Annotated in this window: 55 protein-coding genes and 1 riboswitch (1 of these 56 cut by a window edge); of the genes, 41 read left to right on the top strand and 14 right to left on the bottom strand. The window is 60.8% G+C overall.

Translation table 11 applies throughout. From position 1 onward, the window contains the following. Positions 1-25: the start of an ABC transporter substrate-binding protein gene (locus PH256_RS11865; RefSeq protein ID WP_270914347.1), read on the bottom strand. The gene continues 971 nt to the left of window position 1, outside the view; the window shows 25 of its 996 coding nt (coding positions 1-25); its start codon is at positions 23-25; its stop codon lies off the left edge, out of view. A 227-nt stretch (positions 26-252) separates the two neighbouring features. After that, a riboswitch (cobalamin riboswitch) is annotated at positions 253-446 on the bottom strand. Positions 447-524: 78 nt separating this feature from the next. Further along, on the bottom strand, positions 525-1,472 hold the full coding sequence (locus PH256_RS11860; protein ID WP_087185218.1) for a glycosyltransferase family 2 protein: 948 nt from the start codon (positions 1,470-1,472) through the stop codon (positions 525-527). Positions 1,473-1,740: 268 nt separating this feature from the next. On the opposite strand from PH256_RS11860, the gene PH256_RS11855 reads away from it, so the two are divergent. From PH256_RS11855 to PH256_RS11720, 28 genes are all read left to right on the top strand, one after another. Next, positions 1,741-2,055 carry an AtpZ/AtpI family protein gene (locus PH256_RS11855; RefSeq protein ID WP_270914346.1) on the top strand — a complete coding sequence of 105 codons (315 nt, stop codon included), beginning with the start codon at positions 1,741-1,743 and terminating at the stop codon, positions 2,053-2,055. Positions 2,056-2,075: 20 nt separating this feature from the next. After that, positions 2,076-2,510, top strand: coding sequence for an ATP synthase subunit I (locus PH256_RS11850; protein ID WP_087185216.1), 435 nt, complete (start codon positions 2,076-2,078; stop codon positions 2,508-2,510). After that, positions 2,507-3,271, top strand: coding sequence for a F0F1 ATP synthase subunit A (locus PH256_RS11845; protein ID WP_087185215.1), 765 nt, complete (start codon positions 2,507-2,509; stop codon positions 3,269-3,271). The genes PH256_RS11850 and PH256_RS11845 overlap by 4 nt, the downstream gene beginning before the upstream one ends. Positions 3,272-3,392: 121 nt before the next feature. After that, on the top strand, positions 3,393-3,659 hold the full coding sequence (gene atpE / locus PH256_RS11840) for an ATP synthase F0 subunit C (protein ID WP_058963458.1): 267 nt from the start codon (positions 3,393-3,395) through the stop codon (positions 3,657-3,659). A 79-nt stretch (positions 3,660-3,738) separates the two neighbouring features. Then, positions 3,739-4,203, top strand: coding sequence for a F0F1 ATP synthase subunit B (gene atpF, locus PH256_RS11835; protein WP_087181944.1), 465 nt, complete (start codon positions 3,739-3,741; stop codon positions 4,201-4,203). Beyond that, a complete protein-coding gene (gene atpH, locus PH256_RS11830) occupies positions 4,200-4,736 on the top strand; it encodes an ATP synthase F1 subunit delta (protein WP_087181861.1) in 537 nt (178 codons plus the stop codon). The genes atpF and atpH overlap by 4 nt, the downstream gene beginning before the upstream one ends. Before the next feature lie 16 nt (positions 4,737-4,752). Next, the gene (gene atpA, locus PH256_RS11825) at positions 4,753-6,267 is read left to right on the top strand and encodes a F0F1 ATP synthase subunit alpha (protein WP_087185214.1); all 1,515 of its coding nucleotides are present in this window, start codon (positions 4,753-4,755) and stop codon (positions 6,265-6,267) included. A gap of 13 nt (positions 6,268-6,280) precedes the next feature. Further along, positions 6,281-7,132: an ATP synthase F1 subunit gamma gene (gene atpG, locus PH256_RS11820; protein WP_087185213.1), complete on the top strand. Its 852-nt coding sequence runs from the start codon at positions 6,281-6,283 to the stop codon at positions 7,130-7,132. Positions 7,133-7,164: 32 nt separating this feature from the next. After that, on the top strand, positions 7,165-8,562 hold the full coding sequence (gene atpD / locus PH256_RS11815) for a F0F1 ATP synthase subunit beta (protein WP_087185212.1): 1,398 nt from the start codon (positions 7,165-7,167) through the stop codon (positions 8,560-8,562). Positions 8,563-8,564: 2 nt separating this feature from the next. Further along, positions 8,565-8,972, top strand: coding sequence for an ATP synthase F1 subunit epsilon (gene atpC / locus PH256_RS11810; protein ID WP_270914351.1), 408 nt, complete (start codon positions 8,565-8,567; stop codon positions 8,970-8,972). Positions 8,973-9,063: 91 nt separating this feature from the next. Next, positions 9,064-10,317, top strand: coding sequence for a metallophosphoesterase (locus PH256_RS11805; RefSeq protein WP_270914345.1), 1,254 nt, complete (start codon positions 9,064-9,066; stop codon positions 10,315-10,317). A 137-nt stretch (positions 10,318-10,454) separates the two neighbouring features. After that, positions 10,455-11,489: an ROK family transcriptional regulator gene (locus PH256_RS11800; protein ID WP_270914344.1), complete on the top strand. Its 1,035-nt coding sequence runs from the start codon at positions 10,455-10,457 to the stop codon at positions 11,487-11,489. Beyond that, positions 11,476-12,660, top strand: coding sequence for an MFS transporter (locus PH256_RS11795; RefSeq protein WP_270914343.1), 1,185 nt, complete (start codon positions 11,476-11,478; stop codon positions 12,658-12,660). The genes PH256_RS11800 and PH256_RS11795 overlap by 14 nt, the downstream gene beginning before the upstream one ends. 143 nt (positions 12,661-12,803) lie before the next feature. Beyond that, complete coding sequence (locus tag PH256_RS11790; protein ID WP_270914342.1) at positions 12,804-13,247, top strand: MarR family winged helix-turn-helix transcriptional regulator; 444 nt, start codon at positions 12,804-12,806, stop codon at positions 13,245-13,247. After that, complete coding sequence (locus tag PH256_RS11785) at positions 13,244-14,626, top strand: MATE family efflux transporter (RefSeq protein ID WP_087185206.1); 1,383 nt, start codon at positions 13,244-13,246, stop codon at positions 14,624-14,626. The genes PH256_RS11790 and PH256_RS11785 overlap by 4 nt, the downstream gene beginning before the upstream one ends. A gap of 275 nt (positions 14,627-14,901) precedes the next feature. Further along, entirely contained in the window at positions 14,902-16,074 is a 1,173-nt protein-coding gene (locus PH256_RS11780) for a dihydroorotase (protein ID WP_087185205.1), read from the top strand. 121 nt (positions 16,075-16,195) lie between these two features. Further along, the gene (pyrF, locus tag PH256_RS11775; RefSeq protein ID WP_087181872.1) at positions 16,196-17,062 is read left to right on the top strand and encodes an orotidine-5'-phosphate decarboxylase; all 867 of its coding nucleotides are present in this window, start codon (positions 16,196-16,198) and stop codon (positions 17,060-17,062) included. Then, positions 17,043-17,810, top strand: coding sequence for a dihydroorotate dehydrogenase electron transfer subunit (locus tag PH256_RS11770; protein WP_087185204.1), 768 nt, complete (start codon positions 17,043-17,045; stop codon positions 17,808-17,810). The genes pyrF and PH256_RS11770 overlap by 20 nt, the downstream gene beginning before the upstream one ends. Next, a complete protein-coding gene (locus PH256_RS11765; protein WP_087185203.1) occupies positions 17,807-18,718 on the top strand; it encodes a dihydroorotate dehydrogenase in 912 nt (303 codons plus the stop codon). Before PH256_RS11770 ends, PH256_RS11765 begins: the two co-directional genes overlap by 4 nt. A 153-nt stretch (positions 18,719-18,871) precedes the next feature. Beyond that, positions 18,872-19,465, top strand: coding sequence for an orotate phosphoribosyltransferase (gene pyrE, locus PH256_RS11760; protein WP_087185202.1), 594 nt, complete (start codon positions 18,872-18,874; stop codon positions 19,463-19,465). 105 nt (positions 19,466-19,570) lie between these two features. After that, the gene (locus PH256_RS11755) at positions 19,571-20,662 is read left to right on the top strand and encodes a carbamoyl phosphate synthase small subunit (protein WP_270914340.1); all 1,092 of its coding nucleotides are present in this window, start codon (positions 19,571-19,573) and stop codon (positions 20,660-20,662) included. Between the two features lie 3 nt (positions 20,663-20,665). Continuing rightward, positions 20,666-23,872 carry a carbamoyl-phosphate synthase large subunit gene (carB, locus tag PH256_RS11750; protein WP_087185200.1) on the top strand — a complete coding sequence of 1,069 codons (3,207 nt, stop codon included), beginning with the start codon at positions 20,666-20,668 and terminating at the stop codon, positions 23,870-23,872. A gap of 157 nt (positions 23,873-24,029) precedes the next feature. Continuing rightward, positions 24,030-24,728, top strand: a complete 699-nt coding sequence (locus PH256_RS11745; RefSeq protein WP_270914339.1) for a hypothetical protein — start codon at positions 24,030-24,032, stop codon at positions 24,726-24,728. Continuing rightward, on the top strand, positions 24,721-25,206 hold the full coding sequence (locus PH256_RS11740) for a hypothetical protein (protein ID WP_270914338.1): 486 nt from the start codon (positions 24,721-24,723) through the stop codon (positions 25,204-25,206). The genes PH256_RS11745 and PH256_RS11740 overlap by 8 nt, the downstream gene beginning before the upstream one ends. Before the next feature lie 105 nt (positions 25,207-25,311). Further along, positions 25,312-27,204, top strand: coding sequence for an ATP-dependent zinc metalloprotease FtsH (gene ftsH, locus PH256_RS11735; protein WP_270914337.1), 1,893 nt, complete (start codon positions 25,312-25,314; stop codon positions 27,202-27,204). Between the two features lie 142 nt (positions 27,205-27,346). After that, a complete protein-coding gene (locus PH256_RS11730; RefSeq protein ID WP_270914336.1) occupies positions 27,347-27,793 on the top strand; it encodes a MarR family winged helix-turn-helix transcriptional regulator in 447 nt (148 codons plus the stop codon). A gap of 74 nt (positions 27,794-27,867) precedes the next feature. After that, complete coding sequence (locus PH256_RS11725; protein WP_270914335.1) at positions 27,868-29,223, top strand: MATE family efflux transporter; 1,356 nt, start codon at positions 27,868-27,870, stop codon at positions 29,221-29,223. 131 nt (positions 29,224-29,354) lie between these two features. Beyond that, a complete protein-coding gene (locus tag PH256_RS11720) occupies positions 29,355-30,533 on the top strand; it encodes a DEAD/DEAH box helicase (RefSeq protein WP_270914334.1) in 1,179 nt (392 codons plus the stop codon). Between the two features lie 100 nt (positions 30,534-30,633). On the opposite strand, the gene PH256_RS11715 is transcribed toward PH256_RS11720, so the two are convergent. The 6 genes from PH256_RS11715 to PH256_RS11690 all read right to left on the bottom strand — a co-directional run bounded on the left by PH256_RS11715 (position 30,634) and on the right by PH256_RS11690 (position 36,532). After that, positions 30,634-31,587 (bottom strand): L-lactate dehydrogenase, encoded by a 954-nt coding sequence (locus PH256_RS11715; RefSeq protein WP_087185536.1) that lies wholly within the window; start codon positions 31,585-31,587, stop codon positions 30,634-30,636. A 193-nt stretch (positions 31,588-31,780) separates the two neighbouring features. Continuing rightward, the gene (locus PH256_RS11710) at positions 31,781-32,188 is read right to left on the bottom strand and encodes a putative signal transducing protein (protein WP_270914333.1); all 408 of its coding nucleotides are present in this window, start codon (positions 32,186-32,188) and stop codon (positions 31,781-31,783) included. A gap of 135 nt (positions 32,189-32,323) precedes the next feature. Next, the gene (gene argS, locus PH256_RS11705; RefSeq protein WP_242956199.1) at positions 32,324-34,114 is read right to left on the bottom strand and encodes an arginine--tRNA ligase; all 1,791 of its coding nucleotides are present in this window, start codon (positions 34,112-34,114) and stop codon (positions 32,324-32,326) included. A gap of 60 nt (positions 34,115-34,174) precedes the next feature. Then, complete coding sequence (locus PH256_RS11700) at positions 34,175-34,618, bottom strand: DUF1934 domain-containing protein (protein WP_087185291.1); 444 nt, start codon at positions 34,616-34,618, stop codon at positions 34,175-34,177. A gap of 26 nt (positions 34,619-34,644) precedes the next feature. Then, positions 34,645-35,460: a glutamate racemase gene (gene murI, locus PH256_RS11695; protein ID WP_270914332.1), complete on the bottom strand. Its 816-nt coding sequence runs from the start codon at positions 35,458-35,460 to the stop codon at positions 34,645-34,647. Then, positions 35,453-36,532, bottom strand: a complete 1,080-nt coding sequence (locus tag PH256_RS11690; protein WP_270914331.1) for a D-alanine--D-alanine ligase family protein — start codon at positions 36,530-36,532, stop codon at positions 35,453-35,455. Before PH256_RS11690 ends, murI begins: the two co-directional genes overlap by 8 nt. Positions 36,533-36,854: 322 nt before the next feature. On the opposite strand from PH256_RS11690, the gene rpmG reads away from it, so the two are divergent. From rpmG to PH256_RS11645, 9 genes are all read left to right on the top strand, one after another. Next, positions 36,855-37,004, top strand: a complete 150-nt coding sequence (gene rpmG, locus PH256_RS11685; protein WP_058963484.1) for a 50S ribosomal protein L33 — start codon at positions 36,855-36,857, stop codon at positions 37,002-37,004. A gap of 17 nt (positions 37,005-37,021) precedes the next feature. Continuing rightward, complete coding sequence (gene secE, locus PH256_RS11680; protein WP_087181887.1) at positions 37,022-37,273, top strand: preprotein translocase subunit SecE; 252 nt, start codon at positions 37,022-37,024, stop codon at positions 37,271-37,273. A gap of 36 nt (positions 37,274-37,309) precedes the next feature. Further along, a complete protein-coding gene (nusG, locus tag PH256_RS11675; protein WP_058963486.1) occupies positions 37,310-37,831 on the top strand; it encodes a transcription termination/antitermination protein NusG in 522 nt (173 codons plus the stop codon). Between the two features lie 130 nt (positions 37,832-37,961). After that, a complete protein-coding gene (rplK, locus tag PH256_RS11670) occupies positions 37,962-38,387 on the top strand; it encodes a 50S ribosomal protein L11 (RefSeq protein WP_058963487.1) in 426 nt (141 codons plus the stop codon). A gap of 61 nt (positions 38,388-38,448) precedes the next feature. After that, a complete protein-coding gene (gene rplA, locus PH256_RS11665) occupies positions 38,449-39,144 on the top strand; it encodes a 50S ribosomal protein L1 (protein ID WP_087181889.1) in 696 nt (231 codons plus the stop codon). A gap of 304 nt (positions 39,145-39,448) precedes the next feature. Beyond that, complete coding sequence (gene rplJ / locus PH256_RS11660) at positions 39,449-39,961, top strand: 50S ribosomal protein L10 (protein ID WP_087181890.1); 513 nt, start codon at positions 39,449-39,451, stop codon at positions 39,959-39,961. A gap of 90 nt (positions 39,962-40,051) precedes the next feature. Further along, positions 40,052-40,426, top strand: a complete 375-nt coding sequence (rplL, locus tag PH256_RS11655) for a 50S ribosomal protein L7/L12 (protein WP_058963490.1) — start codon at positions 40,052-40,054, stop codon at positions 40,424-40,426. Positions 40,427-40,667: 241 nt separating this feature from the next. Continuing rightward, complete coding sequence (gene glmS / locus PH256_RS11650; protein ID WP_270914330.1) at positions 40,668-42,488, top strand: glutamine--fructose-6-phosphate transaminase (isomerizing); 1,821 nt, start codon at positions 40,668-40,670, stop codon at positions 42,486-42,488. Between the two features lie 105 nt (positions 42,489-42,593). Continuing rightward, entirely contained in the window at positions 42,594-44,285 is a 1,692-nt protein-coding gene (locus PH256_RS11645; protein WP_270914329.1) for an alpha-glucosidase, read from the top strand. A gap of 82 nt (positions 44,286-44,367) precedes the next feature. On the opposite strand, the gene PH256_RS11640 is transcribed toward PH256_RS11645, so the two are convergent. From PH256_RS11640 to PH256_RS11630, 3 genes are all read right to left on the bottom strand, one after another. Beyond that, positions 44,368-44,760, bottom strand: coding sequence for a putative ABC transporter permease (locus PH256_RS11640; protein WP_087185297.1), 393 nt, complete (start codon positions 44,758-44,760; stop codon positions 44,368-44,370). 61 nt (positions 44,761-44,821) lie between these two features. Next, positions 44,822-46,288, bottom strand: a complete 1,467-nt coding sequence (locus PH256_RS11635) for a nicotinate phosphoribosyltransferase (RefSeq protein WP_270914327.1) — start codon at positions 46,286-46,288, stop codon at positions 44,822-44,824. A 100-nt stretch (positions 46,289-46,388) separates the two neighbouring features. Further along, the gene (locus tag PH256_RS11630; protein ID WP_087185298.1) at positions 46,389-47,744 is read right to left on the bottom strand and encodes a D-alanyl-D-alanine carboxypeptidase family protein; all 1,356 of its coding nucleotides are present in this window, start codon (positions 47,742-47,744) and stop codon (positions 46,389-46,391) included. Positions 47,745-47,955: 211 nt separating this feature from the next. Between PH256_RS11630 and PH256_RS11625 the strand changes: the two genes are divergently transcribed. After that, entirely contained in the window at positions 47,956-48,615 is a 660-nt protein-coding gene (locus tag PH256_RS11625; RefSeq protein ID WP_242956201.1) for a metallophosphoesterase, read from the top strand. A 128-nt stretch (positions 48,616-48,743) separates the two neighbouring features. On the opposite strand, the gene PH256_RS11620 is transcribed toward PH256_RS11625, so the two are convergent. Next, positions 48,744-50,600, bottom strand: coding sequence for a right-handed parallel beta-helix repeat-containing protein (locus tag PH256_RS11620; RefSeq protein ID WP_270914326.1), 1,857 nt, complete (start codon positions 50,598-50,600; stop codon positions 48,744-48,746). Positions 50,601-50,783: 183 nt separating this feature from the next. Between PH256_RS11620 and PH256_RS11615 the strand changes: the two genes are divergently transcribed. Continuing rightward, entirely contained in the window at positions 50,784-51,671 is an 888-nt protein-coding gene (locus PH256_RS11615; RefSeq protein WP_270914325.1) for a helix-turn-helix domain-containing protein, read from the top strand. Positions 51,672-51,731: 60 nt separating this feature from the next. Beyond that, positions 51,732-52,814, top strand: coding sequence for a GGDEF domain-containing protein (locus PH256_RS11610; RefSeq protein ID WP_270914324.1), 1,083 nt, complete (start codon positions 51,732-51,734; stop codon positions 52,812-52,814). Between the two features lie 64 nt (positions 52,815-52,878). Here the strand turns inward: PH256_RS11610 and PH256_RS11605 are convergent, their stop codons facing one another. Further along, positions 52,879-53,790: a serine O-acetyltransferase gene (locus tag PH256_RS11605; RefSeq protein ID WP_270914323.1), complete on the bottom strand. Its 912-nt coding sequence runs from the start codon at positions 53,788-53,790 to the stop codon at positions 52,879-52,881. A 213-nt stretch (positions 53,791-54,003) separates the two neighbouring features. Beyond that, complete coding sequence (locus tag PH256_RS11600) at positions 54,004-55,338, bottom strand: S1C family serine protease (protein WP_270914322.1); 1,335 nt, start codon at positions 55,336-55,338, stop codon at positions 54,004-54,006. A 238-nt stretch (positions 55,339-55,576) separates the two neighbouring features. On the opposite strand from PH256_RS11600, the gene PH256_RS11595 reads away from it, so the two are divergent. Beyond that, entirely contained in the window at positions 55,577-56,440 is an 864-nt protein-coding gene (locus PH256_RS11595; RefSeq protein WP_333766400.1) for a GNAT family N-acetyltransferase, read from the top strand. Positions 56,441-56,581: the final 141 nt, after the last annotated feature.

Here is a 56,581-nt window from a genome sequence, read left to right as displayed (position 1 = left end):
CAAATGCGGAAAGAATGCGTTTCATAAATGTTCCTCCTGAAATATTTGGAATGAGGGGGTTATTTCCATGCGGCCGGATTGCCGCAAAGAACAAAAATACGCCGCCCCGGCAAAGCGGAGCGGCGCAGCAGCGAACAGGTGCGACAGAAAAGACCCCGTGAGGCGTAATGCCCCCAGGCTGTACTGCCGCCCTGCCGCGTGTTTGGTCCGTCCACGAAGCGGGGTCCCGCACCGGAAAAGATGGCTTCCCGGTATGGATGCGAACGGCAGGCAGGTCTTCCGGCTCGTGAGCGTTAAAGCGCGCGCCCGGCCGGCCTTCCCATTCCTTTCGGAACAGTGGCAGATGGCCGGGGCGCTGGCCCACACGGCGGCGGTCCCGCACGGGATTGATTACCCGTTTCCCTTTTCATTCAGACAGGCTGAACACCTGCCGTTCGATTTTTATAAAGTATGATCGGATGCGTGGGTGCATCCAAGAAGAAAAGCAAAACAATCAGGCCCGGCGGCTGCGGTGAATCAGGTGGTCAGCCGTCCAGATCCTCTTCGGTCTCCCGGGTGATGTAGACCGGGCGGTGCTTGGTTTCCAGATAGGTTTTGGCCAGATACTGACCAAGAACACCCATGCAGAACAACTGCACACCGCTGCACAAAAAGATGATGCACACCATGCTGGGCCACCCGCTGGTGGGATCGCCGAACAAAAGGGTGCGGACAATGATCACGATAATCATCACGAAAGCCAGCAGGCAGAAGAACATGCCCATCAGGCTGGCAATGGCCAGCGGGGCGGTGGAAAAGCCGATGATTCCCTCCAGCGAATAGAGGAACAGCTTCCAGAAATTCCACTTGGTCTCGCCGGCCACCCGCTCCACATTTACGTATTCCAGCCACTTGGTCTTGAAGCCGACCCAGCCAAAGATTCCCTTGGAAAACCGGTTGTATTCCGGCATAGACAGAATGGCATCCACCATTCTCCGGCGCATCAGTCGGTAATCACGCGCGCCATCCACGATGTCCGCATCGCTCATCTTATTGATGAGCTTGTAGAACATCCGGGCGAAAAAGCTGCGGATGGGCGGCTCACCCTGGCGGGTGGTGCGGCGGGTAGCGGCGCAGTCGTAATCTTCGTGCAGAAGTGCATCCAGCATCTGGGGCAGAAGAGCCGGCGGGTCCTGAAGGTCAGCATCCATCATAGCCACGTAATCGCCCTTGGCGGCCTGCAGGCCGGCCAGAATGCCTGCCTCCTTGCCAAAATTGCGGGAGAAGCTGATGTAGCGTACCCGTTTGTCCTGCCGGTGCAGCTCACGGGCGATGGCAAGGGTGCTGTCCTTGGAGCCGTCGTCCACAAAAATGAACTCGAACTCGGCACCATGGCTTTGTTTCATCTCTGAGGCGACTCGGGTGATCTCCTTATAAAACAGGGGAAGAGATTCCTGCTCATTGTAGCAGGGAACAATGATGGAAAGAAGCATGAGAATACCGCCTTTCTCAGATAAAACCCGGCTGCACAGCATGGGTATTATCTATTATATCACAGAGACATCAAAAGAACAAACCCCGCAAAAGTTGCGTGAAAATATGTAAAAGGAGGCAAGAGTTTTAGATTTCTTGCGTTTTTGACACGAAGCACAGTTTGACGGATTGCTCTGGAGAAAGAGTGTGGTATACTTCGTAATATGGAAGTAAATTTATCAAAATAAAGCAAAAAAGATTGTTCTTGTGCAAGCTTTTTGGTATACTATGTTATACGATTGTGTGCCAGATTTGCAATATAAGACTGGCGAAAGGAGCGGCTCGGTGAAAAGTTGGATGAAAGTCATGCAGGATATTGCCTGGCTGACTCAATTGGGAATCTCGGTCACTGCGCCGCCGCTTTTATGCGCCGGTGCCGCCTGGTGGCTTTCGGCCCGAGCAGGGCTGCCCATGTGGGTAATGCTGCCTGCGCTGGTGCTGGGCTTCGGCGGCTCGGGTGCCAGCGTGTGGGGGTTTTACCGCTATATGCAGCGCAAGGCTTCCCGCAAAAAGGCTCCGCCATCCTTTAACCGGCATTTATAACAAAAGAGAGAGGACGTTCTATGAAGATAGCACCTGCTGTAAAAAAAGAGACCGGGCATATCGCGCTGGGCACTGCCGTGGGCGTGGCCGTTATGCTGGTGGTGTTCGCTGTTCTGGGGTATTTCAGCGCCGGAGTGGCGGTGAGCGGTATTCTGGGCGGCGCGATTGCGGTGGGAAACTTCTTTCTGCTGGGACTGACGGTGCAGAAGGTGGCCGATGGCCAGCCGGAGGACCGGGCCCGCAAGTGGATGCAGTTTTCCTACAACATGCGTATGCTGCTGATGGTGGTGTGGCTGATTGTGGCGCTGGCCGTTCCGTTTTTCAACTGGGTGGCGGCGCTTGTGCCCCTGCTGATGCCCCGGCTTACCATCGGGGTTATGCAGGCCACCGGAATGTATCACAAGGAAAAGGGCGATACGCTGCCCTTGAATGAAGGGGGGAACGCAAAGGAATGAACGTTTCGATCAACGGCCCGCAGATCTACTGGGAATCCAGCTGGTCGGTGCCGCTTTTGGGTAAGCTGCAGATCACAGCAAGCCTGGTGGATGCCTGGATTATCCTGGCGCTGATCGGCATCCTGTGCTGGTGGCTGGGCCGTGGGCTCACGGTGGAGAACATCAGCAAAAAGCAGGCAGTGGCTGAGCTGCTGGTGACCACCTGCCAGAATTTCGTGAATGGCAACATGGGCGAAAAATACGCTTACTTTGCTCCGTTTATCGGTGCGCTGTTCAGTTATTCCGCGCTGTGCAGTCTGTCCAGTCTGGTGGGGCTTTATCCCGCCACCAGCGATCTGTCCACCGAGCTGTCCTGGGCGCTGCTGGTGTTTGTGATGATCACCTACACCAAGATCCGAACCAACGGTGTGGGCGGCTATCTGAAGGGCTTTACCACACCCATCCCGGTGTTTACCCCCTTCAACATTATCAGTGAGCTGGCCACTCCCATCTCGATGGCGTTCCGTCATTTCGGCAACATCATGTCCGGCGGCGTGATCAGTACGCTGGTCTATGCGGCGCTGGCGGTATTGAGTCAGGCGGTGTTCGGGCTGCTGCCCGGCGCACTGGGTGAGATTCTCAGCCTGATCCCGCTGTTCCAGCTGGGCATTCCGGCGATTCTGTCGGTGTATTTCGATCTGTTCAGCAGCCTGATGCAGGCATTCATCTTCTGTATGCTGACCATGCTGTACATTGCAAATGCAGCCCAGACCGACGAGTAAGTTTTTTGAATTCCATTGCGGCTGACCGCCGTGATCGAAGTGCCCCGCGGCCCGCAGGCAGAGGCCGAGGCAGATAACCCCAAAGCGATTCCATTTGAACATTTTTTAGGAGGACATTATTATGTTGGACAAAGCTATTGTATTGGCCGGCTGCGCCATCGGTGCAGGTCTTGCCCTGATCGCAGGTATCGGCCCTGGTATCGGTGAAGGTTACGCGGTAGGCCAGGCCTGCTCCGCGATTGGCCGTCAGCCCGAGTGCAAGGGCGACGTGACCAGCACCATGCTGCTGGGCTGTGCCATCGCCGAGACCACTGGTATTTACGGCTTCGTGACCGGCCTGCTGCTGATCTTCGTGGCCCCCGGCATGTTCACTGGCATGCTGGGCTGATTTTGGCCCGTAAGCCAGCCAGAAAGGGGAATGACCATTGCAACAGTTTAAAGATTTGGTGACGCTGACACCCTGGCATATGATCTTCATGCTGGGCAACCTGCTGATCCTCACCCTGCTGGTCAAGCATTTCCTGTTCAAGCCCGTGCAGAAGATTTTGAACGAGCGCCAGCGCAGGGCGGACGCCATGCTTGCCGACGCGAAACAGGCCAAGGAACAGGCCGAGGCGATGCAGGCGGAATATGAGAAGAGCCTGGCAGGCGCCAAGGAGGAGGCAGCCCGGTTGCTGAATCAGGCCAGCCAGACCGCCGCCCGCAACAGCGAGGAGACACTGAACGCCGCCCGTGCCCAGGCCGCTGAGCTCAAGCGCAAGGCGGGCGAGGAGATCGAGCAGCAGCGCAAGAAGGCGCTGAACGAGGTGAAGGACGAGATCGGCGGCATGGCTATGGCCATCGCCAGCAAGGTGGTGGAACGGGAGATCCAGGAGAAGGATCACCAGCAGCTGATCGATGAATTCATCGAGAAGGTAGGAGACGCCTCATGACCAAGATCGGCACCATATACGGCGGCGCGCTGTATGAGCTGGCCGTCGAGGAAGGGCTGGAGGCCGAAATGCTGGACGAGCTGGAGCAGGTGGAGCAGTTGCTTGCCGCCTGGCCGGACTACGAAAAGCTGCTGGCGCTGCCCAGCGTGCCCAAAGCCCAGCGCTGTCAGGCACTGGACGAGGCGCTGCGCGGGCGCATCCAGCCGTACCTGTTGAATTTTCTGAAGATTTTGACCGAGCGGGGCCAGATCCGAGCCCTGCGTGACTGCCGCAAGGAATACCGGGCCCGCTACAACGAAGCCCACGGCATTCTGGAGGCGACGGCGGTGGCGGCGGTGCCGCTGAGCGAGGCCCAGAAGACGGCTCTGACCGAAAAACTGAACAAGCTCACCGGCAAAACGGTGCAGCTTGCGGTGAAGGTGGACCCGGCCTGCCTGGGCGGCGTGCGCCTGGAGATGGGCGGCGCCGAGTTCGACGGCACGGTGCAGGCCCGTCTGGACGCACTGCGCCGCAGCCTGGCCGCCACGGTATAAGTGAGAAGGTGAAACGATGCAATTGAAACCGGAAGAAATTTCCAAGATCATAAAGGCCCAGATCAAGCACTATGAAAACTCCATTCAGCAAAGCGAGACCGGCACCGTGATCCTGGTGGGCGACGGCATCGCCCGGGCCACCGGCCTGGAGGAGTGCATGAGCGGCGAGCTGGTGCAGTTCTCCAACGGCGAATACGGCATGGCCCAGAACCTGGAGGAAAACTCGGTGTCCATCGTTATGCTGGGCAGCGATGTGGGCATCAAGGAGGGCAGCCTGGTCAAGCGCACCGGCAAGGTGGTAAGCGTGCCGGTGGGCGAAGCCATGATCGGCCGCGTGGTGAACGCGCTGGGCCATCCCATCGACGGCAAGGGCCCCATCGATGCCAAGGAGTACCGGCCCATCGAGTCTCCCGCACCGGGCATCATCCAGCGCAAGAGCGTTTCGGTACCCCTGCAGACCGGCATTAAGGCCATCGACTCCATGATTCCCATCGGCCGCGGCCAGCGCGAGCTGATTATCGGCGACCGGCAGACCGGTAAAACGGTCATCGCCACCGATACCATCATCAACCAGAAGGGCAAGGACGTGATCTGCATCTATGTGGCCATCGGCCAGAAGCAGAGCACCGTGGCCCAGCTGGTGAATACCCTCACCGAGAACGGCGCCATGGACTACACCATCGTGGTGTCCGCCACGGCCAGCGAGCTGTCGCCGCTGCAGTACATCGCGCCCTATTCCGGATGCGCCATGGGCGAATACTTCATGGCCCAGGGCAAGGACGTGCTGGTGATTTACGACGACCTGTCCAAGCATGCGGTGGCTTACCGTGCGCTGAGCCTGCTGATTCGCCGCCCGCCCGGACGTGAGGCCTACCCCGGCGACGTGTTCTATCTGCACAGCCGCCTGTTGGAGCGCGCGGCCCGTCTCGCCCCGGAATACGGCGGCGGCAGCCTGACCGCGCTGCCCATCATCGAGACCCAGGCGGGCGACGTTTCCGCCTACATCCCCACCAACGTGATCTCCATCACCGACGGCCAGATCTTCCTGGAGACCGAGCTGTTCCACTCCGGTGTTATGCCGGCAGTGAACCCGGGCATCTCGGTGAGCCGCGTGGGCGGCAACGCCCAGACTAAGGCCATGAAGAAGGTGGCCGGCTCCCTGAAGCTGCTCTACAGCCAGTACCGTGAGCTGCAGAGCTTCGCCCAGTTCGGCAGCGACCTGGATGCGGACACCAAGGCCCGCCTGGCCCAGGGCGAGCGCATCGTGGAGGTGCTCAAGCAGGACCGCAACAGCCCCATTTCCATGGAGCATCAGGTGTGCATCCTGTACGCTGTCACCCACGACCTGCTCAAGGACGTGGCCGTGGAGGATGTGAAGGAATACGAGCACGGCCTCTATGCCTATATGGACGGCCATGCCCCCGACGTGCTGGAGACCATCCGCACCAGCGGCAAGCTGGAAAAGGAGACCGAGACCGCGCTGGCGGCCGCTCTGGCAGAGTACACCACGGAGTTTTTGAAGACCAAGTAAGGAGGAGATCCCAATGGCAGGTGCGTCCATGAAGGACATCAAGCTGCGCATCAAGAGCGTGGAAAGCACCATGCAGATCACCAAGGCCATGGAGCTGGTGGCCTCCTCCAAGCTGCGGCGCGCCAAGGAGCGGGTGGAAAAAAGCCGCCCCTATTTTGAGGTGCTCCACGCGGCCCTTTCCGACATCGCGGCCTCCAATACCGAGCTTTCCTCGCCCTACATCGCCAAGCGGCCGGTGAAAAAGACCTGCTACGTGGTGATCGCGGGCGACCGCGGCCTTGCGGGCGGCTACAACGCCAACATTCTGAAAGCGGTGGCGGCCGAGGCCGAGGGCAAGGAAATCTGCGTGCTGCCGGTGGGCAAAAAGGCGCTGGAGCATTACCAGCGCCGGGGTGTCCAGCGGGTGACCGAGGAATACGCGGTGGCGGCGGATGTGACGGTGAGCGACTGCTTTTCCATGGCACGTCTGCTGGCCAAGGGCTTTCTGGCCGGTGAGTATGACGAGATCCGCCTGGCCTACACCAATTTCGTGTCCATGCTGAGCCAGCAGCCGGCCACCCTGTGCCTGCTGCCGCTGAGCGTCTCCCGCCCCGAGCCGGGCGCGGGTCCCCGGGGGCTGACCATCTACGAGCCCTCCAGCGAGGAAGTGTACGACGCCATCGTGCCGGAATACCTGGCGGGACTGATCTACGGAGCGCTGTGCGAATCCGTGGCCAGCGAGCTGGGCGCCCGGCGCAGCGCCATGGACGCGGCCACCAAGAACGCGGGTGAGATGATCGACTCGCTGAGCCTGCATTACAACCGGGCCCGGCAGGCGGCCATTACCCAGGAAATCACAGAGATCGTGGCGGGCGCCGAGGCCTGACGGCCTTTCCCGCCAGTAAAGGAGATAGATCCATGCCGAATAACCACGAAGGCATCGTGGCCCAGGTCATCGGCCCGGTGCTGGATATCAAATTTGCAGACGGCGAGCTGCCGGACCTGCTCAACGCGATCGAGGTGGGCGAAGGCGAGCACAAGCTGGTGGCCGAGGTGGCCCAGCTGATCGGCGACAACGTGGCCCGCTGCATCGCCATGAGCAGCACCGACGGTCTGGTGCGCGGCACCAAGGCCGTGGACACCGGCGGCCCCATCACCGTGCCCGTGGGCGAGGAATGCCTGGGCCGTATTTTCAACCTGCTGGGCGAGCCGGTGGACGATCAGCCCGCGCCTCCGGCCAAGGAGCGCTGGCCCATCCACCGCGATCCCCCCAGCTATGAGGAGCAGCAGAACACCACCGAGATTCTGGAGACCGGCATCAAGGTGGTTGACCTGATCTGTCCCTACGCCAAGGGCGGTAAGATCGGCCTGTTCGGCGGCGCCGGCGTGGGCAAGACCGTGCTCATCATGGAGCTGATCAACAACGTTGCCAAGCAGCACGGCGGCTTGTCGGTATTCACCGGTGTAGGCGAGCGTACCCGTGAGGGCAACGATCTGTACAACGAGATGAAGGAGAGCGGCGTTATCAACAAAACCGCCCTCGTCTATGGCCAGATGAACGAGCCCCCGGGAGCCCGTATGCGCGTGGGCCTGAGCGGTCTGACCATGGCCGAGTACTTCCGTGACCGGGAGCACCAGGACGTGCTGCTCTTCATCGACAACATCTTCCGCTTTACCCAGGCGGGCAGTGAGGTGTCGGCTCTGCTGGGCCGTATGCCCAGCGCCGTGGGCTACCAGCCCACCCTGGCCACCGAGATGGGCGCTCTGCAGGAGCGCATCACCTCCACCAAGAACGGGTCCATCACCTCGGTGCAGGCCGTTTACGTGCCCGCCGATGACCTGACCGACCCGGCCCCTGCCACCACCTTCGCCCATCTGGATGCCACCACCGTTCTGAGCCGTGCCATCTCCTCGCTGGGCATCTACCCGGCGGTGGACCCGCTGGATTCCACCAGCCGCATCCTTTCGCCGGACGTGGTGGGCCAGGAGCACTATGAGGTGGCCCGCGGCGTGCAGCAGGTGCTGCAGCGCTACAAGGAATTGCAGGACATCATCGCCATCATGGGTATGGACGAGCTGAGCGAGGAGGATAAGGTGACCGTAAACCGGGCCCGTAAGATCCAGCGCTTCCTCAGCCAGCCCTTCACCGTTGCCGAGCAGTTCACCGGCATGGAGGGCAAGTATGTCCCGCTGAAGGAGACCATCCGGGGCTTCAAGGAGATCCTGGAAGGCAAACACGACGACCTGCCCGAGTCCGCCTTTTTGTTTGCGGGCACCATCGACGAGGTGGTCGCCAAAGCAAAGCAGGGTGAATGAGTATGAACACCTTCCATCTGCAGATCGTTACACCGGACGGCCAGCTCTATGACGGGCCCGCCGCCCGGGTGCTCTGCCGCACCATCGCCGGGGATGTTTGCATCCTGCCCCGTCACTGTGATTACATTACAGCGCTGGGCATGGGCGAAGCCCGGGTGACGCTGGAGGACGGCACGGTGCGCCGGGCTGCCTGCATCGGCGGTATGCTCACGGTGCGCTCCGGTCAGGTACGGCTGGTGGCAACCACCTTTGAGTGGGCCGAAGACATCGACAAGGCCCGGGCAGAGGCCTCCCGCAAGCGGGCAGAGACCGTTCTGGGCCAGAAGGGCACCGACGCCCGGGAGCTGGAGCTGGCCCAGGCCCGCCTCAAGCGCGCACTGGTGCGCACCCACGTGGCGGATCTGGTATAACAAAACCAGTGATTGCGGCAGGCCCTGCCTTTCTGGCAGGGCCTGCTTTTTTTGCGGATAAAACAGGCAACAAGGCAAGGAGGAAACGGATATGAAACAGCGCAGAGTCCGGTGGGTGCTGGCAGGGGTAACGGTGCTTTTGCTGGTGCTGCTGGCGGTGGCCGGGGTTATCTGGCATGGAAGCCGGGGCACAAAGATTTTGCTGGCGACGGACCTGCACTATCTTTCGCCGGAGTTGAACGACCACGGAGCCTGCTTTGAAAAGACCATCCTGAACGGTGACGGCAAGGCACTGGCCTACATCGACGAGCTGACCGACGCCTTTGTGGAGCAGGTCATCCGGGAGAAGCCTGCGGCGCTGATCCTCTCGGGCGACCTGACTTTGAACGGGGAAAAGCAAAGCCATCTGGATCTGGCCCAAAAGCTGCGCCGGGTCACCGAAGCGGACATCCCGGTGCTGGTCATACCGGGCAACCACGACCTGAACAGCGGCTATGCGGTGCGCTTCACCGGCAAGACCTACGAACCGGTGGAAAACCTGAAGCCGGCCCAGTTTGATGAGGTATACGCGGAATTCGGTTACAACGGAGCCAGCGCCCGGGACGAGGAATCCCTGAGCTATGTGTACCCGCTGAGCGATGAGCTGTGGGTGCTGATGGTGGATGTGAACACGCTGGGCAGTGAGGGCGTACTGGAGCCCGAAACGCTGGACTGGGTGAAAACGCAACTGGAGGACGCCCGGCAGGCGGGTGCCCAGGTGATTGCCGTGAGTCACCAGAACCTGCTGGCCCACAGTGAAGTGATCAGCGCAGGCTTTGTGATGGGCGGCGCAGAGGAGCTGCTGGCTTTATATGAGGAGTATGATGTGATCTGCAACCTGAGCGGCCACATCCACATGCAGCACACCGCCAAAAGCGAAAACGGATTTTTTGAAGCGGCCACCGGATCGCTGGCGGTATCGCCCAACCAGTACGCCCGACTGATGGTGCGGCCCCACCGGATGGACTACCAGACGGTGCCGGTGGATGTGTCCGGCTGGGCAAAAGAGCAGGGAAGCACCGACGAAAACCTGTTGGATTTTGCCACCTACTCGGCGGACTTTTTCCGCCAGGTAAACCGGGGCAAGGTGATCGGCTGGCTGCAGAAGGCGGAGAACGGCGAGGAAATGGCGGATTTCTTTGCTCAGGTGAATTTGGACTACTTCCAGGGTAGGCCGGACCGCTATGACCGGGAGGACCCGATGTTTGATGTGTGGCAGGAGTCCGGCGCCTTTTATGCCGATTATGTGGAGAGCATGCGGCAGGAACCGGCGGTGAACCACAACCAGGCCACCATAGAATACTGAAAAAAGAGCAGGAAAGCCCCGGCCTTGGCCGGGACTTTTCTTTTATCAATATCAGTTTTTCTTGACAAGGGCGGCAGAATGGAATATTATTTAACTATATTTTAAAATTGTTTTAAAAATGAGAGGAGAGAGGCCGCATGTTTACCCGGGCGGTAAAAAGTGCAAACGAGCGGCAGGTGATCCAGGTGCTGCGGCAGGGCCGGGTGGTCACCAAGCAGGAGCTGGCGGAGGCCTGCGGGCTGAGCTTTCCCACCGTGGGCAAGCTGGTGGACGAGCTGGTGGAGCAGGGCGTGGTGCTGGAGGCCGGGCTGGAAACGGGCGCCGGCGGGCGCCGGCCCATGCGCTACCGCTTCAATGAGGCCAGCGCCTACGCGCTTACCCTCTTTTTTGAGGACGGCACCCTCTGCTGGGCGGTGGCGGACGCGCTGGGCAATCCGGTGTGCTCCGGCAGCTGCGGGCCGGAGGAGGGCGGTTATGTGTCCACCATTCTGGCGGTGACCGAGAGGCTGCGCCGGGCCTATCCTGCGCTGGCAGCGCTGGCGGTGGGTGTGCCCGGCGGCGTGGCCGAGGGCCGGGTGCTCTACATCGACCGGTACGACGAGCTGGCAGGGCGGGAACTGCAGGCGGAACTGGAAGCGGCCAGCGGCCTGCCCGCCGCAGTGGAAAATAATATGCGGGCGGCGGTCTATGGGATGGCGGCCCGACGGGGCTGGCTGGATCGAGAAAGCGCAGTCTGCCTTCACCTTTCTGAAAACGGCCCCGGCTGCGGCGTGCTGGTGCACGGCAAGCCGCTGAGCGGATTTGCGGGCCTGGTGGGCGAGGTGGGCTACCTGCCCGGCCGGGGCGAGGAAACCATGCAGCAGGCGGCGCTGCGAGGGCTTACGGGAGTGGACCCGGTGGACTACTTTGCCCGGCTGGCGGCCAGCGCCTGTGTGTTTTTGAATCCGGAGGAGCTGGTGGTCTACGAAACACCATACCTGCAAAGCGGCGGACAGCTGGAGCAGGCCTGTGGGCGGTATTTGCCCACCCAGGCGGTGCCCCGGGTGCATATTTCCCGGGAATACCGGCAGGACTATCTGGCCGGGCTGACCCGCCTTGCCATGGATCTTTTATACCCGGGCGGCGGCCTGCGGGAGCCGCAGGAAAGGAGACGAGGGAATGCGCAGTTATAAAACCACGGTGTATGCCTGCTACCTGGGCAGCATCACCCAGGCGGCGCTGATCAACCTGACGCCGGTGCTGTTTGCGGTGCTGCTGCGGGAATACGGGCTGAGCTATGGGGCACTGGGCTTTCTGGTGCTCACCAATTTTGTGACCCAGGTGGGGGCGGACGTAGCATTCAGCAAGGCGGTGGACCGGCACGGATTTCGGCCCTTTGTGCTGGGGGCCGGGGTGCTGAGTCTGGTGGGGCTGGGCGTGTTCGCCGCCGCGCCGCTGCTGTTCTCGGCTCATCCGCTGGTGGGCTTTTTTGCGGGCACGGTGATCTTCTCCGGCGCGGGGGGATTGCTGGAGCTGCTGCTCAGCCCCATTGTGGACGCATTGCCCGGCGAGGAAAAGACCCGGGCCATGGCGCTGCTTCATTCCATGTACTGCTGGGGGCAGGCAGCAACGGTGCTGGTGACCACCGCCGCGCTGGCGCTGGGCGTGCCCTGGCAGGCCATTGTGCTGGGGTGGATGCTGCTGCCCGCGGCGGACCTGCTGCTGTTTCTGCGTGCGCCGCTGAATCACAAGCCGCCGGAGGAAACACTGCCCATCCGGGGTCTGGCCCGGCAGCGGGTGTTCTGGCTGGCGCTGGGTGCCATTGTATTCGGGGCGGCGGCAGAGGTCACCATGGCTCAGTATGTTTCTTCCTTTTTGGACCTGGGTCTGGGCATTCCAAAGCTGTTCGGCGACGTGGCGGGCATGTGCGGCTTTGCCCTGATGATGGGTCTGGGCCGCACCCTGCTGGGGCTCTGGGGCGACCGGTGGGATTTACCCCGGGTGCTGGGGGCCAGTGCTCTGCTGGCTGCGGGCTGCTACCTGACGGCAGCTGCTTTGCCTGCGGCAGCGGTGGTGGCCTGTGCTGCCACCGGTCTGTTTGTGGCGGGGCTGTGGCCGGGCACGCTGGTGGTGGCATCCCGGAAGATGCCGCTGGCCGGAGCTTCCATGTTTGCGCTGCTCAGCGCCGGAGGTGACCTGGGCGCTTCGCTGAGTGGCTGGCTTACCGGTGTTGGGGCGGATGCCCTGCTGGCGGCGGGCTTTTCTCAGCAGACAGCGCTGCGGGCTGCAGTAGGCGCGGCAGCACTGTTCCCGCTGGGGGCGTGGCTGTTTTACCGGCGCCTGCGCAAACAACAGCAAGAATAAACAAAAGACACCCTCGGGCAGAGGAACGTAAGGTTCCCGTTGCCCGGGGGTGTTGACTTGCCATGGAAAAGGAGTATAATGGCAAATAGTTATAAAAACAAACAATTTGTTAAACGAACAAAAACGGAAAGGGGCGAGGGGCTGTGAACAACCACATGGAGCTTGTGAACGGCCTGCGGGTAATCACCCGCTTTTATGATGCCCAGCGCCGGGCAGTCTGCCGCAGGGTGGGCATTTCTCAGATGGAATTCGACATTCTGGTCTTTCTGCACAACAACCCCGGCCGGGATACCGCCCGGGACATTGTGGCTCTGCGGGGGCTGCCCAAGAGCAATGTGTCCCAGGCGGTGGAGGTGTTGATGGGCAAGGGCCTTCTGGTACGCAGCCAGGATGCCGAGGACCGGCGGCGGGTGCGCCTGAGCCTGACCGAGGCGGCGGGGCAGCTGCTGCCCCAGCTGCTGGAAGCCCAGCAGACCTTCTGGGAGCAGGCCTTCCGGGATTTTTCTCCCCAGGACGCTGAGTGCTTTGCCGCCCTGTACGGGCGGATCGTGAAGAATCTTTCGGAAAAAGGGAGGCAACGGGAATGAATGAGGATAAGAGCCAGCTGGGGACTCAGCCGGTGGGCCGGCTGCTGGTGAAGATGGCTGCCCCGGCGGTGGTGGCCCAGCTGATCAACATGCTGTACAATCTGGTGGATCGCATCTACATCGGCCACATCCCCGGCGAGGGGGCCTATGCCCTCACCGGTATGGGCGTGTGCATGCCGGTGATCATGATCGTGTCCGCCTTTGCCATGCTGGCGGGCGCGGGCGGCGCGCCCCGGGCCTCCATCGCCATGGGCCGGGGGGACAACAGGTCTGCCGAGCAGGCGCTGGGCAACTGTTTCTGTCTGCTGCTGATTGTGTCGGCGGTGCTCACCGGGGTGCTGCTGGTGTTCAACCGGCCGATCCTGATGGCCTTCGGCGCCACCGAGAACACCATCGGTTACGCCACCGCCTACATGGACATCTACGCGCTGGGCACCGTGTTCGTACAGCTCACGCTGGGCATGAACTCCTTTATCATCGCCCAGGGCTTTTCCAAAACGGCTATGCTGTCGGTGTTGATTGGCGCGGTATGCAACATTGTGCTGGACCCCATCTTCATCTTCGGCTTCTCTATGGGTGTGCGGGGCGCGGCCCTGGCCACCGTGCTGAGCCAGGCGGTGAGCTGCGCATGGGTGGTAAGCTTTTTGCTGGGCAAGCGCACCATCTGGCGCATCCGGCCCCGGAACATGATTCTGCGCCCGGCGGTGATCCTGCCCTGTGTGGCGCTGGGTCTGGCCACCTTCATCATGCAGGCCAGCGAGAGTGTGATCTCGGTGTGCTTCAACACCTCGCTGCGGGAATACGGCGGCGATCTGGCGGTGGGCGCCATGACCATTCTCACCAGTGTAATGCAGTTTGCACTGCTGCCGCTGCAGGGACTGGGGCAGGGCGCGCAGCCCATCGTGAGCTTCAACTACGGTGCGGGCAACGCCGACCGGGTGAAGAAGGCATATTTCCTTCTGCTGCGCACCAGTCTGACCTACTCGGTGGTGCTGTGGGCGTTTCTGATGCTGTTCCCCCAGACCTTTGCCGGGGTGTTCACCTCGGACCAGGAGCTGATTGCCTTCGCGGTACCGGCCATCCGCTGCTACTGCGCGGTGCTGCTGGTATTCGGTGCGCAGATCGCCTGCCAGATGACCTTCACCTCGCTGGGCTACGCCAAAGCCTCCATCGCGGTGGCGGTGACCCGCAAGTTCGTGCTGCTGGTGCCGCTGATCTATCTGATGCCCCGGCTTTTCCCGGCCGACAAGACCATGGCGGTCTATATGGCTGAGCCGGTGGCGGATGCACTGGCCGTGACCTTCACGGTGATTCTGTTCAGTTTCCAGTTCCGCAAGGCGCTGCGCCAGATCGGCGCACCGAAGGAACAGGCTTCCTGAATGTAGAGGGCGGCTTCCGGTTTGGAAGCCGCCCTTTTCATCCGGCAGAATATGACAATTGTCTTGACAAGCCGTGCGAACTGTGGTAGAATCAGACGATTTAAATTGACCCGGCGGCAAGGAGGCGAAACCATGAGCAAGATGATCGGCAAGCAGGTTGCATTTGTTCTGGCTTCGGTATTCTTCTTGCTGGCGCATGGGGTCTTTGTTTGACTTTTCCTTTTTCGGGAAGAGTCATTTTTTTTAAGCTTTTTTCGCTGAGAGGAGGCGCTTTGATGCTGATCAAAAACGCAAAACTGTCGGACGGGACCCGGGTGGATGTGCTGATCCGGAACGGCAAGATCGCGGGCCTGATGCAGGATATGCCCGCCCACGGGGAAGAGGTGATCGACGCCGCCGGCCGCACCCTGCTGCCCGGCTTCATAGATCTGCACTGCCACTGGCGCACCCCGGGCTTTGAATACAAGGAGGACATCGCCACCGGCAGCGCGGCCGCAGCCGCGGGCGGTTACACCTTCGTGAACCTGATGCCCAACACAAAGCCGGTGTGCTCCAGCGCCGCGCAGGCCCACGCCGTGATGGACGAGGCCGAGCGCCTGGGCATCTGCGGAGCCAATCAGACCATCTCCATCACCGAGAACTTCGACGGCCACACCCTGGACCATCTGAAGAGCCTGCCCGAGGATCTGCGCTTCATTACCGAGGACGGCAAGGGCGTGCAGAACAATGAGGTGATGGCCAAGGCCTTTGCCATCTGCGCCCAGCGGGATCTGGTGCTGATGAGCCACGCTGAGGACATGGAGATCTCCAAATGGGATTACCGCCTGGCCGAGAACATCGAGACGGTGCGCAACCTGCACCTGAGCGAGTATTACGGCACCCGGCTGCATATGTGCCATGTGAGCACCAAGGAAGCCGTGGCCGCCATCGGCGACGCGAAGCGCCGGGGCGTGCCGGTCACCTGTGAGGTGACTCCCCACCACCTGTGGTTTGCGGATACCGACTACCGGGTGAATCCGCCCATCCGCCAGGCGGAGGACGTGGAGGCTCTGGTGGAGGCCATCCGCACCGGCGTGGTGGACGCCATCGCCACCGACCACGCTCCCCACTCTGCCGAGGACAAGGCAAACGGCGCGGCGGGCATGATCGGGCTGGAAACCGCCTTCGGTGTGTGCTACACCAAACTGTGCCGGGAACAGGGCCTGGACCTGTACTACCTGGAGGCGCTGATGAGCCGCTTCCCGGCGGCAATCCTGGGCCTTGCAGGCAAGGGCGCCATCCAGGTGGGCATGGATGCTGACCTGACCCTGGTGGAGCTGGATACCCCCTATGTGGTGGATGCCGCTGCCATGCACTCCAAGAGCCACAACACCCCCTTCGACGGCGTAACGCTCTATGGCCGGGTGGATCTGACCATCCGGGGCGGCCGCGTAACCTACCGGCGCTGAATCTGGCGAAAACCGCCGCCATCCTTTATAATAGAGGAAGAGAATCCTCGCACTTGAACACCAAACAAAAACCGGCTTTTGCCGGACCAAAGATGAAGAAGATGAAAAGGAGAGGTTCACAATGACCAACATGGACAAACTGTACGAAGCTGTTGCTGCCCGCGGCCCGGTGTGCGTGGGACTGGACACCGATTTTTCCTATCTGCCGGAGGGCTTTGCCAAGGCTGAGCTCACTGCCGGTGAGAACATCGTGCGCTTCAACCAGGCCATTGTGGACGCCACCAAGTCTGTGGCAGGCTGCTTCAAGGTGCAGATCGCTTACTACGAGAGCCTGGGTCTGGACGGCCTGAATGCCTACAAGAAGACCCTGGACTACGTGAAGGCTACCGGCGTGCCGGTGATCGCCGATATCAAGCGCGGCGACATCGCCAAGACCGCCGAGATGTACGCCAAGGCCCACTTCGAGGGTGATTTCGAGGCCGACTTCATCACCCTGGCCCCCTACATGGGCCTGGATTCCATCAAGCCCTATATGCCGTTTGTGGAAGAGAAGGGCAAGGGCGTGTTCGTACTGGTGCGCACCTCCAACCCCGGCGCCAAGGACTTTGAGTATGAGAAGCTGGCCGACGGCCGCCACGTATACGATATGGTTGGCGACAAGCTGAACGCCATGGGCAAGAGCTGCATGGGCGAGCACGGCTACTCCAGCCTGGGCCTGGTCATCGGCGGCACCCACATCGAGGAGGCGGCCGAGATCCGCGCCCGCTATAAGGACAGCTTCTTCCTGATCCCCGGCTACGGCGCCCAGGGCGGCACCGCCGAGGACATCGCCCAGTACCTGAGCGCAGGCAACGGCGGCGTGGTGAACTCCAGCCGTGGTATCCTGCTGGCTTACAAGAAGCAGCCCGGCGTGGAATTCGCCCAGGCTGCCTACAACGAGTGTGTAAACATGAAGGAGGCCATCAAGAATGCCTGTGATCGCCTGTGATGTAAAGGTTCTGGAGCACCAGCGCCTGACCGATACCATCCGCCTGATGACCGTGAGCTGGCCCCGGCGGGACAAGGCCCCCAAAGCCGGCCAGTTCTTCATGCTGCGCTGCTGGCCCGCGGATGTGGCCCCGGTGCTGAGCCGCCCCATCAGCGTGCACTCCTATGACCCCGAGCTGGCCACCCTGGACTTCCTGTACGAGGTGCGGGGCAAGGGCACCGAAAAGCTGGCGGCTCTGGTCCCCGGCGACACCCTGAGCCTGGTGGGCCCTGCGGGTAACGGCTTCAATGTGGCTGAGGCCGCGGGCAAGCGGGTGGCCCTGGTGGGCGGCGGCATCGGTACCGCCCCCCTGTACCAGCTGGCCAAGGAGCTGTGCGAGGCGGGCACCAAGGCCGACTACTTCTGCGGCTTCCGGGACGAGCCCTATGGCATGGACCGCTTCACCCAGGTGTGCGGCAAGGTCCAGCTGGCCACCGACAGCGGCCGCTTCGGCTTCCATGGCTTTGTGACTCAGCTGCTCAAGCCCGAGGAGTACGACCTGGTGCTCTGCTGCGGTCCCGAGCCCATGATGCGGGCGGTGGCCAAGCTCTGCGACGCTGTGGGCACCCGCTGCATCGTGAGCCTGGAGCGCAAGATGGCCTGCGGCATCGGCGCCTGCCTGGGCTGCACCTGCCACACCGAGACCGGCGGCAAGTGCGTGTGCAAGGAAGGCCCCGTATTTGATTCCAAGGAGGTGTTCGGCGCATGAGCGTATCCCTGAAGGTAAACCTGCTGGGCAAGGAAATGGCCGGCCCGGTGGTGGGTGCGTCCGGCACCTTCGGCTTCGGCGAGGAATACGCCGGCATGGTGGATCTGAAAAAGTTGGGCGGCATCAGCGGCAAGGGCATCACCCTGATCCCCAAGGCGGGCAACCAGGGCGAGCGCCTGCTGGAAACCCCCAGCGGACTGATCAACTCCATCGGCCTGCAGAACCCCGGTGTGCAGCACTTCATCGACCATGAGCTGCCGGTGATGGAAACCCTGGGCACCACCATCTGGGCCAACCTGGGCGGCGGCTGCATCGAGGACTACGAGAAGGGCGCCGAGCTGCTCAACCCCACCAGCGTGGATTTTGTGGAGCTGAACATCAGCTGCCCCAACGTGAAGCAGGGCGGCATCGCCTACGGCATCAAGGCCGAGAGCGCCAAAGAGGTGGTCAGCCGTGTGCGTGCGGTCTGCAAAAAGCCCCTGATCGTGAAGCTGAGCCCCCAGGCTGAGGACATCTGCCAGATGGCCGCCGCCTGCGTGGAGGCGGGCGCGGATGCGCTGAGCCTGGTGAACACCTTCCAGGCCTGCGCCATTGATCTGGAAAAGCGCCGCCCGGTGTTCAACAATATTTTTGCGGGTCTGTCCGGCCCGGCCATCAAGCCCATCGCTCTGCGCATGGTCTACCAGGTCTGCGGCGCGGTGAATGTGCCGGTGATCGGTCTGGGCGGCATCCTGACCGGCGCCGACGCGCTGGAGTTCATCATGGCAGGCGCCACCGCCGTGCAGGTGGGCACCGCGAACTTCATGAATCCCCGCGCCTGCGAGACCATCACCGATGAGATCGCCGCCTGGATGGAGGCACACGGGGTAGAGACCCTGGACGAGATCCGCGGCTGCGCCCGGGTGTAACATTGGCGGCTTTTGCGTTCATCGCGCAAAGGCATCCAATTTTTGAACGGCAGCCTTGTGTAAAAGTTGAGCGCTTTAAAACTCATGGTATAAAAATTGCCGGGGACAGAACAGTTATCAATTGTTTTCAGACAGAGTAGAGGAGAGGTTACCATGAACAACACCATCGAGATCTTGAAAGAGTGCGAAGCCTTTCTGGAGGGCCACTTCCTGCTGAGCAGCGGCCGCCATTCCAGCGCCTACTGCCAGATGGCTTTCCTGCAGCAGTACCCCGACCAGTGCGCCAAGGTGATGGCGAACGTGGCCGAGAAACTGAAGGATATGGACATTGACGTGATCGTCGGACCCGCCATGGGCGGCATCGTGTACGCCTACGAGCTGGGCCGCCAGCTGGGCAAGCGCGCCATCTTCACCGAGCGTGTGGACAATGTGATGACCCTGAAGCGCTTCGCCATCAAGCCCGGCGAGAAGTGCATCATCGCTGAGGACGTGGTGACCACCGGTATCTCCAGCCTGGAGACCAAGCGCGTGATCGAAGAGGCCGGCGGCGAGTGCCTGGGCATCGTTTGCGTAGTGGACCGCACCAAGGCCGACGCTCCCTCTCCCATTCCCATCCTGGCCAGCGCTGCCAAGCTGGACCTGCCCAACTACCTGCCCGAGGAGTGCCCCATCTGCAAGGAGGGCAAGCTGCCTCTGGTGCACCTGGGCAGCCGCAAGATGAAGGAGCAGGCAAAGCAGACCCTGTGATCACTTTTCTGAGCCCGACCGGGTGCTTTTTTGCCCGGCCGGGCCGGCCTTTGTCACGCAAGGGCGACCATTTTGCAACAACGCTGAAAGCGAGGGATTAGAGCCTTGAAAACATTTTTGGTTTTGGCCAACGGAACCGTGCTGGAAGGCCAGCAGTTCGGCGCTACCGGCACCCGCGTGGGTGAGGTGGTGTTCAACACCGGCATGGTGGGCTACGAAGAGACCCTGACCGACCCCAGCTACTACGGTCAGATCATCACCCAGAGCTATCCTCTGGTGGGCAACTACGGCATCAACGGCGAGGACGCGGAGTCCGGCCGCATCTGGGCCTTTGGCTATATCGTGCGCGAGCTGTGCGACGCGCCCAGCAACTTCCGCTGCAAGAAGACTCTGGATCAGTACCTGAAGGAGCAGAACATCATCGGCCTGGCGGGCATCGACACCCGCAGCCTGGTGCGCCTGCTGCGTGAGAGCGGCGTCATGAACGGCGCGCTCACGACCGAGTACGCCACCGCCGAGGAGGCCCTGGCGGACGAGGCCCTGATGAAGGCCATCCGGGAGTACAACGTGACCGAGGCTGTGGCCAACGTGACCCGCACCGAGACCACTGTGCTCAACGAGGACGGCAAGTACCATGTAGCCCTGTTCGACTTCGGCTGCAAGAACAACATCCAGCGCAGCCTGGTCAAGCGGGACTGCAAGGTGAGCGTTGTGCCCGCCACCACCACCGCCAGCCAGCTCAAGGAGATGGGCCTGGACGGCATCATGCTCTCCAACGGCCCCGGCGACCCGGCGGAAAACGTGGAGATCATTGAGAACCTGAAGGAGATCGCCAAGCTGGGCCTGCCCATCTTCGGCATCTGCCTGGGCCACCAGCTGATGGCGCTGGCCCAGGGCGCCAAGACCGAAAAGCTGAAATACGGTCACCGCGGTGTGAACCAGCCGGTTACTGACCTGGCCCACGGCCGCACCTACATCACCAGCCAGAACCACGGTTACGCTGTGGTGGGCGACAGCCTGGACAAATCCCTGGGCGAGGTGAGCCATGTGAACGCCAACGACGGCACCGTGGAAGGCATCCGCTACAACAATATGGACTGCTTCACCGTGCAGTTCCACCCGGAAGCCTGCGGCGGCCCCAAGGATACCGACTACCTGTTTGATGAATTTGTGGACATGATGAAGGGAGGCTGCTGAGCCATGCCAAAGGATACGAGCATTAAAAAAGTTCTGGTGATCGGCTCCGGCCCCATCATCATCGGCCAGGCGGCCGAGTTCGACTACTCCGGCACCCAGGCCTGCCGCGCGCTGAAGGCCGAGGGCATCGAGGTGGTGCTGGTGAACTCCAACCCCGCCACCATCATGACCGACCCCAACATCGCCGACCGGGTGTATGTGGAGCCCATGACCCCCGAGGTCATCAAGCGCATCATCCAGAAGGAAAAGCCGGACTCCATCCTGCCCAACCTGGGCGGCCAGACCGGCCTGAACATGGCCATGACCCTGGCCCGGGAAGGCTTCCTGGAGGCCGAGGGCGTGCGTCTGCTGGGCTGCAAGCCCGAGACCATCGACCGGGCCGAGGACCGTCAGCTGTTCAAGGACACCATGGAGAAGCTGGGCGAGCCCTGCATCCCCAGCAAGGTGGTGGAGAACCTGGACGATGCCCTGGCTTTTGCCAAGGAGATCGACTACCCCGTGATCGTGCGCCCCGCCTTCACCATGGGCGGCACCGGCGGCGGCATCTGTGAGGACGAGGCCCAGCTGCGCGAGATCGGCACCAACGGTCTGCGCCTGTCTCCCATCCATCAGGTGCTGATCGAGAAGTGCATCGCCGGCTGGAAAGAGATCGAATACGAAGTGATGCGCGACGGCAAGGGCAACGTGATCACCGTATGCAACATGGAGAACTTCGACCCCGTGGGCGTGCACACCGGCGACTCCATCGTTGTGGCTCCCAGCCAGACCTTGTCCGACAAAGAGTATCAGATGCTGCGCTCTTCCGCGCTGCGCATCATCACCGAGCTGGGCATCGAGGGCGGCTGCAACTGCCAGTTCGCCCTGAAGCCGGACAGCTTCGAGTACGCGGTCATCGAGGTAAACCCCCGCGTGAGCCGCTCCTCCGCGCTGGCCTCCAAGGCCACCGGTTACCCCATCGCCAAGGTTGCCACCAAGATTGCCATCGGCTACAGCCTGGACGAGATCACCAACGACATCACCGGCCAGACCTGCGCCTGCTTCGAGCCCGCGCTGGACTACTGTGTGGTCAAGTTCCCCAAGTGGCCCTTCGATAAGTTCGTTTACGCCAAGAAGGACCTGGGCACCCAGATGATGGCCACCGGTGAGGTCATGGCCATCGGTCAGAGCTTTGAGGAGGCTCTGATGAAGGCGGTTCGCTCCATCGAGCTGGGCCTGGATACCATGGACCTGCCTCACCTGGCCGAGTGCACCGACGAGGAGATTCGCGCAAAGCTGCACGTCTGCGACTCCGACCGCAGCTTCGTGGTGTTCGAGGCCATCAAGCGCGGCTTCGATTTCGAGGAGATCTACGCCGCCACCAAGATCGACTACTGGTTCCTGTCCAAGCTTGCCAAGCTGGCCGACACCGAGAAGCGTCTGGCCGCCGGTGAGATGAGCATGGAGCTGTACAAGCTGGCCAAGCGCCAGGGCTTCACCGACAAGGCCATCAAGCGCATCAGCGGCTGCACCGAGCTGCCCGCCCGTCTGCGCGCCGGCTTCAAGATGGTAGATACCTGCGCCGCCGAGTTTGCCGCCCGCACCCCCTACTTCTACTCCAGCTTTGACGAGGAGAACGAGGCCGCTCAGTTCATCGCCGACCATCCCACCGACAAGAAGAAGGTGCTGGTATTCGGTTCCGGCCCCATCCGCATCGGCCAGGGCATCGAGTTCGACTACTGCAGCGTGCACTGCGTGTGGACCCTGAAGAAGTTCGGCTACGAGGCCGTGATCGCCAACAACAACCCCGAGACCGTTTCCACCGACTTCGACACCGGCGACCGGTTGTACTTTGATCCGCTGGACCCCGAGAGTGTGGAGAACATCCTGGAGACCGAGAAGCCCTGGGCCTGCGTGGTTCAGTTCGGCGGCCAGACTGCCATCAAGCTCACCAAGCACCTGACCGAGCTGGGCGTGAAGCTGCTGGGTACCCCGGCGGACGCCATTGACGAGGCCGAGGACCGTGAGCGCTTCGACGAGCTGCTGGAGCGCTGCGGCATTCCCCGCCCGAAGGGACACACCGTCTTCACCACCGAGCAGGCCCTGGCCGCGGGCAGCGAGCTGGGCTACCCGGTTCTGCTGCGTCCCAGCTATGTGCTGGGCGGTCAGAACATGATCATCGCCTACGGCCCGGACGACGTGACCGAGTACATGGCCATCATCGCCGAGCACACCGATATGGAGAACCCGGTTCTGGTGGACAAGTACCTGATGGGCACCGAGTGTGAGGTGGACGCCATCTGCGACGGCGAGGATTACCTGATCCCCGGCATGATGGAGCACGTGGAGCGCGCCGGCATCCATTCCGGCGACTCCATCAGCGTCTACCCGCCCCGCACCCTGTCTCTCCGCATCAAACAGATGCTGGTGGAATACACCGGCCGTCTGGCCCGTGAGCTGAAGGTGGTAGGCCTGGTGAACATCCAGTATGTGGTGTACAACAACCAGGTTTACGTCATTGAGGTGAACCCCCGTTCCAGCCGTACCGTGCCCTACATCAGCAAGGTGACCGGCGTTCCCATGGTGGAGCTGGCCGTGCGCTGCATGCTGGGTGAGAAGCTGAAGGATATGGGCTGGGGCACCGGCATCCGTCCCGACGCTCCCTATGTGGCCGTCAAGGTACCCGTGTTCAGCTTTGAGAAGCTGCACGGCGTGGACACCCAGTTGGGACCCGAGATGAAGAGCACCGGCGAGGTGCTGGGCATCGCCCGCACCTTCAGTGAGGCGCTGCTGAAGGGCCTGGTGGGCGCCGGCTACAAGTTCCAGAAGCCCCGCAGCGGCAGCTGCTGCCTGATCACCGTGAAGAACGCGGACAAGCTGGAGATTCTGGACACCGCCTGGCAGCTGAAGGACATGGGCTACAAGCTCTATGCCACCAGCGGTACCGCCAAGACCCTGAACAGCAACATGATCGCCTGCAACACCGTGCGCCGCATCAGCGACGAGCATCCCAACATTCTGGACCTGCTGGAAAGCGGCCTGGTGGACTACGTGATCTCCACCTCCGATCACGGCCGTGACCCGGATCTGGACAGCGTGAAGATGCGCCGCAAGGCTGTGGAGCTGAGCGTTCCCTGCCTGACCGCCATCGACACCGCCAAGGTGCTGGTGGAGACCCTGCGCAGTGGTGCTACCCTGGACGACGTGGAGCTGATCGACATCTCCACCCTGTAAGAACAAAACTTCTCGCTTTATCAAACGCCGCCGGAAACATCCGGCGGCGTTTTCTTTCTGCCTTTTGCTGACAGAAACTGCCCGAACCGGTATAATAAAAGAAAACGAGAACCGGCGCGCCCCGGCAGGGCGAATGCCGGAACAGGAGGCAGGGTCCATGAAGCGAAACGCACCGGAATATGATGCCTGGAACGCACAGATGCCGGAACAAGAGTCTTGGCAGGAGCCGGACGGCTTTTCGAACCAGCTCCCGGAGCAGAAAAGCGCAGGCGCAGCCCGGCTGCTGCCTCTGGCCATCTGCGCCGTGCTGCTGGTGGTACTGCTGGCAGAGGGGGCGTTTTTCTGGCTGCGGGGCCGTCAGCTGGAATGGCGGAATGCGGTTTATGTGCCGGATGCCCAGCAGAGCATGTACCAGGCGGATGAGAGCTTTTCCTTTGGTCCGTATCAGCGAGCCGTGAAGGTGAGCGGCCAGGGGGAGGACCTGGGGCCGATCACCGGCATTGCCCAGGGAGAAAAAATCGTGCGTGCGGCGGTGAGCCTGGGCGCAATGAACCAGGCCGCCTGGGACTGCGACGGGGCGTTTTATCTGCAGAGCGGCGGCGTATATTACCCAAACCTGGGCGGCTACGAGCTGGAACAGGAGCACCCGGAATGGGCCATGCGTGCACTGAATGGCTACGAGCTGTGCGGTACCGGTATGGAAGAGGGCTGGGTATATTTCCTGGTGCCGGAATCCGTGAGCGAGGGAACTCTCTGGCTGCACTGGCTGGAAAAGAATGAGGACTACAACACCGAAAGCGTACAGGCAGCGGGAGTGGCCGTGCGGTTTGACCAGGAGGTGACCGGCGATGATTGAGGATACCCGCAAGGGAATGGGCCTTTGGGTACTGGCGGGCCTGCTGGTGCTGGCCATTCTGGGGACCGGCGTCTGGGGCGCCATGCATCTGAGTGCGCTGGGCACCGCTCCCGGCTGGTATGCCTCCATGGATGGGGTACAGATCGAGCCGGTGCAGCCGGAAGGCGCGCAGGAAGGTTACGAATATTACCGCCTGCATTTCGTGCTCACCAACAACAGCGACCAGGATGTTTATGTGGCGGCATGGAACCTGGGCATGCGCCCGGTGAAGGGGTACGAATATGCAGTGGATGTGTGGGACCCCTGGGACGAGAGCATTACCCTGGAACAGGAGTCCTGTGTGCCGGTGGGCTGCATCGGCGACGTGGAGCTGATTTTGGAGGTGGACCCGGAAGAACTGGACACCAAAACCCTGCAAATTACCCTGGACCCCTATGGCGAAACACCCCTGGAACTGGGGGAAGTGGAGCTGCCCTGAATTGCACGCGAAATCTTTTAGAAACGTTCATATATTCTTAATATCGGGAATGTATCCTAGAATAGTAGAATTGAACCGATACCACTTGAAAAAGGCGGAGTGAATATGAAAACAACAGGACCCAAAAATCCTAAAAAGGCACTGATCTATTACTACGTGGCCGCGGTGGTGATCCTGCTTCTGCTCAATGCGCTGGTGTTCCCCAACATCATGCGCGGTTCGGTGACCGAGGTGAGCTACAACCGCTTCGTCACCGATCTGGAAGAGGGCAAGGTGAGCGTGGTGCAGGAGGATGCATCCAACGGCACCATCACCTATCAGGCACTGGACGAAAACGGCAAGGAGCGGATCTATCAGACCGCGTGGGTCAATGACCCGGACCGGGTGGAGCGGCTGCTGGAGGCCAAGAACCCGGAAGGCGGCGAGGTGGAATACGGCGGTGTGATTCCTACCAAGACCTCGCCCATCATGAATCTTTTGTTCAGCGTGGTGCTGCCGGTGCTGTTCATGGTGCTGCTGGGCCAGCTGCTCATGCGCTTTATGATGAAGCGGATGGGCGGACCCAATGCCATGAGCTTCGGCAAATCCAATGCCAAGGTGTATGTGGAGGCCCAGACCGGCAAGACCTTCGCGGACGTGGCCGGGCAGGATGAGGCCAAGGAAGCCCTGGCTGAAATCGTGGACTTCCTGCACAATCCAAGCAAGTACAACAGCATCGGCGCCACCCTGCCCAAGGGTGCCCTGCTGGTGGGTCCTCCGGGTACCGGTAAGACCCTGCTGGCCAAGGCTGTCGCCGGTGAGGCGGGCGTGCCCTTCTTCAGCATCGCCGGTTCCGAGTTTGTGGAGATGTTCGTGGGCATGGGCGCGGCCCGTGTGCGCGACCTGTTCAAGCAGGCGGCGGAGAAGGCCCCCTGCATCGTGTTCATTGACGAGATCGACACCATCGGCAAGAGCCGTGACAATGCGGCCGGCATCAGCGGCGGCAACGACGAGCGGGAGCAGACTCTGAACCAGCTGCTCACCGAGATGGACGGCTTTGACGGCAGCAAGGGTGTTATCATCCTGGCGGCCACCAACCGGCCTGAGACTCTGGACAAAGCCCTGCTGCGCCCCGGCCGGTTTGACCGGCGCATTCCGGTGGAGCTGCCGGACCTGGAGGGCCGCGCTGCCATCCTGAAGGTACACGCCAAAAAGGTCATGGTGGACGAGAATGTGGACTTCATGGCCATTGCCCGGGCCACCAGCGGTGCTTCCGGCGCCGAGCTGGCCAATATGGTGAACGAGGCCGCGCTGCGGGCGGTGAAGCAGAACCGCCGCATTGTGAACCAGAGTGACCTGATGGAGGCGGTGGAGACCGTGATCGCGGGCTACCAGCGTAAGAACAAGGTGCTCAACCCCAAGGAAAAGCGGATTGTGGCCTACCACGAAATCGGCCATGCGCTGGTGGCGGCCAAGCAGACCAACAGCGCCCCGGTGGCCAAGATCACCATCGTGCCCCGCACCTCCGGCGCGCTGGGCTATACCCTGCAGGTGCCCGAGGAGGAGACCAACCTGCTGAGCCGTGAGGAGGCCTTCAACAAGATCGCCACCTTCACCGGTGGCCGTGCCGCCGAGGAGCTGATCTTCGGCAGCTACACCAGCGGCGCCTCCAACGACATCGAACAGGCTACCCGGCTGGCCCGAAATATGGTCACCCGGTTGGGCATGAGCAAGGAATTCGACATGATGGCCCTGGCCACCGTGAACAGCCAGTACCTGGGCGGCGACGCCTCGCTGGCCTGCAGCGAGGGTACCGCGGAGAAGATCGACCAGGAGGTTCTGGAGCTGATCAAATCCGCCCATGCCAAGGCCATGGAGATCCTGAAGGACAACGTGGACAAGCTGCATGAGCTGGCCGCCTTCCTGATGGAGCGGGAGACCATTACCGGCGAGGAGTTCATGGAAATTCTGAACCGGCAGCCCGAGCCCACAGCTCCGGCCCAGCAGTTGCCCGGCTGAGCATACAAATGAGCATCCCCGGCACGGCGTTTTGTACAAAAACGCCGTGCCTTTTTTGTGTGCAGCAGAGGAAAAGGGTTGACAAGGCGGGCACATCTCTCTACAATTAATTTGCAAGCAAACGAAATAGGAGGGAAGAACCGTGCAGCAAAATCCACAGAACCAGGATGTGAGCCTTCAGATCAAAAAGCTGGATAACCAGATTCTGCGGCGCATCCATTCGCTTTACGACCGGCGCAAGCTGCAGGAGTGCACCCTGCAGAACATGTGGGTCACTGATTTTCTGTTCCATAAAGAGCAGCAGGAGGAGCCGGTGTTTCAGCGGGATGTGGAGGAGGAGTTTGCCATTAACCGGGCCACAGCCTCCAAGATGCTGGCCCTGATGGAGGAAAAAGGGCTGATCCGTCGGGTGAGCGATGCCCGGGATGGCCGCCGCAAGGCACTGCAGCTGGAACCGGCGGGCAGGGAATTGCAGCGGCGGTATTCCGCCATCCGCCAGGAGCTGGAACAGCAGCTGGTGAGCGGGTTCTCTCCGGAGGAGCTGAACCAGCTGCGCCGTTTTCTGGCCCGCATGCAGGCCAACCTGTAAGCGGGACGCCCGAAAAAGGGCGCGGCACCCGCAAATAGTTTGCTAACAAACAAAAGAGGGAAGAGGGAAAATCAATGAAAAGCGATCAGGAGCTGTTTCTGCGCACGCCGGTGAAAAAGGCGGTGCTGCGCATGGCCATTCCCACGGTGATTTCGTCGCTGGTGCTGGTGATCTACAATATGGCCGATACCTTTTTCGTGGGCCAGACCAACGATGCCTGCCAGGTGGCGGCGGTCTCGCTGACCAATGCGGTGTTCGTGATGTACATGGCGGTGGCCAACCTCATCGGCATCGGCGGCAGCGCGGTTATCTCCATTCTGCTGGGGCAGAAGGAGGAGAAGCGAGCCAAGGAGGCTTCCGCCTTCTGTTTTTACAGCGCGCTGGCTGTGGGGCTGGTGGCTGCGGTGGCCATTCTGCTGGGCATGGACCCGCTGCTGCGTATCCTGGGCAGCACGCCGGACACCTGGGAATTTTCCCGGGATTATCTGTTTTACATTGCGGTGGGTGCGCCCTTTATTCTGCTGGCCAACGCCTTCGGCCATGTGGTACGGGGTGAGGGCGCGGCCAGCGCCTCCATGCTGGGCGGTATGATCGGTACTGTGGCCAACATTATTCTGGACCCGATCTTTATCCTGACTCTGGATATGGGCACTGCAGGCGCGGCCATTGCCACGGTGCTGGGCAACGTGTTCGGCTGCGTGTATTACATCTACTATCTGACCCGGAAAAGTCCGCTGCTGTCCATGCATCCCCGGTATCTGGCGAGCTGCGGGCGCATTGCCCGGCGCGTGGTAAGCATTGGGATTCCCGCGGGCATCAACTCGGCGCTGATGAGTATTTCCACCGTGCTGCTGAACAATGCGCTGGTGCCCTACGGGGACACCGCGGTGGCCGCCATGGGCATCGTGACCAAGGTGTATATGTTCATTGTGTTTGTGCATATGGGCATTACCAACGGCATTCAGCCGCTGCTGGGCTACTGTCACGGCGCAGGAGCAGCAAAGCGGTTTGGTGCCATCCTGCGGTTCAGCGGGGTACTTACGGTGGTGTGCGGCACGCTGCTCAGCGGGTTCTACATCGCGTTTGCGCCGGGTGTGGTCCGGGCCTTCATCGATGATGCACAGGTGATTGAATACGGGGCCGCGATGCTGGTGGCCACCTCGCTGGCCGGCCCTGTTCTGGGCCTGCTGTTTCTGACCATCAACAGCCTGCAGGCGATGGACCGGCCGGTTCCGGCCACGTTGCTGTCGCTGTTCCGGCAGGGCGTGTTCTTTATCCCGCTGCTGTTTGTGCTGGGGCGGCTGTTCGGTTTGAATGGCATCAACTTCACCCAGACCACGGCGGACTATCTGGCCATTGTCATTGCACTGTTTTTGCTGGTGCGGGCGCTGAGGCAGCAGCGCGCTGTTCTGGCGGCGCAGGAGGCTTGAGGGGCTATTCCGTTTCGGCTTCGGGCATGCTATAATAATTTTGTATGCACAAAAAAGAAAACCCCCGCGGCCGGTGGTGCGCGCCTGCGCACGGGACCGGGCGGGAATATACGAAACGGAGTAAATAAACTATGTTATACAGTGAGCTGAAATGCAGCCCCGAAATCCTGCAGGCCGTGGAGCGTATGGGCTTCACCGAGATGACCGAAGTACAGGAGAAGGCCATTCCGGTGATGATGGCAGGCAAGGATGTGATCGCCAAGGCTCCCACCGGCACCGGCAAGACCTGCGCCTTCGGCATTCCCATCATTGAGCGGATCAATCCGGAGAGCAACAAGCCCCAGGCGGTGATCCTGGCCCCCACCCGTGAGCTGGCCCAGCAGATCGCCGAGGAGCTTACCGAGCTGGCCCACTTCCTGCCCAAGGTGCGCATTGTCTGCGTATACGGCGGCGCCAATATCCAGCGCCAGGCTGAGAAGCTGAAGAAGGGCTGCCAGATCGTGGTGGCCACCCCGGGCCGCCTGATGGACCACATGCATCACAAGAACATCGACGTGAGCGGCGTGACCAGCATCGTGCTGGACGAGGCCGACGAGATGCTGAACATGGGCTTCTACAAGGATGTGCGCCGAATCATCGATTCCATGAAGGCCCGCAAGAGCCTGTGCATGTTCAGTGCCACCATCAGCCGCGAGGTGATGGACATCGGCTGGCTCTACCAGCGGGACGCCGAGGAGATCAGCGTGCAGCCGGTGCTGGAAAGCCAGCCCAAGATCCACCAGTACAAGCTGCTGACCACCGGCCGCAACAAGCTGGCGGACCTGGCCCAGATCATCATCTCCGGCGAGTACAAGCGGGTGATGGTGTTCTGCAACACCAAGTTCACCACCGCCATCCTGACCAACCAGCTGGCCCGGCTGAACTTTGTGGTGGACTGCCTGCACGGCGATCTTTCCCAGAGCGACCGGAACAAGATCATGGCCAGCTTCCGGGAGGGCAACATTGCGGTGCTGGTGGCCACCGATGTGGCCGCCCGCGGCATCGACGTGGACGACGTGGACGCGGTGATCAACTACGACGTGCCCGGTGCCAACGAGCACTACACCCACCGCATCGGCCGTACCGGCCGCGCCAAGCGGGAGGGCGTGTCCTACCTGATGTACACCGCCGAGGAGACCAAGCGAGTGGATGAGCTGCTGCGGCTGACCCGCAACGAGGCTATCCCGGTGCACTGGAACGAGGACCATACCGCCCTCATCGAGGAAAAGGTGGAAAAGGTGGATAAGTTCCAGATCCGCAGCTACTTTTAAACAATCTCCGGGCCGGTTTGTGGAAAACCCGCCCGGCTTTCGAAAACAAGAAAAGCGCATCCCATCCGGGATGCGCTTTTTGTCGTTTTCGAGGCAGAAATTACAGGCCCAGCTGCAGCAGCATTTTCTGCAGGCTCTCGCAGCAGGCGGCCAGCTGATCCTGCTCTTCCGGCAGCAGGGTCACTTCCAGCACCCGCTCGCGGCCGTTTGCACCGATCACACAGGGTACGCTCATGGCCACCTGCTCCAGGTCGTACTCGCCCTGCAGCACGCAGCTTACCGGCAGCACGCAGCGCTCGTTCAGCACGATGGCGCGCACCAGACGGGCCACGCTCTGGGCAATGCCGCTGGAGGTGAAGCCCTTCAGCTTCAGCACCCGCAGGCCGGCGGCCTTGGTGTCTGCCAGAATCTTTTCCTTGTCCAGCGCGGCGCTCAGGCCAAAGGCGCGGGGCAGCTCGTCCACCGGAATACCGGCCACATTCACCATGCTCCAGGGGATGAAGGCGCTCTCGCCGTGCTCACCCAGCAGGTAACCGTGCACATTCTTGGAGTCCACGTTGCACTGGGCGGCGATGAGCTGACGCATGCGGGCGGTGTCCAGCAGGGTGCCGGTGCCGAAGATTTTGTCGGCGGGGTAGTTGTATTTGGTCTGAGCAAAATAGGTGACCAGGTCCACCGGGTTGGTGACCACGATCAGAACGGCACTGCGGGTGTAGCGGGTAATTTCGGCCATCACCGCGTCCATCACGGCGATGTTCTTTTCCGCCAGCACCCGGCGGTCGTTGTCACCGGCCTGAATGCTGGGACCGGCAGTCATCACGATGATGGAGGCGTCCGCGCAGTCGGCGTAGCTGCCCACCCGGATGGTGGTGTTGGTGGAATAGGCGAAAGAGGTGGTGTGCAGAGCGTCCAGCACCTCGCCCAGAGCCTTGTCTTCGTTGGCGTCGATCACCACGATCTCGCTGACCACGCTCTGGGCCAGGATGGCGTTCAGAGTGGCGCTGCCCACCATACCGGCGCCAATCAGCACCAGCTTGCCTTCTTTCATACGCATAAGGGGATTCCTCCTAACATAATCTCATGGAACCTGCGCAAAAGGCGCAGAAAAAACCAGGGCGCGGGCCGTAAGGCTTCCAAAACACCCTGGTTTTTATTATGAATCAGAATTGCAGCATTTGTCAATCTGCATAAAACAGGAAAAAGATTTTTGGTGGACTGGCCAAAGCGTTGGCAGAGACAGCAGCACCTCAATCGGCGGCAGATTCGGAACCCGCAGCTTCCAAGGTATCATCGGGCGCATTCAGGAAGGCGTCCACCCATGCCTTTGCTTCCTGCAGCTGGCTGGCCTCCACATACAGATCATACCCCAGCAGAGAGGTGCCCAGATAGATACTGGAAGCCTGTCCCAGCGTGCCGGACTCCCGCAGATAGCTGGGGATGCCGTTGTCCTCCAGGAGTTCAGCCAGCATCCCGGCCAGTGCATAATCCGGCAGATTGACCAGATGAACCGGGTCCTGAGGCATATGGTGACCGGGCCGGTCCTTGAGAGAAAAATCCCATTCCGCACGGAGTGCGGGCTCCAGGGGGCCGCCGCATTGTGGGCAGGCCGGGGCGTCATCTGGTATGTTGCACTGGCAATGAGAGCACCAAAGCATACACACACTTCCTTTCCAGTCGGAAAACCGCTTTTTCTTTATTATAGCATGCACGTTGCTTTCTGTGGAAAAAGAACGACCCGTTCCTTTTGGGGGAACGGGCCGTTTGCATCTTATTGGCAGAATGGCGGTTGCTTACATGCTCTCGGGTACGGTGACCTTGAACATGGTCAGCACGTTGGCGATGACCTGCTTCACGGCCAGGCACAGAGCCAGACGGGCCTGACGGGCGGCGGGCTCTGCGTCCTTGATGCGGCAGGCGTTGTAGAACTTGTGGAAGGAACCGGCCAGATCAATCACGTAGCGGGTGATGCGGGCGGGCTCGTAGTTCTTGGCGCTGGTCACGATCTCGGCGGGGAAGGCGCTCACAGCACGGATCAGCTCCAGCTCGGCGGGGTCGCTGAACTGGTAACCGGCCCAGGCGGTGTGGCCCTCGTAGGAGATGCCCTCGCTGGCCAGCTTCTTCACGATGGAGCAGATGCGGGCGTGGGCGTACTGCACGTAGTATACCGGGTTGTCGCTGTCCTCCTTCACGGCCAGATCCAGGTCGAAGTCCATCTGGCTGCCTGCCTCGCGCAGGTTGAAGAAGAAGCGGGCGGAATCGATGGGCACCTCGTCCAGCAGGTCGGTCAGGGTGATGGCCTTACCGGTCCGCTTGCTCATGCGCACCTGCTGGCCGTCCTTCACCAGCTTGACCAGCTGCATCAGGATCACGTCCAGATCCTCACCGTTCAGGCCCACGGCATCCATAGCGCCCTTCATGCGGGCCACGTGCCCGTGGTGGTCGGCGCCCCAGATGTCGATGGCCTTGTCGAAGCCGCGTACGGCCAGCTTGTTGTAGTGGTAGGCGATGTCCGCCGCGAAGTAGGTGGGAATGCCGTTGGCGCGCACCAGAACCTCGTCCTTGGCCTCGTCCTCATCCTTGCGCTTGTTGGCCGCGCCGTACTTCTCGCTGTACTGGGCGCTCTTGTACATGATGGCGCCGTCCTCGGCCTTGTAGCAGGCGCCGGTGGCCAGCAGCTTGTCGATCACTGCCTGCACCGCGCCGGAGTCGTGCAGGGTGCTCTCGCGGAACCACACGTCGTAGGTGATGCGGTACTTGGCCAGGTCGCGCTCCAGACCGGCAATGTTCTTGGGCAGGCCGTAGTTGATCAGGGCCTGCTTGCGGGTCTCCTCGTCAGCGTCCACGTACTTGTCACCCTCGATGGCGGCAAACTCGGCGGCCAGCACCTTGATGTCCTCGCCCTGGTAGCCGTCCTCGGGGAAGGGTACGGCCTCCTCGCCCTTGAAGTGCTGCAGGTAACGGGCGGACAGGCTCTTGCCGAACTTCTGAATCTGGTTGCCCGCGTCGTTCACGTAGAACTCACGGGTCACATCGTAACCGGCCCAGTCCATCACAGCGGCCAGGCAGTCGCCCAGCGCACCGCCGCGGGCGTTGCCCAGATGCATGGGGCCGGTGGGGTTGGCGGAAACGAACTCCACATTGATCTTCTTGCCCTCGCCGAAGTCGGTACGGCCGTACTGCTCGTTCAGGGTCGCGCCGTAGACCACGCTGGAGAACCAGCCGGGGGCCAGGAACAGGTTGATGAAGCCGGGACCGGCCACCTCTACCTTGGAGAAGATGCTGCCCTCCAGGCTGGGCAGGTGGGCCAGAATCGCGTCGGCAATCTGACGGGGAGCCTTTTTGAAGACGCGGGCACCGGCCATGGCCAGGTTGCTGGCCACGTCGCCGTTCTTCACGTCGCCGGGGATCTCCACGATGAAGTCGGGCAGATCGGTCTGAGGCAGCTCACCGGCGGCCATGGCAGCCTGAGCGGCCTGGGTCAGCAGGGCGCGGGCCTCATCCAGCGCATTCTTGCGGGGATTGTAGTTCTTGTAGGTTTCCTTCATCTCGGCGATCATGGATTCGTATTCCGTATTGGTCATATCGATCGGTATTCCTTTCCTTTTAAACTTGAAGGCGCGCGCCGCGCCGGGAACAGCAAATCAAAGAGGCGTACGCTCGGCCCGCTTCACGGTGATGGTTACCAGGTTGCGGCTGAGTACGATGTCCTGGTCGGCGTCCAGCGTGTAGCTGAATTTCACCTGGCCGCCCTCGTCGGACAGCCGGCTTTCGATCTCATCGGCGGCCACGCCCAGGGTCATGGAGCCGTAACCGGTCTCGTAGTGGCACAGATGGCGGGTGCCTTTTTCAATCACCAGCTGGCTGGCGGCGGGGCCGAAGCGCAGCATGGTGACCTTCTGTGCATTTTCGGCCACCTTCACGGTGGTGGTGCATCCGGCATAGCCGGTGGTCTCGCTCTCTTTATAGGTGATGAAGAAGCTGCCGCCCCGTCGCACAAAGCTGCCGCGGGTCATCAGCTCCACCGAATCGGTTTCACCGGCCTGCTCCATCCGGCCGTCGATGCGGATGAGAAAATCCTCGTTCATAAACTGGCGGGGACCTCCTTTTGGGTTCAATATTGCTCAATGGCGATCTGGCTGGCCGTGCCCTCGCCCTGAGGGCCGATGAACAGCCGGACCGCCGCGGAGAAGCTCTCCGGAGAATCGCTCATAAAATAGCGGGTTTCGCCCTTTGCGGCGCCGTCGCCCAGAAGGTCCAGCCGGGTGAGCATATCCCGGGTCTTGAGGGCGGCCTCCCGGCCCGCGTCAATCAGGGTCACATCCGGGCCCATCACCTGAGCAATGATGTGAGCGATCAGGGGATAGTGGGTGCAGCCCAGGATCAGGGTGTCCACTCCTTTGGCGCGGATCTCGTCCAGATACTCGTGGGCGATGGCGGTGGTGATGGGGTCGTTGGGGCCCACATAGCCGTTCTCCACCAGCGGCACGAACATGGGGCAGCTTTTGGTGAAGATCTCAGCGTCGGGCAGAATGCCCTGGATGCGGGTCTCGTAGCTGCGGCTGCGGATGGTGGCCGGGGTGGCAATCACGCCGATGCGGCCGTTTTTGGTGGCGGCCGCCGCTGCACTTACCGCTGCGCCCACCACGCCCACATAGGGCACCGGCAGGGCTTCGGTGTAGGATTTCGGCAGTGTGCTGCTCACTGTACCGCAGGCGGCCAGCAGGAATTTCACGTCCTGGCTGAGCAGAAAACGGATGTCCTGCTCGGCGTACTGGCGGATGGTTTCCGGGCTGCGGGTACCATAGGGCACCCGGCCGGTGTCGCCAAAGTAGACGATGTTTTCGCCGGGCAGCATGGCCTGCAGCTGGCGCACCGCCGTGAGACCGCCCATGCCGGAATCGAACACGCCGATGGGCCGCTTATCCATGGCGGACCCCCGCGCGCTGCAGCGCAAGGGCGACCAGTTCATCCAGCAGATGGTCGATGGGCTTGCCCGCATCTTCCATCAGCTTGGGGTACATGCTGATGGAGGTGAAGCCGGGCAGGGTATTGATCTCGTTGAGCAGAATGGTGTCGCCGTTCTCCACGAAGAAGTCCACCCGGGCCAGACCCTCACAGCCCAGGGCGCGGTAGGCCTTTTCCGCCTGGGCCTTCACCTTGTCCAGCACCTCCTCGCTCAGATGAGCGGGGATCACGGTGCGGCTGGTGCCCAGCACATATTTATCCTCATAGGTGTAGAAAGCCTCGCTGGCCAGAATCTCACCGGGGCGGGTGGAAACGCAGACCTCGTTGCCGATCACCGCGCACTCCACCTCCTGGCCCTGCACAAAGCGCTCGAAGACCACCTTGTTGTCCTCGGCCAGGGCCACCTGGATGGCCTTCTCCAGCTCGGCCTTGTCAGCCGCCTTGCTGATGCCCACGCTGCTGCCCGCGTTGGCGGGCTTCACGAAGATGGGATAACCCAGCTTTGCGGCCAGGCGGGCCTCCAGGGCCTCGAAATCAGCGCACTCGTAACGGCTGGCCCAGTCCCAGGCGCAGCGGTCGATGCCCGCCGCGTCCATCAGAGTGTTGGCCACTGCTTTGTCCATGCAGACGGCGCTTGCCAGAACGCCACAGCCCACGTAGGGAATGCCCGCCAGCTCCAGCAGGCCCTGGATGGTGCCGTCCTCGCCGTTCTTGCCGTGCAGGGCGGGAACCACCACGTCCATGGGCAGCACTGCCCAGGTGCCGTCGTGGCGGCAGAGCACCAGGCCATGGTCCGAGCGGTCCGGGCTGATCATGCAGGGCACGCAGGAGGGGTCCTGCTCCCAGCTGCCGTCCGCTATTTTTTCAATGGGGCCGGAGTAATACAGCCAGCGGCCATCCTTGGTGATGCCCACGGTGTAAAGATGGTACGAGGAGGGCTTGAGCGCCCGGGCAATGGTACTGGCCGAAACGCGGCTCACCTCGTGTTCGCTGGAAACGCCGCCGAACAGCAGCGCAACATTCAGTTTGTTCATAGCTGCAAAGACCTTCCTCTCTCCAAGGAAATAAACACAAATCGAATCACATTGACCAAGCGGGAAAAGCCGGTCAAAGGCGGTTGCACATAAGTACTCTAATAATACCATAAAAATGCCTGGCAGGCTATGGGCAAAAGGTAAAAGCCTTTGCGGCGCGCCGCAAAAAAATCTGTGGGATTGGTATTGACGGCCCCGGCGGGATGTGCTATGATGATTACACCTCATTTTGCAGGCTTATTTTTTTGTGCCTTTTTTCAGGGTACGGCCTGCAACCACGAGGGAGGCTAAACAAACCGTTAAATGGAGGTGCCGAAGACAAATGAGAGTGAAAATCACCCTGGCCTGCACTGAGTGCAAACAGCGCAACTACAACACCATGAAGAACAAGAAGAACAGCCCTGACCGGCTCGAGATGAAGAAGTATTGCCGTTTCTGCAAGAAGCATACTGTCCATCGCGAGACCAAGTAAGAAAGGCGGGAACATCCATGGCTGAAAATACTGCCAAGAAGCCCGGTTTTTTTGCTAAAGTCAAAAATTGGTTCAAAGGGATCGGGAAGTTCTTCCGCGACACCAAGAGCGAACTGAAAAAGGTGGTTTGGCCCTCCAAGAGCCAGATCATCAACAACAGCATTGTGGTGCTGGTGGTTATGATCATTTCCGCCATCGTCATCCTGCTGCTTGACCTGCTGTTCGGCGAGGTCATGCATCTGGTGCTGCAGGCCGCTGCAAGCTTGTAAGCGGCCGCATCCTGAAAAGCGGAAGGGAGTAAACGTATGGCAGAACAGGCAATGTGGTATGTTGTGCATACCTATTCCGGTTATGAAAACAAAGTGGCACAGAACCTTGAGACCATCGTGGCCAACCGCCGCCTGCAGGATCTGATCCATGAGGTGAAGGTTCCTGTTATGATGGAACCCGAAATCAAGGACGGCAAGGAGCGCATGGTCGAGCGCAAAATCTTCCCCGGTTATGTGCTGGTGAAGATGGTCATGACCGACGAAAGCTGGTACATCGTACGCAACTGCCGCGGTGTGACCGGTTTCGTGGGCCCCTCGTCCAAGCCGGTGCCCCTGTCTCAGGCAGAGGTGGACAAGCTGGGCGTGGAGACCGTGGCCGAGCCCACTGTGGACTACGAAGTGGGCGACAATGTGGAGATCAACGCTGGTCCTCTGGAGGGCTTCGTGGGTCTCGTGGAAGAGATCGACATGGAGCATCGCAAGGTGCGCGTGAAGGTCTCGATGTTCGGGCGCGAAACGCCCGCAGAACTGGAGCTGGATCAGGTCAAACCCCTGTGACAGCAAAAACCCTTATGGTAAGAGCCGCTATATGCGGTTTTTATAGGGCGCTGGCGGTTGCCGGTGCCCGTGGGAGGGCCGGATAAACCCGGCCCGCTAGCTTACCACAAATTTTGGAGGTGCATTTAAAATGGCGCAAAAAGTAACTGGCTATATTAAGCTGCAGATCCCCGCCGGCAAAGCGACTCCGGCTCCCCCTGTTGGTCCCGCTCTGGGCCAGCACGGCGTGAACATCATGGCGTTCACCAAGGAATTCAACGAGCGTACCCAGAAGGACATGGGCTACATCATCCCCGTTGTAATCACCGTGTATGCTGACCGTTCCTTCAGCTTCATCACCAAAACTCCTCCGGCCCCCGTGCTGATCAAGAAGGCCTGCGGCATCGAGAGCGGTTCCGGCGTTCCCAACAAGACCAAGGTGGCCACCATCACCAAGGCTCAGCTGGAAGAGATCGCCAAGACCAAGATGCCCGACCTGAATGCTGCCAACCTGGAAAGCGCTGTCAGCATGATCGCCGGCACCTGCCGCAGCATGGGTGTTACCGTAACCGAGTAATCACCCCGCTGGATTCGTGGGAGGAACTTAAATCCGATAGACCACACAGGAGGAAAAAGTAATGAAACATGGTAAACACTATGTCGACAGCGCCAAGCTGATCGACCGCTCTAAGCTGTATGAGGCCGACGAGGCTCTGGCTCTGTGCTGCCAGACCGCCAAGGCCAAGTTTGACGAGACCGTTGAGCTGCACGTCCGCCTGGGCGTTGACAGCCGCCACGCTGACCAGCAGGTCCGCGGCGCTGTTGTGCTGCCTCACGGTACCGGCCGCGACGTTCGCGTTATCGCCATCTGCAAGGGCGATGCCGCCAAGGCCGCTGAGGAAGCCGGCGCGATGATGGTTGGCGACGCTGACCTGATCGCCAAGATCCAGAACGAAGGCTTCGTTGACTTCGACGTTCTGGTTACCACCCCCGACATGATGGGCCAGGTTGGCCGTCTGGGTAAGGTTCTGGGCCCCCGTGGTCTGATGCCCAACCCCAAGGCCGGCACCGTTACTCCCGACATCGGCCGTGCTGTTACCGAAGCCAAGGCCGGTAAGATCGAGTACCGTCTGGACAAGCAGAACATCATCCATGTGCCCGTGGGCAAGGCCAGCTTCGGCGCTGAGAAGCTGGGCGAGAACCTGCGCACCGTGATGGACGCCATCGTGAAGGCTAAGCCCGCTGCTGCGAAGGGCCAGTACATCAAGAGCGCCACCGTGGCTACCACCATGGGCCCTGGCATCAAGATGAACGGCGCCAAGTTCGGCGGCTAATCACAGCCTGACGGCTGCGAGTGAGCAGTTCGCTGCCCCGCGCAAAACGCGGGGCGGCTTTTTTGCGGAAAAATCGCAAAAAGCACTTGACAAACCCGCGCGCTTTGCGGTATACTATTCATGCTGTTTTTAAGACAGCAGGTGCTCATGTGATATAAGGAGCATAAGAGGCCATCCCGCCCGCCTGCCGAGAAGCCGCGTAAATTTGCCTTGTGTATGTTTATGCCTCTTTCTCGGCCAAGCTGGGAAAGGGGCTTTTTGTGCAAAGTAGAAGTTACGAAGGTTTGAAACGAGGTGAATCGAAATGCCCAGTGCAAAAATTCTGAGCGAGAAGCAGGCTTATGTTGCCGCTCTGAAGGAGAAGATCGCCGCTTCCGTTGCCGGTGTGGTCGTTGACTACAAAGGCATCAACGTGGCCGACGATACCAAGCTGCGTAAGGAGCTGCGTGAGGCTGGCGTTGAGTATGCGGTTGTGAAGAACACCATGCTGCGTCTGGCCCTGAAGGATACCGAGCTGGAGGCTATGAGCGAAGTGCTGGAAGGCACCACCGCCATCGCCATCGCCCACGAGGACCCCATGGCTGCTGCCCGCATCCTGTGCAAGTACGCCGAGGCTTCCAAGGGCGCTTACAGCGTGAAGATCGGTTACATGGAAGGCGCTGTTATGCCCAAGGAAGAGGTTGAGGCTATCGCTAAGCTGCCCAACCGCGAAGGCATGCTGTCCATGTTCGCCGGCGCTCTCACCAGCACCCTCAGCGGTCTGGCTGTTGCTATGCAGGCCTACGCCGACAAGTGCGAGGAAGAGCCCGCTGCGTAAGTTACGCAAATCCCCGTCCGTGCGGTGCGCCTGAGCGCTGCCGCTGAACGAACATTATTTTGAAATTAAGTACATTGGAGGTATATGACAATGGCTTCTGAGAAAATCACCAAAATCATTGACGCTGTTAAAGAGCTGACCGTTCTGGAGCTGAAGGAACTGATCGACACCTACTGCGAAGAGTTCGGCGTTTCCGCCGTGGCTGCTGCCGCTCCCGCTGCTGCTGGCGCTGCTGCTCCCGCTGCTGAGGAGAAGACCGAGTTCGACGTTGTGCTGGCTGAGGTTGGCGCCAACAAGATGGCCGTTATCAAGGCTGTTAAGGAAGCTACCGGTCTGGGCCTGAAGGAGGCCAAGGAGCTGGTTGACAACGCTCCCAAGACCCTGAAGGAAGCTGCTTCCAAGGCTGACGCCGAGGAAATGAAGAAGAAGCTGGAAGAAGCCGGCGCCAAGATCGAGCTGAAGTAAGTTCTGCTTTTTGCCTGATTGAGCATCTGCAAAGCCGCCGCCCGTTTGGGCGGCGGCTTTTGTTTTGCCAATTTTACGGGGATATTGCCCAAGGGCCGGGCGAACGCGTCGAAAATTTGTGTATGAAAATATAAATTTTGCGGATGAAATTGAAAATCACTGCTGCATATGCTATACTGATTCACATGCTTTGCAAAAACGTACACAAAATTTATATTTTCTGCATAGGGAGGCGATCGCCATGTGCGGCATCGTTGGATATTCGGGAAAGACTGGCAGCCTGAATGTGCTGCTGGAAGGGCTTCATAAACTGGAATACCGGGGCTATGATTCGGCGGGCGTGGCGCTCAGCTATCCGGACGGCATCCGGGTGGCCAAGGCCCAGGGCCGGCTGAGCGCTTTGGAGGAAAAGCTGGCCGGGATGCATCTGCCGGACAGCGGCTGCGGCATCGGTCATACCCGCTGGGCTACCCACGGCGCGCCCAGCGACGTGAACAGTCACCCTCACTCCGCGGCCCGGGTGAGCCTGGTCCACAACGGCATCATTGAAAACTACGCCGAATTGAGGGAGTATCTGGTCCGCAAAGGATATGAATTCTGCAGTGAGACCGACAGTGAGGTGCTGGTCAAGCTGATGGACCACAACTACCAGGGCGACCCGCTGGACGCTATGCGCCGCACTCTGGCCCAGGTGCGGGGCAGCTACGGTTTGGCAATCCTGTTCCGGGACCGGCCGGGCGTGATCTACGGTGCCCGGAAGGACAGCCCGCTCATCGTGGGCTGCGGCGAGGGCGAGAATTTCCTGGCCAGCGACATCCCTGCGCTGCTGCGCCATACCCGCACCTACATTGCCCTGGAAGAGGGGGATATGGTGGAGCTGAAGCCGGACAGCATCCGCCTGTTTGACCGGCTGGGCCAGCCGGTGGAGCGGCCCCGGCTGGAGGCCCAGTGGGAGATGGAGGCTGCGGAAAAGGGCGGTTACCCCCATTTCATGCTCAAGGAGATTCACGAGCAGCAGGCGGCCTTGCAGGCCACTATTGGCCCTCGCATCAAGAACGGTCTGCCCGATCTGAGCGAGTGCGGTCTGACCGACGAATATCTCAAGGGGTTGACCGGTATTCACATTGTGGGCTGCGGCACTGCCATGCACGCGGGCATGGTGGGACGCACGGCCATTGAAAAGATGGCCCGGCTGCCCGCCTTCACCCAGATTGCCAGCGAATTCCGTTACAGCGACCCCATTTTGCATCCGGGCGATCTGGTGGTCATCATCAGCCAGAGCGGCGAAACGCTGGATACCCTGGCGGCCCTGAAGCTGGCCAGGGAAAAGGGCGCAAAGACCCTGGCCGTGGTAAACGTGGTGGGCTCCTCCATCGCCCGCGCGGCGGACTGGACTCTCTATACCCATGCAGGGCCGGAAATCGCGGTGGCCAGCACCAAGGCATACAGTGTGCAGCTGGCGGTGATGTACCTGCTGGCGCTGCGGCTGGCACTGGCCCGGGGTACTCTGGACGAGCATGAGGTGGGCTACCTGACCGAGCAGCTGCAGAAGGCTCCCGCCCTGCAGCAGCCGCTGCTGAAAAACTGCGATCAGATTCAGTATCTGGCCAGCCAGTTTATGAACAGCACCGACCTGTTCTTCATGGGCCGGGGCTTCGATTACTCCCTCTCGCTGGAGGGCAGCCTGAAGCTGAAGGAGATCAGCTATGTGCACAGCGAGGCCTACGCCGCGGGCGAGCTGAAGCACGGCACCATTTCGTTGGTCACCGAGGGTACCCCGGTGATTGCTCTGGCCACCCAGGACGACGTGTTTGAAAAGACCCTGAGCAACGTGAAGGAGGTCAAGACCCGGGGTGCCCGGGTGATTCTGCTGTGCAAGGAGGAGGCCGTGGTGCCGGAGGGTGCGGCGGACTACGTGGTGCGCTTGCCCCGGCTGGAAAGCGTCTTCATGCCGCTGTTGATGATCGTACCGCTGCAGCTGTTTGCCTATTACATGAGCGTGCTGCGGGGCTGTGACGTGGATAAGCCCCGCAACCTGGCCAAGAGCGTGACCGTGGAATAAGCGGTTCCCGGAAATTTACCGGAAATGGACAAAGGGCTTGCAAAGGCCGCCGCCGGTGTTTATAATGGGCCTGAAAACGATTCCAGAAAAGGAGCGTGCAGACCTATGGAACGGCAATGGTGGCACAACAAAGCGGCCTATCAGATCTGGCCGAAAAGCTTTTACGATTCCAACGGCGACGGAGTGGGCGACCTGCCCGGCATCACCGCCAAGCTGGATTATTTAAAGGATCTGGGTGTGGATATCATCTGGCTATCGCCGGTGTACCAGAGCCCGCTGGCGGACCAGGGCTATGATATCTCGGATTATCAGGCCATCGATCCCCGCTTCGGTACCATGGAGGACATGGACCGCCTGCTGGAGGAAGCCAGAAAGCGGGACATCCGCCTGGTGATGGACCTGGTGGTGAACCACTGCTCGGATGAGCACATCTGGTTCAAAAAGGCAGTGGAGGACCCGGAGGGACCTTACGGGCAGTATTTCTACTTCCGCAAGGGCAAAAACGGCAAGCCGCCCTGCAACTGGCGGGGTTACTTTGGGGGCAGCGCCTGGAGCCTGGTACCCGGCCAGAGCGATCTTTACTACCTGCATCTCTTTCACGAAAAGCAGCCGGACCTGAACTGGGAGAATCCGGCGCTGCGCCGGGAGATCTACAACATGATCAACTGGTGGCTGGACAAGGGCGTGGCGGGTTTCCGCATCGACGCCATTGTGAACATCAAAAAGGACCTGGCCTTCCGGGACTACCCGGCGGACCGGCCGGACGGCCTTTCCGACTGCCGCCGGATGCTTTCGGAGCCCGGCGTGGCAGAGGGTTTGGGCGATTTTCTGGAGGAGATGAAGCGGGAAACCTTCGCTCCCCACAAGGCCTTTACGGTGGGTGAGGTGTTCGACACCGATCCCGCCCGTCTGGCGGAATTCATCGGACCGGAGGGGCACTTCTCCACCATGTTCGACTTTGCGCCCACCTGCCTGGGCAAGGACGCGCAGGGCTGGGCCCGGGCAAAGCAGCCCACCACCACCCAGTACCGGGATGCCTGCTTTGGCTCCCAGCGGCAGGCGGCGGGTGTGGGCTTCCTGGCCAACATCATTGAAAACCACGACGAGCCCCGGGGCGTGAGCCAGTATTTGCCGAAGGACGCACAGGACAACGAGCGGGCCAAGACCTGCCTGGCCACCGCCAGCGTGCTGCTGCGGGGCATTCCCTTCCTGTATCAGGGCCAGGAGCTGGGCATGACCAATACCCGGTTTGAGCGAATTGAGGATGTGGATGACGTGAGCACCCACGGCGAGTATGCGGCCTGCCTGGCACTGGGGCTGACCGAGGCCCAGGCGCTGGATGCCTGCGCCCAGTACAGCCGGGACAACGCCCGTACTCCGGTGCAGTGGACGGACGGGGAAAACGCCGGCTTCACCACCGGAACACCCTGGATCGGCGTAAATCCCAACTACACCCGTATCAACGCCAGGGAGCAGCAGGCACGGCCGGATTCGGTGCTGAACTGGTACAAAAAGCTGCTGGCTCTGCGCAAGGACCCCCGGTGGGAGGAAGCCCTGGTGTGGGGCGACTGCGAGCCGGTGCTGGAGGAGGAAGAGGGCCTGATGGCCTACCGCCGCACCGGCGGCGGAAAAACGCTGCTGGTGGTGTGCAACCTGAGCGAGCTGCCCCGAAGCCTGGCGCTGCCGGGGACCATCCGGCAGGTGCTGCTCAACAGCCAGGAGGGCGGCCCGCAGCCGGGCTTTGACCGGTATGCCGCTCAGCCCTGGCAGGCCGTGGTGCTGGAGCTGGAGCAATAAGCAAAACGGATTTTCAACAACAAAAGCCCTCCGCCGTGGAAAACTCCGCGGCGGAGGGCTTTTGCATATTCGGACAAGTGGTTCAGGCGGGCCGAAGAGCGGCGTGCAGCCGGTCGGCGCAGGCAAAGCAGAGAAAGATCGGGATGCAGAGCAAAAACCAGTACAGGCTGAATCGGGGGCAGATCTGGCCCCATAAATTGCCCCACCGGTCGGAGTAATCCCAGATGCCCATGCCCAGCAGCCGATTGCAGACGAGCCCCATGGCAAGCTCCAGACCGGTGATACAGCCTGCACCCGCCGCACAGCGGGCCAGCAGCGGTACCCGGCGGGGCAGGGCCCGGTCCAGCGCGGCCAGCACCAGCAGCAAAACACCGCCGGAAACCAGCATGGTCCAGTGGGTATAGCCCCGGTAGAGCAGCTCGATCTGCCCGTAGCCGAAGGCCCCCACAAAAAACAAGGTCGCGTTTCGCAGCATAAAAACATCACCCGGGGAATAGTCTTCCCCGGGTGATGGCGTTTTATGTGCGGGCAGGGCGTTATTCCGCCGATTTGCCGGTAACCTTGCTCAGCTCGGTGAGCATCTTATGCTGGCAGTCCCACAGCTTCTGGGACAGGTCCACATAGTACCGGTGAGGATATTCGAAACGGCGCATCTCCTCCCACAGGTTCTCCAGCTGCACGGTGCAGCGCTCTCGGATCTCCTTCACGGTGGGGCGCTCGTAGACCAGTTTACCCTTCTCGTAGATGGGGGTGGTCAGGCAGACCGCCGAGCAGTTGGTATAGGTGCGCTCTTTCCAGGTCTGGAAGGGGTCAAACAGGGTCAGGCCGTCGCCTACCTCCACCTCTTCGTCGTACACGGTCACATAGTCGGCCATGGCCTTTTTGGTGTAGTGGTCGTAGATACGCCACACCTTTTTCAGCAGGGGAATGGTCAGCTTCTCGGCGCTCTCGCTTACCTTGATCTTGGGGATGTAGTCCTCGCCGTCCTTCACGGCAGCCAGCTTGTACACGCCGCCGAACACCGGGTCACTCTTGGCGGTGATCAGGTTCTCGCCGATGCCGAAGCTGTCGATCTTGGCCTCCTGCAGAATCAGGTCCCGCACGATGTACTCGTCCAGGCTGTTGGAGGCGCAGATGCCGCAGTCCTCATAACCGGCGGCGTCCAGCATCTTACGGGCCTTCTTGGACAGATAGGCAATATCGCCGGAGTCGATGCGGATGGCCACCGGGCGCTTGCCCTGGGGCTTCAGCACCTCGTCGAAGACCTTGATGGCGTTGGGTACGCCGCTCTTCATCACATTGTAAGTATCAACGAGCAGTACACAGGAGTCAGGATACAACTCGGCGTATTTTTTAAAGGCTTCATATTCGCTGGGGAACATCTGCACCCAGCTGTGAGCCATGGTGCCGGAGGCAGGAATGCCGAAATCCCGGGCGGCCATCACGCAGCTGGTGGAGGAGCAGCCGCCGATGTAGGCGGCACGGGCGCCGTAAACGGCGGCGTCGTAGCCCTGGGCGCGGCGGGCGCCGAACTCCATGACCGGGCGGCCCTGGGCGCTGCGCACGATGCGGTTGGCCTTGGTGGCCACCAGACACTGGTGGTTGATGGTGACCAGCAGCAGGGTCTCCAGCAGCTGGCACTCGATGGAGGGGCCTTCCACCGTTACGATGGGCTCCCGGGGGAAGATGGGGGTGCCTTCGGGAATGGCCCAGATGTTGCAGTGCAGCTCAAAATGGCTCAGATAATCCAGAAAGCGCTCGTTGAACACACCGGTGCCCCGCAGATATTCAATGTCCTCCGGGGTAAATTTCAGGTTTTCCACAGCGTCGATGAAGGTGTCCAGACCGGCCATGATGGCGAAGCCGCCGCCGTCCGGGATCTTACGGAAGAACATGTCAAACACGCTGATCTTGTCCTCGTAGCCTTCCTCCAGGTACCCGGCGGCCATGGTGAGCTCGTAAAAGTCCATGATGGTGGTCAGGTTGCGTTTCACATCCAACATAAAGCTCCAACTCTCTCTCAAATGAATTTGGACCGGGCCGCAGTATGGGCGGCAGGGCCCTTCACAGCACCCGATGGGCGCGGGAAACAACGGGTCGCAGTTACAGCGAGGGGCGGCGGGGCCGGCGGTTTGTCTTGCGGGTGGCCTGCTGACGGTAATAAAGGATTACATAGGCCACGGCAGTCACCGCGCTCACACAAAGCAGCACCTTGAAATACAGCCCGCCGAAGAATTCCCCGATCTTGGACAGGGTGAACAGCAGCATGTTGCGGTCCAGATCCCGGTCGGCGGTCAGCTCCACCACGCCGATGGTCTGGCCGGAAAGGGAAAGGGTCACGGTGCCGATCACATCGCCCTTTTTCACCGGGGCAGTGACGTATTCCGGCAGATCAAAGGTCTTCTGGGTCACGCTTTCGTCGGTGTTTTTGGGCAGAATGGTCATCATATCGTCCGCCGGATAGAGCATTACAGTGTCGGCGTCGGTGGAATATTTCACCTTCACCTCAGCCAGTGGCTCGCCCACCTGCATGGCGGGCTGGATGGCGAAGCTTTCAAACACCCAGTCCATGAGCAGGCCGGTCTCGTACAGGGCCGGGCGCTTGGTGGGGTATTCGTAGGGGTCGATGGAATTGGGACTGTTCAGCACCACACTGATGTAGCTCTCGCCGGTGTCGGTGTTGGTGTGCCAGCCCGCAAAGTTCTGCCAGTCCTCCAGGGTGCCGGTCTTGCCGCCCTGGTTGTAGTCCCGGTAGTATTCCGCGCCCAGATCCTTGTCGTGCATCTTGTTGGTGCTGTAGAGCATGTAGGGCGAAGAGGAGGAATACCGGCTGGGCATGTAGTCCTGGCCCATATCCCATTTCAGGGTGCTCATGGCCTCCTTCAGAGTATCAAAGCTCAGCGCATAGCGCAGGATCAGGTACATGTCCCGGGCGGTGGTCACGTTCTCCAGGCTCATACCCACCGGGTCCACGAAGGTGGTGCCGGAGCAACCGATTTCCTTGGCCTTACTGTTCATCATATACACGAAGTTGTCGATACTGCCACCGCTCACCGTATTGGCAATGATCATGGCGGCATCTGCCGCGCTGGGCACCAGCGCCGCATACATCAGGCTGCGCAGGGTGTGAGGCTCGCCCATCAGGATGTCTGCGCTGGCCATGCCCTGGCCGTAGAGCGAGTCACGGATGGAGGCGGTGAGCTCGGCGGTCACGGTGTCCAGCTGGTCCTCGTACTGCTCTACCAGCAGAATACAGGTCATGATTTTGGTCAGACTGGCGGCGGGCAGCGATTCCTCGCTGTTCTTTTCGTATACGATGATGTTGGTGTCGGTATTCACGATGTAGGCAGCCTTGCCGGAGATTTCGAAGGGGGGCTCAAACCCCACCGCCCCGGCGGGCAGCGCGAAAATCGCGGCCATAAAAACCAGGGCGAGCAAAAGCGCGATGAATTTTTTCATGTGGACTTTTCCTTTTAAACGCGTTAAAATGTTTAGAGCAGTGCCGCATTGTTCAAGGGATGGAGTGCGGCGGGGCAAACGGGCAAAATGCCCGAAAAAAGCGATTGATTCACGGGCAGATTGCCCAGTGATTTACCTTGTATTATAGCATTTTTTACAGGGTTTATAAAGTGTTTTTCTGGTGAAAGGTGGGCGGCAAGGCTTGATTTATGTGACCGGCGACATCCATGGCGAGGTGGAGCGCTTTTCGGAGAAAGAGATAAAGCGGCTGAAAAAACAGGATACCCTGATTGTTTTGGGGGATTTCGGCTTTTTGTGGAACGGCGACAAGGCGGAAAAGAAAAAGCTGAAATGGCTGGAAAAGCGCCGGTACCAGCTGTTGTTCATCGACGGCTGCCATGAAAATTTTGACCTGCTGAAGGAATACCCCGAGGTGGACTACATGGGCGGTAAGGCCCGGCACATCGGCGGCAACCTGTATTATATTGAGCGGGGCAGCATTCTGGAGATCGAGGGCAAAAAGCTGCTTTGCTTCGGAGGCGCCGAAAGCTGGGACAAGGAGGACCGGGACGAGGGCATCAACTGGTGGCGGGCCGAGCTGCCCACCAGCGAGGAGCTGAAGACCTGCGCCGACAATCTGGAAGCCGCCGGCTGGCAGGTGGACTACATCCTCACCCACGACGCACCGCTGAAAATTCTGGAGTTTGCCCAGCTGATGCAGGGCCAGCCCAACTGGCTGCACACCTTCTTCGGCCAGATCATGGACAAGGCCCAGTACAAAAAGTGGCTGTTCGGCCGTTATCACAAGGACCGCAAGCTGGGCGCCAAGACCCAGGCGGTGTTCTGCGACGTGATCCCGCTGGAGGATTGAGCGTCTCCTGGAAAGTATGGGCCGCAGGCAAAGCGGGCAAACCGGATTTGCGCACCCAAACAGAATCAAAACGCCGAGGGCGGTCTCCCCATCTAGGGGAGACCGCCCTCGTTTTCTTGCAAAGAACTTCAGATCAGCTTCAGCCGGGCAGGCCAGTGCTCCAGCGGACCCACCCGGGGCAGAGCGCCGCGGGCTCCGCCCAGCAGGTCCCGGTCCAGCTGTACGGGTGTGCCGTCCCGGTCCTCAAAGGGCTGGTCCGGCTGAAAGGCCCGGCCCAGCAGCCCGGCGGTGACCGGCTCAGCCTGCAGGCCGCTGGAATACGGTTCCAGGTCGTTCTCCAGCCAGAAATGGCCATTCTCTTCTGCCAGCCGCAGCGCCGGGCTTGCATCGGGCAGGACCTGGGCGTTGCTTTCGTGGACCCAGGGCTTTGCACCGTTCAGATACGCGTTGCCGCCCATGGTCACCGGCAGGGTGCGGCCCAGATCGGCGGCGGGGGTGTCGTCGCCGGTTTTGCGGGCGGGAAATTCCGCGCTGTAGGAATTATAGGCGCCAGTGCCACAGCTGCCGCAAAGGCGGCCGTCATCCTCACGGCCAAGGAACAGATTGTTGAAGAAGCGATCGTCGCCGCCGTAGATCAGCATCACGCCGCCCACCTGGGTGGAATGGGGCAGGTGATACAGGGTGAAGCGGTTGGTGTCCGGCACGGCGTGAATCTTGCCGCCGAACAGGTTGTGCACGCAGGCCGTGCCCTGGGACATATCCAGAAAGCTGCGGGGAGAGAGCAGCAGATTGTTCTCTACCAGACAGGGACCGTGGCAGACCTCGATGAACAGGTCCTCCTCCCGGTCGTTGGCAAAGCACAGGTTGTTCCGGAACAGGGCTCCCTGGGCCTGCCAGTCCAGCCAGACGCCCCGGGAGCAGTGGTGGATCACGTTCCCGGTCAGGTGGGTATCCACGGCGGCGTGCAGCTTGATTCCGGCGATCTCAGCCCCGTAGAATTCTCCCCGAATGTTGATGTGGTGGATGTGGTTTTCGGTGATGTCGCAGAAGGCGCCGCCCATGCAGCCCACGATTCCGGCCTGGCCGCAGTTCCAGATTTCGTTTCCGCGCAGGATGTGCCCGCCCACACGCTCCCGACTCCAGCCTCTTTGCAGGGTGGAGAAGACCATCTCGGTGTAGGTCTGGGTACCACCCTTGCAGGGGTCCTTGCTCCAGCTGTTATCCTTGGGATCGTGATTTTTGCCCAGGCTGATGCCGCAGCACTTGGAGTCGTGGATGCGGCAGTTCTCGATCACCCAGCCCCGGCTCCAGTGGGGACCCACCGCGCCGGGCTGAAAGGCCGTGGGCGGGGCCCACTGAGTGGCGGCGCAGCAGCACTCCAGGCCAGACAAAGTGATATAGTTGATGCCTTCCTCCCTGGGGAAAAAGCAGAAGGGCCGCACGCTGATTTCGGTTTGCAGGCTGTTGGGGTCCTGTTCGCCGAAGCGGACATGAAAGACCGTCTGTTCCTCTTCTACCTGGGCAAACCATTCCCGCGTTTTGCCGGAGGATTGATTCATCAGGGCGGGCAGCGAGGCGGCCTCGTCCAGCGGCTGGCCGTCCGCGAACAGCTCGCCGGTGTGGTGGGTCTGACCCAGGCCGTCGTACCAGTCACCAAACAGCTCGTCCGCATAGGGGTTGTATTCACCGAACATCGCGTTGTTCACAGTGGCACGCCAGATCCCGTTTTCACAGCGCGTCCAGCCGCTGACCGGTTCTGCGCCGGTGATGACCGGCCGCTCGCCCTCGGTAGCTTGGTAGACAATGCGCTGGTCATCGCTCTCGCCGCCCCGGGGCGGAGCGACCCACTCCCGATAGATTCCCTCATGAATGAGAATCGTGTCACCGGGTCGGGCAACGGAGGCTGCCTGTCCGATGGTTTGGAACGGTCGTGCGGTAGAGCCGTCGCCCCCGGCGGGGGCATGCTGGGAAACGGAATAGATCATGATCAGAGTCCCTCCTGTGTGATTGGGTAAAAGCTTATCCTCAGAGTACCACGGCAGACAGCCGGTTCCCATTCCCGATTTTTTTCAGCTCCTACACGATTTTGTCCTTCTGTGTTATAATGGGCCAAAAACAAAAAGCAGGCGGTCGGAGACTGGCCTGCAAGGGAAAAGGAGCGGGATGTTTTGGAGCAAACACTGCTGCAGAGCCTGTCGCCGCAGTTTGTGGGCTGGCACGATTCCGGCGCGGTGCTGCACACCGACAGTCGGCAAAGCTACGGGAGGCGGGTGGTGGAGCACTATGAGATTGAATATATTGTCTTTTCCCGCAGCGGCTGCATTGTTGCAAACGGCATCCCGGTGCAGACCATTCCCCAGTCGGTGTTCCTGCGAAGACCCGGCATGGAGGTGGAGGGGATCGGTGTCTACCGGTCCCTATTCGTGGAGTTCGATCTGAATGATGGAGCGGATCGGCTGCAGGCGCTGGACCGGCTGACACCGGTGCTGTTCAACGGGGAAGAGCTGGGTCTGGATGAGTCCTTTTTCCTGGGGCTGGCGCTTCCCGTACGGCCACAGCCATGGCAGCTGCTGGAATGGAAGGCAAAGCTGCTGCACCTGCTGGCGGTGCTGCTGCGGCAGGGCGAAACAAGCAGTGAAGCGACGGGGCAGGAGGGCAGTGCGGCGGTACGCCGGGCGCTGCGGTACATCCGCAGTCATTACGCGGAGCCGGTCACGCTGGACCAGCTGGCCGGGGCCGCAGGCTACAGCAGATGTTATTTCTGCAAGCTGTTCAAAAAGGTTACTCAACTCACGCCGCTGCAATATCTGGTGTGTTACCGGCTGGAGCAGGCGAAAAAGCAGATGCTGGAGTCGGACGAGCCGCTGGAGGTGGTGATGCTGGAGGCGGGTTTTCATAATTACGGGTATTTCTGGAGGGCCTTTCGGCAGATATACGGGCTTTCCCCGCAGGCGTTCCGCCAGCAAATGCGGCAGGGCCCCGGACAGCCACCCGCCCGGCAAAGAGGGATTGCGGAGGATGTTTTCGGTTGTGCCGGTCCGGGGGATTTGGTATAATGAAAAAACGAATGAAACACACGTGAACGGGCGTGGACACAAGGCAGAAGGAGAACGCGGATGCCCCCGGTAAACGGCCAGCAATGGAATACGGTAAATGAAAAATGGATGCGGCTGCATTGGTGGATGACCGCCAGTCTTGCGCTGGCTGCAGCGCTGCTGGAGATCATCATGGCCTTTGCGCTGAACCGGATCGAAGGGTTTGTGAACTCCGATCCCAGCCGCTATATGGTCAAGTATCTGCTGATTCCGGTGGCGCTCAACGGCCTTCTGGTGCTGGCGGGCATGCTGGCGGCCAGGAGCCGGCTGAAAGGGCAGGTGCGCCAGCTGATCGTTTCGCTGTGCATGGCGGGGGTGTGCCTGGTGCTGTATGGGGTGCATAGCTTATTCCAGGCGCTGATCCTGCTGCCGGTGGTGGCGATCATGCTTACCGTCTCCTACGGGAGTTACGGGCTTACCTCCATCACTGCAGCGGTGTGCCTGCTGGGAGTGCCGGTGGTGGACCTGGTGGTGGTGTGGGATTCCACCCAGCAGCACCGGCTGGAAAATGTCGAAAACCGAATCAACTGGCTGCTTGGTCTGGTGATGCTGCTGGGCTGCTATCTGCTGAGCCTTGCCTCTATTTACTATGAGAGGGAGCGAATTTGCCAGGCGGCCCGGCGGGAATGGGAGCTGCGGCGGGACAGCCTGACCGGCCTGCTGAACCGGATGGCGCTGGATGACCGGCTGGGCCAGCTGTGCGCCGGCGGGCAGGGTGTGGTGGTCATGATGGACCTGGACGGCTTCAAGCAGCTGAACGACATCCTGGGTCACCTGCAGGGGGACGCCTGCCTGCAGATGGTGGCAGGCATTCTGCGCAGCTATGCAGGGGAGGACGCGGCTTTCCGTTATGGAGGCGACGAATTCTGCATGGTGTTCCATGCGCCGGAGCCTGGCCAGATTCTGCAGACCTGCGAACGAATCCGCAAATGCCTGGAGGGTATCCGCCTGTTTTCGCCCTGTCGGGTGGGGGCCAGTTTCGGCCTGGCCGAGTGCCGGCCGGGGATGAATCCGGAGCAGCTGCTCAAAAATGCCGACAGTGCCCTCTATCAGGCCAAGGAGGAGCGGGGCTGCATCCGCCGGTGGGAGCAGAAAGCTACGTAAAAGAAAAACAGCGCCGCAGAGAGCAAATGCGTTCTCTGCGGCGCTGCTGTTTGTGTGGGGAAAATCAGTCGGTCACATCGGTGGGGGATTTGATGGTCTGCTCGGGGCGCTTGGCCAGCACGCGGCTGTTGGCGGGCACCGATTCGGTGATGAAGGTACCGCCGCCGATGGTGGTGTTTTCGCCGATTACGGTCTCACCGCCCAGCACCGAAGCGCCGGAATAGATGGTCACATTGTCGCACACGGTGGGGTGACGCTTCACACCCATCAGCTGCTGGCCGCCGCGGGTGGACAGGGCACCCAGGGTGACCCCCTGATACAGCTTTACGTGATTGCCGATGATGGTCGTCTCGCCGATGACCACGCCGGTGCCGTGGTCGATGAAGAAATATTCGCCGATCTGTGCGCCTGGATTGATGTCGATGCCGGTGCTGCTGTGGGCGTACTCGGTCATAATACGGGGAATGTAGGGCACGTTCTGCAGATACAGCTCGTGGGCCACCCGATAGATATAAATGGCGTAAAAGCCCGGATAGCAGAAAATGATCTCCTCCCGGCTCTTGGCGGCGGGGTCGCCCTCAAAGCCTGCCTGCACATCCTTCAGCAGAGTCTGCTGCAAGGCGGGCAGCTTTTCAAAAAAGGCGGCGCATACTTCATCCGCCCGAGGCTCAGTGTGCAGCTGACAGCCCTCCTTGCCGCACTCATACAGCAGGGCGGTGGCCAACAGCGAGCGCAGGTCGTCGTACAGACGGTCCAGCCGGTAACCGGCATAATGTTCGCCAAAATCACCCAGACGGCTGCAGGGTCCATAGTAGCCGGGGAAGATAATTTCTTTCAGATCCCGCAGGATATTGATCACCGCCTTGCGGTTCGGCAGTTCCATGCCCTGCTTCAGCGTGAGCAGCTCGTGGCTCTGATAGTTTTCGTTCAGGCCCTGTACCGTCTTCTGGATGGCCTGGTGCTTGATCTCGTTCATAAAAGGCTCCTTTCGCCGGTGATCCGGCCTTTTGCCGCCGGTAGCGGCACAGCAGGCGGGGGGATAGTTTAATCATACCTGTTTGGGCGGGATGCGTCAATGCAAAGCGGATAAAAAAGAACCAGGGGCTGCACTCTTGTGCAGCCCCTGGCCCTTGCGTGAAAACAGAAAAAGGAAACGATATGAAAAATCGGAATCGGTATAGGGAAGGGATCAGGCCTGGGTCTTTTCGCCCAGAACCACATTCAAGGTGATCAGCTCGCCGTTACGGTCCACCTGAACCTGAACGGTGTCGCCTGCGGAATAATCCTGCAGGGCGTTGGTCACATCCGTGGCGCTGGTCACGGTCTTGGTGCCCACGCTCACGATGCGGTCGCCAACCTTCATGCCGGCGTTGGCAGCGCCGCTGCCCTCCGTCACGCTCTGGACGTAAGCGCCCAGAGTGGAAACGCCGTACTGCATGGCGGTCTGGGCGTCAGTGATGCTCACCACGGTGATGCCCAGAGCGGGACGGCCGGTCACATAGCCGTTTTCAATCAGGTCCTGCGCCACGGTCTTCACGGTATTGATGGGAATGGCGAAGCCCAGACCCTCGGCGTTCTCATCGGCATTCTTCGCATTCACGATGCCGATCAGCTCGCCTCTGGAGTTGAACAGGCCGCCGCCGGAGTTACCCGGGCTGATGGCAGCGCTGGTCTGGATCAGGTTCATGGTGTTGCCTTCCACGGTCACACTGCGGTTCAGCGCGCTGATGATGCCGTCGGTGGAGGTCACGCCCAGGTTGCTGGGGTTGCCCACCGCGATGGAGGTCTCACCGATGGAGATGGTGTCGGAGTCGCCCAGCACCGCCGGGGTCAGGCCGGTGGCGTCGATCTTGATGACCGCGATGTCGCTCTGGGAGTCCGCGCCCACCAGGGTGGCGCTGTAAGTGGTGCCGTCGTTCAGCTTTACGGTGATCTGCTCAGCGCCCTCCACCACATGGTTGTTGGTGATGATGTAGCCGTCTTCGGTGTAGATCACGCCGCTGCCCGCGCCGCTCACAATTTGCTGGCCGCCCCAGAAGCCGTAACTGGTGGTGACCATCTGTTCGGTGGTGATCTCAACCACACTGGGGGTGATGGCGTTGATCACACTTACCAGCGGGTCCAGCGAGGTGGAACCGTCGGTGCTGCTGGTGGCGGTGCCGGAGGGATTGGCACTCTGGTATACGATGCGGGCGCTGCTGGTCTTGTCGGCCAGGTAGAAGCCTGCATAGCCGCCGCCGAAGCTTACGCCGGCCACCAGCACCAGGGCCAGGGCACCTGCGCCGATCTTCTTCAGGCGGGGGTGGCTCTTTTTCATGCGGGGAGGTTGGGGCTCGCCGCCCATGGGGGCGGAGGGACCAAAGCCGGGCATCGAAGCACCGGGAGTGGTGTAGTCGGTGCCGGCACCGGCACCCATGGAGGGTTCGCCGGTGGGGCCCATCGGGGTGTAGGAAGCGGGGGTGGGGTTGTTGCCGCCGCTGTTCGGGTAGGTACCGGAATAATCATATTCCCATTTGTTTTCCATGCTCTATCATCCTTTCAGGTGAACAAGGGGTCCGGGGCGTCTGCTCCAATGAAACGCCGCTCTTGCGGCCCCTTGCTTATCGTTCTGGTTATAGTTTATCCGCCCGCCGTGAAAAACATTTTATGGCCGGGTGAAAAAAATGTGAAATCCATGTATAATTGGTATGGTTCCGGGCTGCGGATCATGCCTGGAGTCTCACCATATAAGCATATCATATTTGGAAAGGCAGGGCAATGGCGTGCGGGTGATACGCGAAGGAGAAGAATTCCTGTTATATAAGGAAAAGCTGCTTGTGGGGCGGTGTGGTTGTGCCCGCCAGGGCGAGGGCTGGCGGCTGGGGCCTCTGTGGGTGGACCCGGCCTGGCGCCACAAGGGCTACGGCAGCTTTATGCTGCGCCAGGTGCTGAAAAGCACCGGTGGCTACACCGGCGAAAGCCTGCATTTTCTGGAGCTTGGAGAGGATGCGGCCGGGAAGGCACTGGCCGAAAAATTCGGCTTTTCCCGGGTCGGAACCCTCTGGCGCAGGCACCGGGTGCCGGACCCCACCGCCGTGGGTCTGACTCACGATTTCCTGCAGCAGAATCTTTTGCCCGGCGGTTTTTTTGTGGACGCCACCTGCGGCAACGGGGGCGATACCGAGTTTCTCTGCCGTCTTGCGGGCCCGCAGGGGAAGGTGCTGGCGCTGGATCTGCAGCAGCAGGCGGTGGACAACACCAATGCCCGGCTGGCTGCGGCGGGACTTTCGGATATCGGCCGGGCGGTGCAGGCAGACCACGCGGAACTGGCGAAGCTGGTGGAAGAGGGCAGCGCGGACTGTGTGGTCTTCAACTTCGGCTATCTGCCCGGAGCGGACCACAGTCTGTTCACCACCCCGAAAAGCAGCCTGCCCGCAGTGAAGGCTGCACTGGCGGCGCTGCGCCCCGGCGGAATCCTGGCGGCCTGCCTGTACAGCGGCGGACCCAACGGCGATGGGGAGAAGACTGCCCTGCTGGAATTTTTCCGGGCGCTGCCCATCCGGGAATACACGGTGCTGGTGTGCGAGTTCGCCAACTGGGCGCCCACTGCGCCTCTGCCCTGTTTTGTGCGCAAAAAGGGCTGGTGACGCCTGTTTGCAGAATCAAAAAAGGAGCCTTCCCGCCGGGAAGGCTCCTTTCAGCTTGTAGAAAAACCTGCTGTGACAATCAAGCCAGAGCAGGTTTTTTGCATGAAAAGTAAAAGAACAGAGAAAAAGGAAGAAGATTTT

Origin of the sequence: Allofournierella sp. CML151, assembly GCF_027853465.1 — a bacterium.
Classification (GTDB): Bacteria; Bacillota; Clostridia; order Oscillospirales; family Ruminococcaceae; genus Allofournierella.
This window is presented reverse-complemented; position numbering and strand designations above follow the sequence as displayed.

Bases quoted from the DNA above. Each gene is read 5' to 3' on its own strand.
- PH256_RS11860 (WP_087185218.1), bottom strand. From the start codon at position 1,472: ATGCTTCTTTCCATCATTGTTCCCTGCTACAATGAGCAGGAATCTCTT.
- PH256_RS11855 (WP_270914346.1), top strand. From the start codon at position 1,741: ATGTTATACGATTGTGTGCCAGATTTGCAATATAAGACTGGCGAAAGG.
- PH256_RS11850 (WP_087185216.1), top strand. From the start codon at position 2,076: ATGAAGATAGCACCTGCTGTAAAAAAAGAGACCGGGCATATCGCGCTG.
- PH256_RS11845 (WP_087185215.1), top strand. From the start codon at position 2,507: ATGAACGTTTCGATCAACGGCCCGCAGATCTACTGGGAATCCAGCTGG.
- atpE (WP_058963458.1), top strand. From the start codon at position 3,393: ATGTTGGACAAAGCTATTGTATTGGCCGGCTGCGCCATCGGTGCAGGT.
- atpF (WP_087181944.1), top strand. From the start codon at position 3,739: ATGATCTTCATGCTGGGCAACCTGCTGATCCTCACCCTGCTGGTCAAG.
- atpH (WP_087181861.1), top strand. From the start codon at position 4,200: ATGACCAAGATCGGCACCATATACGGCGGCGCGCTGTATGAGCTGGCC.
- atpA (WP_087185214.1), top strand. From the start codon at position 4,753: ATGCAATTGAAACCGGAAGAAATTTCCAAGATCATAAAGGCCCAGATC.
- atpG (WP_087185213.1), top strand. From the start codon at position 6,281: ATGGCAGGTGCGTCCATGAAGGACATCAAGCTGCGCATCAAGAGCGTG.
- atpD (WP_087185212.1), top strand. From the start codon at position 7,165: ATGCCGAATAACCACGAAGGCATCGTGGCCCAGGTCATCGGCCCGGTG.
- atpC (WP_270914351.1), top strand. From the start codon at position 8,565: ATGAACACCTTCCATCTGCAGATCGTTACACCGGACGGCCAGCTCTAT.
- PH256_RS11805 (WP_270914345.1), top strand. From the start codon at position 9,064: ATGAAACAGCGCAGAGTCCGGTGGGTGCTGGCAGGGGTAACGGTGCTT.
- PH256_RS11800 (WP_270914344.1), top strand. From the start codon at position 10,455: ATGTTTACCCGGGCGGTAAAAAGTGCAAACGAGCGGCAGGTGATCCAG.
- PH256_RS11795 (WP_270914343.1), top strand. From the start codon at position 11,476: ATGCGCAGTTATAAAACCACGGTGTATGCCTGCTACCTGGGCAGCATC.
- PH256_RS11785 (WP_087185206.1), top strand. From the start codon at position 13,244: ATGAATGAGGATAAGAGCCAGCTGGGGACTCAGCCGGTGGGCCGGCTG.
- PH256_RS11780 (WP_087185205.1), top strand. From the start codon at position 14,902: ATGCTGATCAAAAACGCAAAACTGTCGGACGGGACCCGGGTGGATGTG.
- pyrF (WP_087181872.1), top strand. From the start codon at position 16,196: ATGACCAACATGGACAAACTGTACGAAGCTGTTGCTGCCCGCGGCCCG.
- PH256_RS11770 (WP_087185204.1), top strand. From the start codon at position 17,043: ATGCCTGTGATCGCCTGTGATGTAAAGGTTCTGGAGCACCAGCGCCTG.
- PH256_RS11765 (WP_087185203.1), top strand. From the start codon at position 17,807: ATGAGCGTATCCCTGAAGGTAAACCTGCTGGGCAAGGAAATGGCCGGC.
- pyrE (WP_087185202.1), top strand. From the start codon at position 18,872: ATGAACAACACCATCGAGATCTTGAAAGAGTGCGAAGCCTTTCTGGAG.
- carB (WP_087185200.1), top strand. From the start codon at position 20,666: ATGCCAAAGGATACGAGCATTAAAAAAGTTCTGGTGATCGGCTCCGGC.
- PH256_RS11745 (WP_270914339.1), top strand. From the start codon at position 24,030: ATGAAGCGAAACGCACCGGAATATGATGCCTGGAACGCACAGATGCCG.
- PH256_RS11740 (WP_270914338.1), top strand. From the start codon at position 24,721: ATGATTGAGGATACCCGCAAGGGAATGGGCCTTTGGGTACTGGCGGGC.
- ftsH (WP_270914337.1), top strand. From the start codon at position 25,312: ATGAAAACAACAGGACCCAAAAATCCTAAAAAGGCACTGATCTATTAC.
- PH256_RS11725 (WP_270914335.1), top strand. From the start codon at position 27,868: ATGAAAAGCGATCAGGAGCTGTTTCTGCGCACGCCGGTGAAAAAGGCG.
- PH256_RS11720 (WP_270914334.1), top strand. From the start codon at position 29,355: ATGTTATACAGTGAGCTGAAATGCAGCCCCGAAATCCTGCAGGCCGTG.
- PH256_RS11715 (WP_087185536.1), bottom strand. From the start codon at position 31,587: ATGCGTATGAAAGAAGGCAAGCTGGTGCTGATTGGCGCCGGTATGGTG.
- PH256_RS11710 (WP_270914333.1), bottom strand. From the start codon at position 32,188: ATGCTTTGGTGCTCTCATTGCCAGTGCAACATACCAGATGACGCCCCG.
- argS (WP_242956199.1), bottom strand. From the start codon at position 34,114: ATGACCAATACGGAATACGAATCCATGATCGCCGAGATGAAGGAAACC.
- PH256_RS11700 (WP_087185291.1), bottom strand. From the start codon at position 34,618: ATGAACGAGGATTTTCTCATCCGCATCGACGGCCGGATGGAGCAGGCC.
- murI (WP_270914332.1), bottom strand. From the start codon at position 35,460: ATGGATAAGCGGCCCATCGGCGTGTTCGATTCCGGCATGGGCGGTCTC.
- PH256_RS11690 (WP_270914331.1), bottom strand. From the start codon at position 36,532: ATGAACAAACTGAATGTTGCGCTGCTGTTCGGCGGCGTTTCCAGCGAA.
- rpmG (WP_058963484.1), top strand. From the start codon at position 36,855: ATGAGAGTGAAAATCACCCTGGCCTGCACTGAGTGCAAACAGCGCAAC.
- secE (WP_087181887.1), top strand. From the start codon at position 37,022: ATGGCTGAAAATACTGCCAAGAAGCCCGGTTTTTTTGCTAAAGTCAAA.
- nusG (WP_058963486.1), top strand. From the start codon at position 37,310: ATGGCAGAACAGGCAATGTGGTATGTTGTGCATACCTATTCCGGTTAT.
- rplK (WP_058963487.1), top strand. From the start codon at position 37,962: ATGGCGCAAAAAGTAACTGGCTATATTAAGCTGCAGATCCCCGCCGGC.
- rplA (WP_087181889.1), top strand. From the start codon at position 38,449: ATGAAACATGGTAAACACTATGTCGACAGCGCCAAGCTGATCGACCGC.
- rplJ (WP_087181890.1), top strand. From the start codon at position 39,449: ATGCCCAGTGCAAAAATTCTGAGCGAGAAGCAGGCTTATGTTGCCGCT.
- rplL (WP_058963490.1), top strand. From the start codon at position 40,052: ATGGCTTCTGAGAAAATCACCAAAATCATTGACGCTGTTAAAGAGCTG.
- glmS (WP_270914330.1), top strand. From the start codon at position 40,668: ATGTGCGGCATCGTTGGATATTCGGGAAAGACTGGCAGCCTGAATGTG.
- PH256_RS11645 (WP_270914329.1), top strand. From the start codon at position 42,594: ATGGAACGGCAATGGTGGCACAACAAAGCGGCCTATCAGATCTGGCCG.
- PH256_RS11640 (WP_087185297.1), bottom strand. From the start codon at position 44,760: ATGCTGCGAAACGCGACCTTGTTTTTTGTGGGGGCCTTCGGCTACGGG.
- PH256_RS11635 (WP_270914327.1), bottom strand. From the start codon at position 46,288: ATGTTGGATGTGAAACGCAACCTGACCACCATCATGGACTTTTACGAG.
- PH256_RS11630 (WP_087185298.1), bottom strand. From the start codon at position 47,744: ATGAAAAAATTCATCGCGCTTTTGCTCGCCCTGGTTTTTATGGCCGCG.
- PH256_RS11620 (WP_270914326.1), bottom strand. From the start codon at position 50,600: ATGATCTATTCCGTTTCCCAGCATGCCCCCGCCGGGGGCGACGGCTCT.
- PH256_RS11610 (WP_270914324.1), top strand. From the start codon at position 51,732: ATGCCCCCGGTAAACGGCCAGCAATGGAATACGGTAAATGAAAAATGG.
- PH256_RS11605 (WP_270914323.1), bottom strand. From the start codon at position 53,790: ATGAACGAGATCAAGCACCAGGCCATCCAGAAGACGGTACAGGGCCTG.
- PH256_RS11600 (WP_270914322.1), bottom strand. From the start codon at position 55,338: ATGGAAAACAAATGGGAATATGATTATTCCGGTACCTACCCGAACAGC.